The sequence below is a fragment of the Chelativorans salis genome (assembly GCF_025336525.1).
GTDB classification, from domain to species: Bacteria; Pseudomonadota; Alphaproteobacteria; order Rhizobiales; family Rhizobiaceae; genus Chelativorans; species Chelativorans salis.
In genome coordinates, this window is record NZ_JAOCZP010000012.1 from 57,672 (window position 1) to 113,681 (window position 56,010).

At 62.0% G+C, this 56,010-nt stretch carries 56 protein-coding genes and 1 pseudogene (2 of these 57 running past the window's edge); 16 read left to right on the forward strand and 41 right to left on the reverse strand.

Features of this window, described 5'->3' with window-relative positions:
• From trbF to N5A92_RS24880, 21 genes are all read right to left on the reverse strand, one after another.
• A protein-coding gene (gene trbF, locus N5A92_RS24780; RefSeq protein WP_260907093.1) for a conjugal transfer protein TrbF crosses the window boundary here: on the reverse strand, nucleotides 1-444 show its 5' portion. Its footprint begins 288 nt before the window's first position; only the first 444 of its 732 coding nucleotides appear in the window; its start codon is at nucleotides 442-444; its stop codon lies off the left edge, out of view.
• Entirely contained in the window at nucleotides 445-1,767 is a 1,323-nt protein-coding gene (gene trbL / locus N5A92_RS24785; RefSeq protein ID WP_260907095.1) for a P-type conjugative transfer protein TrbL, read from the reverse strand.
• 32 nt (nucleotides 1,768-1,799) lie between these two features.
• Nucleotides 1,800-2,525: a P-type conjugative transfer protein TrbJ gene (gene trbJ / locus N5A92_RS24790; RefSeq protein ID WP_260907096.1), complete on the reverse strand. Its 726-nt coding sequence runs from the start codon at nucleotides 2,523-2,525 to the stop codon at nucleotides 1,800-1,802.
• Entirely contained in the window at nucleotides 2,522-4,972 is a 2,451-nt protein-coding gene (gene trbE, locus N5A92_RS24795; protein ID WP_260907097.1) for a conjugal transfer protein TrbE, read from the reverse strand. Before trbE ends, trbJ begins: the two co-directional genes overlap by 4 nt.
• A complete protein-coding gene (locus N5A92_RS24800; protein WP_260907098.1) occupies nucleotides 4,966-5,238 on the reverse strand; it encodes a VirB3 family type IV secretion system protein in 273 nt (90 codons plus the stop codon). Before N5A92_RS24800 ends, trbE begins: the two co-directional genes overlap by 7 nt.
• Nucleotides 5,238-5,546, reverse strand: a complete 309-nt coding sequence (locus tag N5A92_RS24805; protein ID WP_260907099.1) for a TrbC/VirB2 family type IV secretion system protein — start codon at nucleotides 5,544-5,546, stop codon at nucleotides 5,238-5,240. The genes N5A92_RS24800 and N5A92_RS24805 overlap by 1 nt, the downstream gene beginning before the upstream one ends.
• 11 nt (nucleotides 5,547-5,557) lie before the next feature.
• Entirely contained in the window at nucleotides 5,558-6,523 is a 966-nt protein-coding gene (gene trbB / locus N5A92_RS24810) for a P-type conjugative transfer ATPase TrbB (protein ID WP_260907100.1), read from the reverse strand.
• Nucleotides 6,520-6,933: a CopG family transcriptional regulator gene (locus N5A92_RS24815; RefSeq protein WP_260907101.1), complete on the reverse strand. Its 414-nt coding sequence runs from the start codon at nucleotides 6,931-6,933 to the stop codon at nucleotides 6,520-6,522. The genes trbB and N5A92_RS24815 overlap by 4 nt, the downstream gene beginning before the upstream one ends.
• Before the next feature lie 94 nt (nucleotides 6,934-7,027).
• On the reverse strand, nucleotides 7,028-9,058 hold the full coding sequence (locus N5A92_RS24820) for a conjugal transfer protein TraG (RefSeq protein ID WP_260907102.1): 2,031 nt from the start codon (nucleotides 9,056-9,058) through the stop codon (nucleotides 7,028-7,030).
• A gap of 303 nt (nucleotides 9,059-9,361) precedes the next feature.
• Complete coding sequence (gene rlxS / locus N5A92_RS24825; protein ID WP_313958460.1) at nucleotides 9,362-11,332, reverse strand: relaxase/mobilization nuclease RlxS; 1,971 nt, start codon at nucleotides 11,330-11,332, stop codon at nucleotides 9,362-9,364.
• Between the two features lie 161 nt (nucleotides 11,333-11,493).
• On the reverse strand, nucleotides 11,494-12,189 hold the full coding sequence (locus tag N5A92_RS24835) for a lytic transglycosylase domain-containing protein (protein WP_260907106.1): 696 nt from the start codon (nucleotides 12,187-12,189) through the stop codon (nucleotides 11,494-11,496).
• The gene (locus N5A92_RS24840) at nucleotides 12,177-12,725 is read right to left on the reverse strand and encodes a S26 family signal peptidase (protein WP_260907108.1); all 549 of its coding nucleotides are present in this window, start codon (nucleotides 12,723-12,725) and stop codon (nucleotides 12,177-12,179) included. The genes N5A92_RS24835 and N5A92_RS24840 overlap by 13 nt, the downstream gene beginning before the upstream one ends.
• On the reverse strand, nucleotides 12,722-12,991 hold the full coding sequence (locus tag N5A92_RS24845; protein ID WP_260907110.1) for a helix-turn-helix transcriptional regulator: 270 nt from the start codon (nucleotides 12,989-12,991) through the stop codon (nucleotides 12,722-12,724). Before N5A92_RS24845 ends, N5A92_RS24840 begins: the two co-directional genes overlap by 4 nt.
• A 173-nt stretch (nucleotides 12,992-13,164) precedes the next feature.
• Nucleotides 13,165-13,488 carry a DUF736 domain-containing protein gene (locus N5A92_RS24850; RefSeq protein ID WP_260907111.1) on the reverse strand — a complete coding sequence of 108 codons (324 nt, stop codon included), beginning with the start codon at nucleotides 13,486-13,488 and terminating at the stop codon, nucleotides 13,165-13,167.
• A 649-nt stretch (nucleotides 13,489-14,137) separates the two neighbouring features.
• Nucleotides 14,138-14,554 (reverse strand): DUF2958 domain-containing protein, encoded by a 417-nt coding sequence (locus N5A92_RS24855; RefSeq protein WP_260907113.1) that lies wholly within the window; start codon nucleotides 14,552-14,554, stop codon nucleotides 14,138-14,140.
• Nucleotides 14,555-15,015: 461 nt separating this feature from the next.
• Entirely contained in the window at nucleotides 15,016-15,522 is a 507-nt protein-coding gene (locus N5A92_RS24860) for a DUF2285 domain-containing protein (RefSeq protein ID WP_260907115.1), read from the reverse strand.
• Nucleotides 15,455-15,820 carry a transcriptional regulator domain-containing protein gene (locus N5A92_RS27585; protein WP_425248641.1) on the reverse strand — a complete coding sequence of 122 codons (366 nt, stop codon included), beginning with the start codon at nucleotides 15,818-15,820 and terminating at the stop codon, nucleotides 15,455-15,457. Before N5A92_RS27585 ends, N5A92_RS24860 begins: the two co-directional genes overlap by 68 nt.
• Nucleotides 15,821-15,994: 174 nt before the next feature.
• A complete protein-coding gene (locus N5A92_RS24865) occupies nucleotides 15,995-16,543 on the reverse strand; it encodes an acyl-homoserine-lactone synthase (protein WP_260907197.1) in 549 nt (182 codons plus the stop codon).
• Between the two features lie 90 nt (nucleotides 16,544-16,633).
• Complete coding sequence (locus tag N5A92_RS24870) at nucleotides 16,634-17,350, reverse strand: LuxR family transcriptional regulator (protein WP_260907116.1); 717 nt, start codon at nucleotides 17,348-17,350, stop codon at nucleotides 16,634-16,636.
• Between the two features lie 230 nt (nucleotides 17,351-17,580).
• Nucleotides 17,581-17,811: a hypothetical protein gene (locus N5A92_RS24875; RefSeq protein ID WP_260907117.1), complete on the reverse strand. Its 231-nt coding sequence runs from the start codon at nucleotides 17,809-17,811 to the stop codon at nucleotides 17,581-17,583.
• Between the two features lie 295 nt (nucleotides 17,812-18,106).
• Entirely contained in the window at nucleotides 18,107-19,021 is a 915-nt protein-coding gene (locus N5A92_RS24880) for a nucleotidyltransferase and HEPN domain-containing protein (protein WP_260907118.1), read from the reverse strand.
• 369 nt (nucleotides 19,022-19,390) lie between these two features.
• Between N5A92_RS24880 and N5A92_RS24885 the strand changes: the two genes are divergently transcribed.
• From N5A92_RS24885 to N5A92_RS24900, 4 genes are all read left to right on the forward strand, one after another.
• Nucleotides 19,391-20,098, forward strand: a complete 708-nt coding sequence (locus tag N5A92_RS24885) for a response regulator transcription factor (RefSeq protein ID WP_260907119.1) — start codon at nucleotides 19,391-19,393, stop codon at nucleotides 20,096-20,098.
• A gap of 393 nt (nucleotides 20,099-20,491) precedes the next feature.
• Nucleotides 20,492-21,739 (forward strand): aminotransferase class I/II-fold pyridoxal phosphate-dependent enzyme, encoded by a 1,248-nt coding sequence (locus tag N5A92_RS24890; protein ID WP_260907120.1) that lies wholly within the window; start codon nucleotides 20,492-20,494, stop codon nucleotides 21,737-21,739.
• 120 nt (nucleotides 21,740-21,859) lie between these two features.
• Nucleotides 21,860-22,759 carry a DMT family transporter gene (locus N5A92_RS24895; RefSeq protein WP_260907121.1) on the forward strand — a complete coding sequence of 300 codons (900 nt, stop codon included), beginning with the start codon at nucleotides 21,860-21,862 and terminating at the stop codon, nucleotides 22,757-22,759.
• Entirely contained in the window at nucleotides 22,756-23,310 is a 555-nt protein-coding gene (locus N5A92_RS24900; RefSeq protein ID WP_260907123.1) for a GNAT family N-acetyltransferase, read from the forward strand. The genes N5A92_RS24895 and N5A92_RS24900 overlap by 4 nt, the downstream gene beginning before the upstream one ends.
• Nucleotides 23,311-23,578: 268 nt before the next feature.
• Here N5A92_RS24900 and N5A92_RS24905 read toward each other — a convergent pair whose 3' ends face one another.
• Nucleotides 23,579-24,997 (reverse strand): amidohydrolase family protein, encoded by a 1,419-nt coding sequence (locus tag N5A92_RS24905; protein WP_260907125.1) that lies wholly within the window; start codon nucleotides 24,995-24,997, stop codon nucleotides 23,579-23,581.
• A gap of 350 nt (nucleotides 24,998-25,347) precedes the next feature.
• Between N5A92_RS24905 and N5A92_RS24910 the strand changes: the two genes are divergently transcribed.
• Complete coding sequence (locus tag N5A92_RS24910; protein WP_260907127.1) at nucleotides 25,348-26,568, forward strand: ABC transporter substrate-binding protein; 1,221 nt, start codon at nucleotides 25,348-25,350, stop codon at nucleotides 26,566-26,568.
• Between the two features lie 147 nt (nucleotides 26,569-26,715).
• Here the strand turns inward: N5A92_RS24910 and N5A92_RS24915 are convergent, their stop codons facing one another.
• The 5 genes from N5A92_RS24915 to N5A92_RS24935 form a co-directional block, all read right to left on the reverse strand.
• On the reverse strand, nucleotides 26,716-27,807 hold the full coding sequence (locus tag N5A92_RS24915; RefSeq protein WP_260907129.1) for an extracellular solute-binding protein: 1,092 nt from the start codon (nucleotides 27,805-27,807) through the stop codon (nucleotides 26,716-26,718).
• Between the two features lie 141 nt (nucleotides 27,808-27,948).
• On the reverse strand, nucleotides 27,949-28,725 hold the full coding sequence (gene fabG / locus N5A92_RS24920) for a 3-oxoacyl-ACP reductase FabG (RefSeq protein WP_260907130.1): 777 nt from the start codon (nucleotides 28,723-28,725) through the stop codon (nucleotides 27,949-27,951).
• Nucleotides 28,722-30,467 carry an acetolactate synthase catalytic subunit gene (locus tag N5A92_RS24925; protein WP_260907131.1) on the reverse strand — a complete coding sequence of 582 codons (1,746 nt, stop codon included), beginning with the start codon at nucleotides 30,465-30,467 and terminating at the stop codon, nucleotides 28,722-28,724. The genes fabG and N5A92_RS24925 overlap by 4 nt, the downstream gene beginning before the upstream one ends.
• Nucleotides 30,454-31,821, reverse strand: a complete 1,368-nt coding sequence (locus N5A92_RS24930; RefSeq protein ID WP_260907132.1) for an aspartate aminotransferase family protein — start codon at nucleotides 31,819-31,821, stop codon at nucleotides 30,454-30,456. Before N5A92_RS24930 ends, N5A92_RS24925 begins: the two co-directional genes overlap by 14 nt.
• A 119-nt stretch (nucleotides 31,822-31,940) precedes the next feature.
• Entirely contained in the window at nucleotides 31,941-32,639 is a 699-nt protein-coding gene (locus tag N5A92_RS24935; protein ID WP_260907133.1) for a GntR family transcriptional regulator, read from the reverse strand.
• A 347-nt stretch (nucleotides 32,640-32,986) separates the two neighbouring features.
• On the opposite strand from N5A92_RS24935, the gene N5A92_RS24940 reads away from it, so the two are divergent.
• The 6 genes from N5A92_RS24940 (at nucleotide 32,987) to N5A92_RS24965 (ending at nucleotide 39,564) form a co-directional block, all read left to right on the forward strand.
• Nucleotides 32,987-34,081 carry an ABC transporter ATP-binding protein gene (locus N5A92_RS24940; RefSeq protein WP_260907134.1) on the forward strand — a complete coding sequence of 365 codons (1,095 nt, stop codon included), beginning with the start codon at nucleotides 32,987-32,989 and terminating at the stop codon, nucleotides 34,079-34,081.
• A gap of 4 nt (nucleotides 34,082-34,085) precedes the next feature.
• Complete coding sequence (locus N5A92_RS24945) at nucleotides 34,086-34,967, forward strand: ABC transporter permease (RefSeq protein ID WP_425248642.1); 882 nt, start codon at nucleotides 34,086-34,088, stop codon at nucleotides 34,965-34,967.
• 52 nt (nucleotides 34,968-35,019) lie between these two features.
• Nucleotides 35,020-35,817, forward strand: coding sequence for an ABC transporter permease (locus tag N5A92_RS24950; protein WP_260907201.1), 798 nt, complete (start codon nucleotides 35,020-35,022; stop codon nucleotides 35,815-35,817).
• 52 nt (nucleotides 35,818-35,869) lie between these two features.
• Nucleotides 35,870-37,447, forward strand: a complete 1,578-nt coding sequence (locus N5A92_RS24955; protein WP_260907203.1) for a M81 family metallopeptidase — start codon at nucleotides 35,870-35,872, stop codon at nucleotides 37,445-37,447.
• 314 nt (nucleotides 37,448-37,761) lie between these two features.
• The gene (locus N5A92_RS24960) at nucleotides 37,762-38,427 is read left to right on the forward strand and encodes a response regulator transcription factor (RefSeq protein ID WP_260907135.1); all 666 of its coding nucleotides are present in this window, start codon (nucleotides 37,762-37,764) and stop codon (nucleotides 38,425-38,427) included.
• A 108-nt stretch (nucleotides 38,428-38,535) separates the two neighbouring features.
• Complete coding sequence (locus tag N5A92_RS24965) at nucleotides 38,536-39,564, forward strand: serine hydrolase domain-containing protein (RefSeq protein WP_260907136.1); 1,029 nt, start codon at nucleotides 38,536-38,538, stop codon at nucleotides 39,562-39,564.
• 738 nt (nucleotides 39,565-40,302) lie between these two features.
• On the opposite strand, the gene N5A92_RS24970 is transcribed toward N5A92_RS24965, so the two are convergent.
• From N5A92_RS24970 to N5A92_RS24990, 5 genes are all read right to left on the reverse strand, one after another.
• Nucleotides 40,303-40,701, reverse strand: coding sequence for a hypothetical protein (locus tag N5A92_RS24970; protein ID WP_260907137.1), 399 nt, complete (start codon nucleotides 40,699-40,701; stop codon nucleotides 40,303-40,305).
• Entirely contained in the window at nucleotides 40,698-41,300 is a 603-nt protein-coding gene (locus N5A92_RS24975; protein ID WP_260907138.1) for a cytochrome b/b6 domain-containing protein, read from the reverse strand. The genes N5A92_RS24970 and N5A92_RS24975 overlap by 4 nt, the downstream gene beginning before the upstream one ends.
• A 202-nt stretch (nucleotides 41,301-41,502) precedes the next feature.
• Entirely contained in the window at nucleotides 41,503-42,492 is a 990-nt protein-coding gene (locus N5A92_RS24980) for an FAD binding domain-containing protein (protein ID WP_260907140.1), read from the reverse strand.
• A 22-nt stretch (nucleotides 42,493-42,514) separates the two neighbouring features.
• On the reverse strand, nucleotides 42,515-44,929 hold the full coding sequence (locus N5A92_RS24985; protein WP_260907142.1) for a xanthine dehydrogenase family protein molybdopterin-binding subunit: 2,415 nt from the start codon (nucleotides 44,927-44,929) through the stop codon (nucleotides 42,515-42,517).
• A 4-nt stretch (nucleotides 44,930-44,933) separates the two neighbouring features.
• Nucleotides 44,934-45,617, reverse strand: a complete 684-nt coding sequence (locus N5A92_RS24990) for a (2Fe-2S)-binding protein (protein ID WP_313958459.1) — start codon at nucleotides 45,615-45,617, stop codon at nucleotides 44,934-44,936.
• Between the two features lie 743 nt (nucleotides 45,618-46,360).
• On the opposite strand from N5A92_RS24990, the gene N5A92_RS24995 reads away from it, so the two are divergent.
• Nucleotides 46,361-46,780 (forward strand): MBL fold metallo-hydrolase, encoded by a 420-nt coding sequence (locus tag N5A92_RS24995; RefSeq protein WP_260907144.1) that lies wholly within the window; start codon nucleotides 46,361-46,363, stop codon nucleotides 46,778-46,780.
• 232 nt (nucleotides 46,781-47,012) lie between these two features.
• Here N5A92_RS24995 and N5A92_RS25000 read toward each other — a convergent pair whose 3' ends face one another.
• Nucleotides 47,013-47,927 (reverse strand): LysR family transcriptional regulator, encoded by a 915-nt coding sequence (locus N5A92_RS25000; RefSeq protein ID WP_260907145.1) that lies wholly within the window; start codon nucleotides 47,925-47,927, stop codon nucleotides 47,013-47,015.
• Between the two features lie 125 nt (nucleotides 47,928-48,052).
• On the opposite strand from N5A92_RS25000, the gene N5A92_RS25005 reads away from it, so the two are divergent.
• The 4 genes and pseudogenes from N5A92_RS25005 to N5A92_RS25015 all read left to right on the forward strand — a co-directional run bounded on the left by N5A92_RS25005 (nucleotide 48,053) and on the right by N5A92_RS25015 (nucleotide 50,128).
• Nucleotides 48,053-48,670 (forward strand): FMN-dependent NADH-azoreductase, encoded by a 618-nt coding sequence (locus tag N5A92_RS25005; RefSeq protein WP_260907146.1) that lies wholly within the window; start codon nucleotides 48,053-48,055, stop codon nucleotides 48,668-48,670.
• A 106-nt stretch (nucleotides 48,671-48,776) separates the two neighbouring features.
• Entirely contained in the window at nucleotides 48,777-49,043 is a 267-nt protein-coding gene (locus N5A92_RS25010; protein WP_260907147.1) for a hypothetical protein, read from the forward strand.
• A gap of 205 nt (nucleotides 49,044-49,248) precedes the next feature.
• Nucleotides 49,249-49,578, forward strand: a pseudogene (locus N5A92_RS27590) (SDR family oxidoreductase); the annotation flags it as partial.
• Nucleotides 49,579-49,609: 31 nt separating this feature from the next.
• Nucleotides 49,610-50,128, forward strand: coding sequence for a Rossmann-fold NAD(P)-binding domain-containing protein (locus N5A92_RS25015; RefSeq protein ID WP_260907148.1), 519 nt, complete (start codon nucleotides 49,610-49,612; stop codon nucleotides 50,126-50,128).
• Between the two features lie 85 nt (nucleotides 50,129-50,213).
• On the opposite strand, the gene N5A92_RS25020 is transcribed toward N5A92_RS25015, so the two are convergent.
• From N5A92_RS25020 to N5A92_RS25055, 8 genes are all read right to left on the reverse strand, one after another.
• Nucleotides 50,214-50,585, reverse strand: a complete 372-nt coding sequence (locus N5A92_RS25020) for a VOC family protein (protein ID WP_260907149.1) — start codon at nucleotides 50,583-50,585, stop codon at nucleotides 50,214-50,216.
• A gap of 27 nt (nucleotides 50,586-50,612) precedes the next feature.
• Entirely contained in the window at nucleotides 50,613-51,014 is a 402-nt protein-coding gene (locus N5A92_RS25025; protein WP_260907150.1) for an SRPBCC family protein, read from the reverse strand.
• Nucleotides 51,015-51,086: 72 nt separating this feature from the next.
• Nucleotides 51,087-51,866 carry a helix-turn-helix domain-containing protein gene (locus N5A92_RS25030; protein ID WP_260907151.1) on the reverse strand — a complete coding sequence of 260 codons (780 nt, stop codon included), beginning with the start codon at nucleotides 51,864-51,866 and terminating at the stop codon, nucleotides 51,087-51,089.
• Between the two features lie 165 nt (nucleotides 51,867-52,031).
• Nucleotides 52,032-52,349: an EamA family transporter gene (locus N5A92_RS25035; protein WP_260907152.1), complete on the reverse strand. Its 318-nt coding sequence runs from the start codon at nucleotides 52,347-52,349 to the stop codon at nucleotides 52,032-52,034.
• Between the two features lie 76 nt (nucleotides 52,350-52,425).
• Entirely contained in the window at nucleotides 52,426-53,205 is a 780-nt protein-coding gene (locus N5A92_RS25040) for an IclR family transcriptional regulator (protein WP_260907153.1), read from the reverse strand.
• A gap of 178 nt (nucleotides 53,206-53,383) precedes the next feature.
• Nucleotides 53,384-54,706 (reverse strand): TRAP transporter large permease, encoded by a 1,323-nt coding sequence (locus tag N5A92_RS25045; RefSeq protein ID WP_260907154.1) that lies wholly within the window; start codon nucleotides 54,704-54,706, stop codon nucleotides 53,384-53,386.
• Nucleotides 54,707-54,753: 47 nt separating this feature from the next.
• Nucleotides 54,754-55,287: a TRAP transporter small permease gene (locus tag N5A92_RS25050; RefSeq protein ID WP_260907156.1), complete on the reverse strand. Its 534-nt coding sequence runs from the start codon at nucleotides 55,285-55,287 to the stop codon at nucleotides 54,754-54,756.
• A gap of 26 nt (nucleotides 55,288-55,313) precedes the next feature.
• Nucleotides 55,314-56,010: the 3' portion of a TRAP transporter substrate-binding protein gene (locus N5A92_RS25055; protein ID WP_260907205.1), read on the reverse strand. It continues 287 nt past the right edge of the window; only the last 697 of its 984 coding nucleotides appear in the window; the start codon falls outside the window, past its right edge; the stop codon is at nucleotides 55,314-55,316.

The window sequence follows — 56,010 nt, forward strand, 5'->3', positions numbered from 1 at the left end:
GAACGGGTCGTTGGCCTTGGCATATTCGTTGAGGAAGAGTGCCGCGCGGTTGGTGGCAAAGTCATAGGCCGCCAACCAGTTCTGCCGTACCAGCACCGGATCGGTGGAAACGGAACGGACATTCGTGATGAAGCGGCTGAGATGCCAGGCGATCTGCGCGTCTGACGGTTCGTAGTTCCGCATGGCCGGTGCGACGGCGCGCGCTTCGCCGAAGCGATCGACCTCGACGACGTAAGGCACAACACGGCTTTGCATCGACTGCCATAAAAGTCCGCCGGAGAGTCCTGTCGCCAGCGCCAAGCACCCAAAGGCCATGAGGCGCCAGTTCTTGGCCTGCACGCGGGCGGAGCCGATGCGCTCATCCCAGAGCTGACTGGCCTTCTGATATGGCGTGACGGGTTCGGGTGTCTTCCCGTAGCGCTGAACCGGTCGCTTGAAGAGCATCTAGTCATCCTTGTCATTGAGCGAGGGATTTGCGCCGCTTCCCGGCCGGTCGCCATCGCGGACGGCCTGCGCCGCAGTATGGCGATGGGCACGGGCGGTCTGCTCGGAGCGCAGACGCCTTGCCCAGGGCGGCACGGCATCGGAAGGTGCCGTCGCTGAGGTATCCTGGATTGACGCTGTCGACGCACCGCCCGTTGCGGCCCAAGCAGCATTGCGGCCCGCATCAGCGCTACGCCTCAGTGGTTCAGCGGCGGATCGCGCTCCTCGCATAACGGCGCCGCCGGCAGCACGGGTGAGGCCGTGCATTCCAGCGGCCACGCCGGACAGACCAGCTTCGGCCGAGCTTGCCCGACCAAACTGCCAGGCGGTTGAAGCAGCTGATCCCGTGGCCGTGCCGGCGCGAATTGCGGCGACACTGCCGCTGCCTGCCGTGCGGAGGCCGGCAAATGCCGCACCTCCGGCAACGAGCGTTGAACCGCCCGCCGCCACGGTTGTCCCCAACGCCGCGCCCGCACCGAGCTGCGGCGCGCCTGAGACGAGACCGGAGGCGATGCCTGGTCCGAAGATGCCGAGTCCAAGCAATGCCAGGGCACCCAGCACCTGTGACATGGCGGCAGCAAGGTCCGGTTCCTGGCCCTGTAGTGCGGAGGCGAATTCACCGAAGAGCGTGGAACCGATGCCGACGATGACGGCGAGCACCATCACTTTAATACCCGACGCGATCACATTGCCGAGCACGCGTTCGGCCAGGAAAGCCGACCGGTTCCACAGCGCGAAGGGCACCAGCACGAATCCGGCGAGCGTGGTGAGCTTGAACTCCAGGATGGTGATGAAAAGCTGGATGGAAAGAATGAAGAAGGCGATGATGACCAGGAACCAGGCCAGAAGCAGTACGAAGACGGTCAGTGCATTGCCGAAGAGCTCGGGGAATCCCACAAGCTGACCTGCCTGTTCGAGCAGCGGCCAGGCGCCTTCGAAACCGGTGGCGGCGATGCGGCCCGGCCGCAGGAGATCATCGGCGGACAGATTGCCTGAGGACGCATTGATCCCAAGTCCCGCAAAGGAGCGGTACAGGATATCGGCGAGGTTGCGAAAGTTGTTCAGGATGAAGGCGAAGAGACCGACGTAGAGCACCTTGCGGATGAGCCGGCCGACAATGTTGGGCTCACCGCCGAGCGCCCAGAACAAGCCCGCCAGCGTGATGTCGATGCCGATCAGGATGGTGGTGAGGAAGGCGACGTCGGCCGAGAGAAGACCAAAACCGCTATCGATGTAGCGGATGAAGGTCTCCATGAAGCGATCGATGACGCCGAGATCGTTCATTCCGCCGCTTTCCTCGTTTCGAAGAGCCCGTGTCAGTTGCCGGAATAGGCCGTGCCGGAACCAAGAAAGCGCCGCGTCGTCTCGCGCGCGGCTTCCTCCGACTGTGCCTTGCGGGCGGCGTCCTGGGCCTGTGCGCGGTACTGCGTGGCGAGCAGCGTCTGGACCTGCATCTGTTGTTTGGTCGAGAGCGCGATCAGCTGGTTGGTCGCTTGACTTGCCTGGAGCGCACCGGAAGCGCCCTCGCTGCGGCTGACGAGATCGGCAAGGAGGTCGCCGTCAGCTTGCACGTTCTCGACGATCTGCGACTGGACGCGCATGGTCTGGCGGAAGGCTTCCATGGCGCTCTGCCAGCGCTCGCGTGCGGCCGTCGCGAGATCGTCGACTCTGATCGTGGTGTCGTAGGTCTCGGGAAATTGCGCTCGCCACTGATCCTCGAGCTGGTCGAGTTCAAAACCTAGGCCATCGGCCTGGATCATCAGCCCGTCGATGCGGTTGAGCGCGCCGGTAAGCTGGCCGAGTGACGAGAAATCCATACGCTGCAGGTTCCGCGCCATGTTCTGCAGCATGGTCGCCTGGTTCTGGAGCGACTGGATCTGGTTGTTGATCTGCTCCAGCGAACGTGCCGCCGTCAGCACGTTTTGGGCATAGTTCGACGGATCGAACACAGTGATAGCGAAGGCTGGCTGGGTGTAGCCGGCAATTGTCCCTCCGATCAGGGTGTGCACGACTAGGCCTGTGAGAAGGTGGCGCCGCATCATGACGATAGCTCCTTGTCTGGTTGCGGGAATTGCTCGAGAAGCTCGGCGGCCCAGTCGAGGCCACGCGCTCTGAGAAACCGCGAGACGAAGCCGTCTTTCCCGTCTTCGGAGAGGATCGTGTCGATAAGGGTCTGGGTGGCGGGATCGGAGGCACCGCAGAATGCGAGTGCTATCGCACCGAGCCCAAGCTCGAACAGCCGGTTGCCGCGCCGCGACTGCAGATAGTAGTGACGCTTTGGCGTGGCGCGGGCGATCAGCTGTATCTGGCGCTCGTTCAAGCCGAAGTGCTCATAAACTGCGCGCACCTGCGGTTCTACGGCACGGTCGTTGGGAAGAAAAATCCGCTGCGGGCAGCTCTCGATGATCGCAGGCGCAATGGAAGAATCGGCGATATCGGCGAGCGACTGTGTGGCGAAGATCACCGATACGTTCTTCTTGCGCAGGACCTTCAACCATTCGCGGATGCGGGCGGCAAAGAGCGGGTTGTCGAGATAGACCCAGGCCTCGTCGAGGATGAGCAGCGTCGGCCGCCCATCGAAGCGCTCCTCCAGCCGCTGGAACAGATATGTGAGCACTGGCAGGACGACTCCTTCCTGACCCATCAGTTCCTCCGTCTCGAAGCACTGGACTTCCCTTAGCGCAAGCCGGTCGCAATCGGCATCGAGCAGCCGGCCGAACGGGCCGTCCAGGGTGTAGGGCATGAGTGCTGCCTTCAGCGCATTGGACTGAAGCAGCATCGAAAGGCCGGTGAGCGTGCGTTCATCTGCCGGCGCCGTGGCGAGGCTTGTGAGCGCCGACCAGATCGCCTCCTTCACCTCCGGCGTGACGGTAACGTTTTCATGTGCGATGAGACCGGCGATCCACTCGGCAGCCCAACTGCAGGTGGTGGGATCGTAGATGCCTCGCAGCGGCTGGAAGGCAAGCGCGTTGTCCGCGCCCAGCGCATGGTGCTCTCCGCCCATGGCGAGCGTTACCGCACGCGCCGAATTGCCCTTGTCGAAGACATAGACCTGCGCACCGGCATAGCGGCGAAACTGCAGAGCGATCAGTGAAAGCAGCACCGACTTGCCGGTGCCGGTGGGCCCGACGATCAGCATGTGGCCGACATCGCCGACATGGGTTGAAAGCCGGAACGGCGTCGAGCCGCTGGACTGGGCGAAGAGTAGCGGCGGACATTCTGTCTGCGTGACCTCGGTCAGATGGTCGTTGCGCGACGGACCGGCCCATACAGACGATAGCGGCATGAGATGGGCAAGGTTCAGCGTGTGGACGAGCGGCTGGCGCACATTGGCGTAGACATGACCGGGCAAGGAACCGAGCCATGCTTCGACTGCGTTGGCGCCCTCGCGGATGGTGGTGAAGCCGAGCCCGTTGACGATCCGCTCCACCGCGCGAAGCTTCTCTTCGGCAGCCTGGCGGTCCTGATCCCGCACCGTCACCGTGGTGGTGAGATATCCGAAGCCGACATGATCGCCACCCAGCGCCTGCAGTGCGGCGTCGGCATCGAGCGCCTTGTTGTCTGCATCGCTGTCGATGAGAGGCACGGGTTCGTTTGTCAGCACCTCGCGCAGGATCGCTGCAATCGATTTGCGCTTGGCGAACCATTGCCGGCGCAACCGGGTCAGCGTCTTGGTGGCTTCCGTCTTGTCCAGTGGAATGAAACGCGTCACCCAGCGGTAGGCGAAACCCTGGTGGTTGAGCGCGTCGAGTATTCCGGGCCGGGTGACATCGGGGAAACCGAAGATGGTGAGCGCACGCAGATGCTGATCACCCAGCATCGGCTCCAGCCCGCCAGTGAGCGGCGTGTCGACCAGAATCCCATCGAGGTACATTGGTGTTTCCGGCACAGCGACCGGGTGATGCCTCGGCGAAATCGTGCCGTGTAGGAAAGTCAGCGTCTCGGCATCGTCGAGCGCGCGCACGTTGGGCACGAAGGTAGAAAAGAGGTCCAGCAGCCTGTCGGTCGCGTCCCGGAACCGCGCCAACTCCTGCCGCCAGTTTCTTTCTCCTTCAGTATGGTTGGAGTCGACGAGTGCGCTTTCCGCACGCGCCTGGCCGTCGGGCGGCGGCATGAACAGCAAGGTAAGGTGATAGCGGCTTTCAAAGTGGGCGACCTTTCCTTCAAACGCTGCGCGTCGCTCCTCGTCGACTAGCCATGAGGCAGCGTCCGGGAAACGCGACATTGGATAGTCCAGCGTTTCGATACGCTCGGCATCGAAAAACAGCGCCCAGCCGGCGCCGAGCCTCCTCAGTGCATTGTTCGCCCGCGCGCAAATACTGATGAGCTCGGCCTCGGTCGCACTTTCGAGATCGGGACCACGGAATTGGAACGTCCTCTGGAAGCCGCCGTCCTTGTTGAGCACGATTCCAGGCGCGACCAGCGCGGCCCATGGGAGATGGTCGACAAGCCGGTCGACTTGCAAACGGTATTCAGAAAGACTCAGCATGCCCACCAGCCCTTTTGGCGAAGGTGCCGGACGAGCACCCTTGCAAAATCCGGATCGCGCCTGGCGGCAAAGACCGCCAGCGTGTGGCCGGCAATCCAAAGCACCAGCCCGGCAATCCACTGCTGCAGGCCAAGCCCGATCGCCGCCGCAACGGTGCCATTGAGGATCGCCACGGCCCGTGGCGCACCGCCCAGGAGGATGGGCTCGGTCAGTGCCCGGTGAACGGGAACCTCAAACCCCTCGACATGCTGCTCTCCGGCGGCCATCAGACGAGCGCCCCGCCGCCGAAAGAGAAGAAGGAAAGGAAGAAGCTCGATGCCGCGAAGGCGATGGACAGGCCGAAGACGATCTGGATCAATCGCCGGAATCCGCCGGCCGTATCGCCGAAGGCGAGGGTCAGGCCGGTGATGATTATTATGATCACCGCCATGATCTTGGCTACCGGCCCCTGCACCGATTCCAAGATTTGCTGCAGCGGCTCTTCCCATGGCATGCCGGAACCGGCCGCATGGGCCGGCATCGCGAGAAGAAGCGCGAGGGCGGCGGACGAATGAAAGCGAAGCTTCTTGCGCATGAAGTTGCCTTTCAAAGCTGCTGGAGTTGCGGGAGTGTGAGCTGTGTGACGGCGTAGTCGCCATTGCCGTCGAGACCCGTGACCTCGGCGATCGCGTCGAGGCGGCGCGACGAGCCGCGCCCGGTGATGAAGACGATTAGATCGATGGCCTCGGCGATGAGGCGACGTGGAACGGTGACAACGGCTTCCTGGGTAAGCTGTTCGATGCGGTAGAGGGCAGATCGTGCCGAATTGGCGTGCACCGTGGCGATGCCACCTGGATGGCCGGTGTTCCACGCCTTCAGCATATCGAGGGCTTCAGCACCCCTGACCTCGCCGACGACGATGCGATCGGGTCGGAGCCGCAGCGTTGAGCGCACGAGATCAGCGAGCGTGACTGCACCGCGCCTTGTCTTGAGCGCGACGCAATCCCTGGCCGCACACTGCAGTTCGCGCGTATCCTCAATCAGAATCACCCGCTCGTCGCTTTCCGCCACCTCGGCGAGCAGCGCATTGGCAAGCGTCGTCTTGCCCGATGACGTGCCGCCGGCGACCAGGATGTTGCGCCGCTGCCGGATGGCCCTCTTCAGCGCGTCGGCTTGTACCGGCATCAAAATTCCGTCGGCAGCGTAATCGGCGAGTGTGTAGAGCTTTGCGGCCGGCTTGCGGATCGCGAAACATGGCACCAGCGCCACCGGCGGCAGCAGGCCTTCGAACCGCTCTCCGGACGGCAGTTCGGCGCTAACAATTGGATTGTCGGCATGGGCTTCGGCGCGCGCATGCGAGGCGACCAGGCGGATGATGCGTTCCGCCTCGGACGGATGCATGCGCACGCCGGTATCGAAGCGGCCCTCGCCCAGCCGGTCGAGCCGCAGCGCGCCGTCCGGATTGACCATCACCTCGATGACCGACGGGTCGGCCAGCGCATCAGCGATCGCCTGTCCCATGGCGGTGCGCAACATGGCGCGGCGGCGGTGATCGGCCTCCGGAGAGCTCATCCGTCCCCTCCCCCTGGCTCGTCTTCGCCCAAAGACCGCTTGCCGGAAGCAATCTGGCGGCCCACCTGCTCGACGAATTTCTGAAACCGCTCCTGGGCGATTGCCTGCGTCGCCTTGTCCGGGATTGGCATGTGGGCGTGAAGCGCGATGGAGAAGCGGATGAAGAGTGCCAGGGTCTCCAGAACCATCTCGGTATCGCGCCGAACACGATCAAGGTCGCGAGACAGGTGGTCGAGCCTCTGGCCATAGCGCCGGTCGAGCTCGTTCTCGCCGCGCCGCTCGATGAAAGCCTCAAGCGCCTTCGCCACGATCTCGGACTTGGTGGTCGAAGGATTGCGGCCGAGCCGGTCGAGCTTCCCGCTCAGTTCGCGATCAAGGAGAACCTGATGACGGATGCGTTCGAGCTTCATGCGGCTGGCTCCAGTTGCGGACCGAGCATCGTTGAGAAGCCAGAAAGTGCTTATAGCCCTTATATGCGCTGATATGCGCCCGGCTATGGAACCGTCAGAAGCCGGGCACGATGTCCTTGTCCTCTCCCATGCCCTTGTTAATGCCGTAGGCACGTCTGGCATTGGAGATTCGGTCGATGACAGTTTTGTTAACCGCCGAGTCGCCGTCGTCTTCGGCAGGCCCGAACAGGTCACCCTGGCCAGGCGCTTGGGCTACGGCGGAACGCTCCTCGGGCGAGCCGGGATGGCGTTGCAGCTGGACACCGCCTTCGTCTTCGGACAGCGCGACGGCACTCTCGCCGTCGGTAGCAAGTCGGCGGTCTACACCGCGCACCTGCCCGCTCCAGTCGTCGGATCGCGGGGCAGGACGATCAGCATCGGGACCGTCACGCAGGACCAGCGAAGGGAGGACCCGCTCAGTGAAGTTATTGTCCTCGTAATAGCGGAGCTTCTTCGCTCGGATCGGCGGCAAGCCGGAGACCATTACCAGTTCGTCGGCCGGCGGCAGTTGCATTACTTCGCCCGGCGTTAACAGTGGCCGTGCAGTCTCCTGGCGGCTCACCATGACATGGGAGAGCCAGGGTGCGAGACGATGGCCGGCATAGTTGCGCATGGATCGAAGCTCGGTCGCCACGCCGAGCGCGTCCGAGATGCGCTTGGCCGTTCGCTCGTCATTTGAGGAAAAGGCAATCCTTACATGGCAGTTGTCGAGGATAGCATTGTTCTCGCCATAGGCCTTGGAGATCTGGTTCAAGGATTGTGCAATCAGATAGGCGCGGATGCCATAGCCGGCCATGAAGGCGAGTGCGGTTTCAAAGAAATCGAGGCGTCCGAGCGCCGGAAACTCATCCAGCATCATGAGCAGCTGATGCTTACGACTCTTCTTCGGATCGCCCTCCAGCCGCTCCGTCAGACGCCTGCCGATCTGGTTGAGGACCAATCGCACAAGCGGCTTGGTACGCGAGATGTCCGACGGCGGCACGACCAGATAGAGCGATACTGGACGATCCGCATCCACAAGGTCGGCAATGCGCCAGTCGCAGGACGATGTTGTCGCCGCAACCGTCGGATCGCGGTAGAGACCGAGAAACGACATGGCGGTCGAAAGCACGCCCGAACGCTCGTTTTCCGACTTGTTCAGAACCTCGCGGGCTGCCGAGGCGACGGCAGGATGCACCTTCGGATTCCTTGGCGTGCCGAGATGATTGGTTTCCATCATTCGCCTGAGCGTGGCAGTAAATGAGCGCTGCGGGTCTGACAGGAAGGTGGCGACTCGGGCGAGCGTCTTTTCCTGTTCGGCATACAGAACGTGCAGGATGGCACCGACGAGCAGTGCATGGCTTGTCTTCTCCCAGTGATTGCGCCGCTCCAGGGCGCCTTCCGGGTCGACGAGTATGTCGGCGATGTTCTGGACATCGCGGACCTCGTGGGGACCTCTGCGCACCTCCAGCAACGGATTGTAGCGCGCCGATAGCGGATCGGTCGGATTGAACAGGAGGCAGTGCGAGAACTTGGAGCGCCAGCCGGCGGTCAGCTGCCAGTTTTCGCCCTTGATGTCGTGAATGACGGCCGAGCCGGTCCAGGAAAGAAGCGTCGGCACCACCAGTCCGACTCCCTTGCCCGACCGTGTCGGTGCAAAGGCCATCACATGCTCCGGCCCGTCATGGCGCAGATAGCGGTCCTTCAGCTTGCCGAGGAAAACGCCAGCGGGATGGAACAGCCTCGCCTTCTCGATCTCTCGCATCGCGGCCCAACGCGAGGAGCCATATGTCGTCACCATTCCACGCTGCCGTGCCCGCCAAAGGGAGCCGGCGATCGCGGCGGCGCAGCCCACGAAACCGCTCGCGCCGGCAGCCATGCCGGCCTTGTTGAAGATTTCTGGCGCATAGGCCCCGAACCGGAACCACCACTCGAACAGCTTCCAGGGCTTGTAGATCGGCCAGCCGAGAACCATGAGCCATGGCATTCCGAGTTGCTCTTGATAATCCAGCATGTGCGCGCACCATTGCGTCGCCGCCCATACGCCATGAATGACGATGGCGAACACGACAGCGATCTGGCCAACCAGTATTTTCGTGGGAGTCATCGGCTCGCTCCACTGTTCTTTGGCGGACGAGTCAACCATCGCGCCGAGTGTCGAGAAGTGGAACGGCCCCTACGTACGACTAGGCACGATCAAGGACTGCGAGCATCATCCGCTGCACGGCATCCACGCGCATCGCCCATTAGCCGCGAGCGAAGCTCCGACGGCAGATTCTCCAATGCTACTCGATGATCGAGCAGTGAAATTGGCTAGTGAAGAACGGTAGTGGGTCATCTATGCTCTAGCGCGAGCAAATCTCGATGATGGCGACGATAAATGCATGCCGTGCCGGCAGACCGCCGCGCATCACGAAACGCTGGGCCCGCTTCTCTGCCGTCCGATCGTCCACGAGATGCCCTCGCGCTGCATCACGCCGGAGACCTCCTTGCCAATGTGGCGATCGAGAACCGGTCGCCATGGCACAAGCGTGAACTCGCGCGACCTCTCGATGACAGCGTACTTGCCGCTCGCGAGCTCAACGCAGTGGTGGAGTCTGCCTTCTATCATTTCCCCGGCCCGTGTCTCGACATAGGTAAGACCACGTTCTTTTGAGATCTGGCTGGCGATGCGATTCAGTTCGCGCCTGTTCAGCGCGATCAACATGTTGTCGCGGTAGATAAGTCGATCCTGCTCATTGCGAGCGAACCCCTGAGCGACGAGCCACTGCTGCCGACGGGCCTGGGCATGATGCACTTCGCGACCGAAGCCGGCATCGCGTAAGGGCTCGGGGCTGCCGGAGACCAGTTCACGATCAATCCATGTAGCACCGTCGAACTCCACCTGCTGCTCTAGTGACAGTGGCGAGAGCTTGTCGACCCTGACAGGTTCAGCCTTAGCCCTCCGGCGCTCGTAGTCCACCGCACGTTCGAGGTAATCTGGCGAGATGATCCACGTGCCGTCCGGCTCGCGCTCCACGCCTCTGGTGGCGCGCCGGATCGCCTCCAGCCGCCGCACGTGAGTTTCGGCGAAGCGATCGGTCGCAGATGAATCATGGTTTAGATGGATATCTATATTGTAGCGTCCGTCGTTGGCGGCGGCGATCTCCGCAATGGTGTGGTCAATCTGCCGGGGCTCGGCATTCCTCGGCGTGACGCGTACGATGCAGCCGTCGGGCGTCGGTTCCGTCGCATCACCTTTGCCGATGTCGATGTAGTGGGTTCTGCCGTCCACGCCATCGACGATGAGGTAATGTCGGTCGTTGATGTCGTCCGCGAGTCCGCGCGCGACAACGCTGCCGACAACAGGTTGATCCTGTTGTGCAGATCGATCGTGGATATCGTATTCGGCGACGCTGCGGAAACGCCCCTTGCCAGTCAGCTGACGTTGCATGGTATTGATAATGTCGCCGCGCTCGCCCATGCGGCGCAGGATGGGCTCGAGATCGCGGTTCAGGCGCCACCGGCCAAGACCTGTTTCCTCGGCGAGATCCATCCGCTCCAGCTTCCGCAGACGGCCCTGGTGCAGCGTCTGGCGAAATGCATCGCGGTGCGTAGGCGAAACAAGTCCATCATTGTCGCGCAGGCGCAGCAGTCGCCGGTCGATGCTGGTAAAGCGATCCTGCTCCATTTCCTGGCGCAGGGACAGCTCGATCTCGCGGTCGGTACGGGGGCCAAGGTCGAGGCGAACCAGTTCGGCCGCCCGTTCGCGAATGCCACTCGAAATATACTCCCGTGCGATGACGAGATTTTCGCCCCTGTCGTCGTTGCCGCGGACGATAATGTGGATATGCGGGTTGCCGGTATTAAAATGGTCGACGGCAACCCAGTCGAGCTTCGTTCCGAGGTCCTCCTCCATCTGCGCCATGAGCCGCCGCGTGAGCGGCTTCAGGTCGTCATACTGGATGCCGTCTTCTGGCGCGACGATGAACCGGAACTGATGCCGGTCGCCGTCGGCTCTGTCGAGGAAGTCCTTCGCGTCCACGCGATCCCGCTCGGCACCGTAGAGTTCGCCGGGCTCACCCTCCCGAGCGACTCCATCGCGCTGAACGTAGCGCAGATGGGCGCGAGCCCCGGCCATGCCCTTGCCGGCCAGCCTGACGATACGCGCCTTGACAACGACCCGCCGCTGGCGGAAGGCGGCATGGCGATCGCGTGATCTGAGCAGCGCTGCGGCCGCCCCACCGCGCCCTTTCCGGCTCCCCGTGAAGCGACCACCGCGCATGGGCCTACCGCCGGCTCTGTTAACCGCAGCCTGAATCTGACCGGCGTAGCGCTTACCTGCCTTCGAGCCGCGCGACCGTATTTTGCCGAGCTTCGGCCTGAACTCGTCATCCTTCATGCCCGACCTCTGGATGATTTCGACAAAGCCAAGCACCCGTGCCACTGGCCCTCTGGGCTCTGCGGGGAGCCTCCTAGAAAAACGATGTGCAGACAAAGAGATAGTCGCCTCTAGGAGGCTCTACCTTTATCTTGCTTCCGCGGCGGCTACCTGGCAACCTGCTACCTGGTCCGCGGCTCCTCCTTCACGATCAAACCGCTTTGTGGCGATCTGAGCGGCACAAGCATTCCACTACTGGGTCCGCGTGCGGGAACGCCATCTCGGAAGAAAAAGAGCGACCGCCCAGAGGGTACATCCGGCGCCTTCACGGGAGAAGATTCCTCGGGGAACTCGCCCATGTCGGCCGCCGAGAGTCCGGCTTCCCGGAGTTCTTTCAGATAAGAAACCGTCGCTTTCGGAAGCGGCCTTCCGTCCCGCAAGTGCTCCTCGTAGCGACCCGGTCCGGCATGGTATGCAGCGAACAATCCGGGGAATCCGAAGCGGTCATGCATGGCGCGAAGATAGGCGGTTCCAGCCAGAATATTGTCCCGCGGATGATGCGGATCGGCGCCGAGCCCGTGCTGGTTGCGCATCTCTCGATAGGTGTCCGGCATCACCTGCATGAGGCCCATGGCGCCGGCATCGGACGTGATCGGAGAGCCGTCGAGCATGGTCTCGCCGCTACTTTCGGCGTCCATCACGGCGTAGATCCAGGCTTCTGGAACGTCAAACCGGCGCGAGGCTTGGAAGACAAATTCCTGCCACCTCGCAAGGCGTTGATCGACGGAAATCGCGACCGGCTCGGCGATGGCGGGAGCGGTGTAGGCGCATGGGGCGACGGCGATCACGCCGAGCATCAAGAGGGTCAGCCGGTCCATAGCGGCACGAGCCTCCCTATGATGTTCGTCGCTGGGACCGGACCGAAATACCGGCTGTCGAAGGAGCCTGGAGCGTCGGAGTTGAGCAGGAAAACAGCGTCGCCCGCGAGCCTGCGGCAGGCGTTCCACCACGGCAGCGGACGGCCCTGACGGTCCGCCCCAAGACGGCGGGCTACGATCTGGCCGCCGATAATAATGATTTCATTGAAAGCGCAGACATGCTCGCCGGGCAGCGCGGCAATATGCTTTACCAGTGGAACATTGCCGGACAGATAGCCGCGAATCTCGGCGAGCTCGGCTATGGAGTCGGGCGCGCGGACAAGAACGAGATCGCCTCGAGCCGGTTCATCGTACCCGACGCGGTAAAGGCCGACAGGCACGCTCGCGGAGGCATTCCACACCAGCCGGGGCAACGGATCGGCGATCGCGGAAAAGCCGATCAGCCCGAGGCCGATTGAGGCAATCGCGATGGCATTGCGCGCCCGAGCGCGCCTCAAACGGCTGCCGATCAAGTGGATGGACGGCCGCCGGCTCATGACCGGCCTCCTGCACCGGCGCTGCCGGAACCCGCCCGACCGTCTTTGCAACCGGGATCATGTGAGCGGCCTTTCGACCAGTCGTCGAGTTCGTCGATGTGGTAGCGGACATAGCGGCCATGCTTGCGGTATTTCGGGCCGCCGCCAGTCGCCCGCATCTTATCCAGCGTGCGCTGCGACAGGCCGACATAGAAGGCGGCCTGCGCGGTATTGAGAAACGGGCTGCCTTTTTTGGCGCGCGCCGCGCGCTCGTTTTCGTCGTCCATGATCATCCTCGCTTCGGTTCAGAGAAAGCGGTCGCGAGGATCGACGAACCGGGACGCTTCAGGGACGGGCGAAGAGTCGGGTGGGGGTTTTCGCCGCCCTTTCGGGCAGGCGACGTTCGGCGGAAATCGCTGGGAAGCCCCCGCGCCGGGGCGCGGGAGCTCGATGCGGGCGATCAGTCGATCGGGTTCCAGATGACGGCGTAGGTGTCGTCATCGTCCTGGCCGGCGGCTCGGCCGAGATTGGCGTAGAGCTTACGCGGGCCGAACTCCGGTGCGGCGATGGAAAGGCTCACATACACCTTGCCGGAGGTCTCGCCTGTCCGGATCCAGCCCGCGCCGACCTCGACGCCCTGCGTCAACACCCGGAAGTCGGGATGGTTGTCGGCGCTCTTGGCCTGGTTAGGCACGATGTCGATTTCGGCGCGGACGCTGAGTGTTCTCAGTTGGCCCTTGTAGCCGCCGTTTTCCTGCCTGGTAACGTATCCGATTGCGGTCATTTTCCTGTCTCCTTTGCTTGTCGCCGGGGACCATCCCCTGCGATGGCGGACCGTGATGGGCGCGTCCGGCATGCCTGAACCCAGCAGGGCCGTAGCGTGAGCGGAGGACCCGAGTGGACAGCTTTTTTGAAGCGAAGCGGCGCGAGGAAGCCGCCGCAGGCGGCGGGGAAAAAAGCTGGCGGCGAGGGTTTCAAGGCGGGCCCGAACCGCCCATAGGTCCAGAAGCCAGCCGCAGGGGAATGGTCCTCAAGACAAGCAAAGGAAACGGGAGGAACGCGCGCGGCAACGCAACCGGCAGGCGGCACGGAGGCGACGGTTTGCGAGCGCTCAGACGTCGTGCCGGATATGCTGTGGCTTGCAGCTGTCGCCACATCCGACAGCAGAGCGCGTGTGTTGGCGCCCAGCTTTGGGTGCGTGCGGCTGAGGAGGCATGCGCTACGAGGAAGGCGCGATTAGGCGGCCAATGCGACCAGAAGGCGGGCGAGCGGCAACCGTACAAACGCTGCCGTGAACGATTCGATGCACCACGACCTCGCGCTACTCGGCGTCGAGATTGGTTTCGCGCCTGGCTGCAATCTTAGCTCATTTTCTTGCCGCCAGTTGAGCGGTAGCCCTCCCGGCCTCTCGCGGAACGGGTTGGGCTGAGCACCTATCGACGCTGATGTTCCACCGAATGCGGCGAAGAACTGGAATTGCACGTGGAAAGGATCGCGGCCTGCCGCAGCACGCGCTCGGCCTTCGTGATGCCGCCGGCCACATGAGCAGCAAGGAGGTAGATCGAAAGCGGATACTTCCCCTTAAACAGGAGGTCGCGCTCGATGGTGAGGCCAGACGCATTTCGCACGCTCTGAAGCTTGGCAAGGCTGACCGTGCCAAGCTCGGGCGTGCCGAAGCCGGGATCGCAAAGCCCAAACAGTGTGTCGCCGTCGGGCATCATTTCAGTGATCAGCCATGTCGCGCTGCCTGCCGGATCGAACAGCTTCACTACCGGCAGGTGATCAGTTCCGGCTTCGCCCGCGCCGTTTTCGAGCAGGCGGGTGCGGATATCATCGGTGATCAACATCATCGTCTCTCCTCGTCAACAACAATGGAGGTAGGCAGCACTCTTGCCGGTTTGGTGCATCGTCTCGTCCTCCGCTCGACAATCCTCGCGCGCCTCCCCCGGAAGCGGGGGGCGGCGAAACGGGACCGTAAGGGCCCGCCTGTGGAGGCGGACTGCATCCGAAAGGACCGGAACAAAGTGGAGGACCCGGAGTGAAGGCGGAGGGTCACGGTCTGCCGCGGCGGGTCTAGAAGGAAGTGCCGCCCAGCCCGCGTGGCCGGGGAAAGGACAACAAATGAAGACGTCGCCCCGAAGGATGGCGGCCATCGGCAGCCCAATGGGCTGCTTGGCGACAGGGGGCGAAGCCGAACGGCCGAGACCGCCCGGGCCTGTCGAGGAATGGGCTCGGTCCCACGAGCACCCGGCACACATTGTCAGATGCGCAGTCGCCCAGTTCCGCCGGAATTTCGACACCGCACGAACCCCTAGAGAAGAAATCGTCGATACCCGCCATTCATGAGTGCGTAGCCACGCTTTATGGCCCGACGGACCCGGTCGCGAAGGTGGTCGCCGGGATCGCTCCAGTCGGCCCGCACGCGCGCGTGACCGAACAAAGCCACAGCGATGTCGCGATGGGATGCGCCGGCCAGCGCGCCGTCGAGCGCACGCAGGACGAAGCGCAGCCGGGCATGACGGGGTTCCACGGGAAAATATCGTGCGGATAGCCTTCCCCTCGTATGGAGATCGTTGAGACAGCCAAGTGCCTTGAGGTGGTGTCTTGCGCGGTCGGGTGGAGCAACCGCATCGGTGAGCAGCCGGGCCGGCCGCAGAAGGTTGCCTTGCGTGAGCGACAGTTGCAGATGCCGCTCATCCTCGTGCAGGAGCACGTGCTGACGGCCTTCCGGCTCAAGAACGACGGCGGCATCACAGGGTAGCCTGCCAAGATCGATCGCGTCGGTCGCGGATGACGAGAAGGCGGTCACGGGCAGCACGTGGAGGCATTGGCGGGGACACCAGAATACGGCCGCGTCGGAATCGGCCGAGCTGGCGAAACCGGATTCCCCACCCGGTGAGATCAGGAAAGGAAGGGTGCAGCCTGACCACGGTCAGATGCGATCCCTCCCGTGCAAGCAACGTCTGCCTGAGCGCCAGCACAAGAACGCTGACAAAGGCGGAGTTGCGCCTGAGAAACTCCCAAGCCCACCCGAGCCGCGTCAAGCGTGCGGTATGGTGGTAAGTCGCGCCTTCCTGCCATTCCAGCCATCCAGTGTCGTCATTAGTACGGTGCATTGCGGCTGCTCCTCTGGCCGCTACCGGTCGTCGCAGATGATGGTCGATGCCAGGCTACCGACGACGAAAAACACACGCCCCTTGCGCGCAACGACGACGGTCGGACTTTTCAACATGAATGCACCGCGAGGCGACCGATCAACTGCCTTGCATGGAACCATCATCCGTTGTCCTTCAACGTCGACCTATGGGAACGCGGCCGATATCCAGTTGCACGGCGGCAAGCTGCATCCCGTCTGTTTCAACAAAAGGTCCGAGAATTCGGCATGGGAAGCCGGCAGCCTCAAACCGCACCAGCCAGTCGGGCTCGATCACGCTGGTAAGGGTGGTAATGCCGAGGGATTTGCATGTCGGGGGGATGGTTTTCATCAGTTGCCGGAACAGTTGCCCTCCCCGACGATCCTTCCTGATGAAGAACCGCGACCATTCCCGGATGCAGTGACCGCGCGGCACCGGACCGTCGACAAGATGTGCGAAACGATCCCCGAGAAGATGGCGCGATGTGGTAGGAAGAAGCCTGTAGCCCCCGGTGACATGACCCTCATGGGTCGCGAGCACGTAGACCGTCTGGGACGTGTCGTATGCGTCCCGTTCCCGACCGTCGGTCCGGAAGAGATCCGTCCAGCCGCGTTCGGCGACAAAGATCTCGTGCCGCAACCTATAGTGCTCCTCCAGCAGCTCCCGGTAGCGGTGGGCGCCTGCTCCTTTAACGACGTGAATCACCAAGACTGCCGCTCCTTGTCCGGAGCGACATTCTTCGGAGAGTGCGCACGCGAGCTATGGCCATTCTTGGCCATTGACCGGCGCTTTGGATCAGGCGGCTATCTCCATTAGGGCGAGAGCTTTGACAACCGCTTGAGTGCGCGTGACGCAATCCAGCTTCCGCATCGCGCTGGCGATGTGTTTGTTGACGGTTGATTCGGAGATGCACAGGATGTGGGAGATGTCCCAGGTTGTCTTGCCGACGGCCACCCAGGTCAGCACTTCGCATTCGCGGTTTGACAGTCGAGGTCGTCCTTGCCGCGTAGGAATGAGGAGTTGCAGTCTGCTTGCGAAGGTCAGCGAGAGGACATTCAGCGGCTCGAGGATATCCGGTCTCGTGCTTGGCGATTCCCCCGCCAGGGATATGCAGCCGCTGCGTGCGTTGCGGACAGGCACCGGAACGCAGAACCCTGCCTTGAGGCCGGCATCCGCGGCTTCCGTCATGATCCGGCCTGCCGCCGGACCAAGGTCTCTGGCTCTAATTGTAGCCTCATTCCAGGTGAACGGCTTCGTACAGGAAGCACCGGCGACCGCGACGGGATCCTGCCTGACGTAGCCGCACGAAAGATAGTGCGACATCCAATCGTCCGGCCAGAAACGCTCCAGGATCAGAGTTTCGAACCTCTGGCCGGAGGCCGGCAAACCGGTCAGAATAAAGTATCGCAGACCGAATTCTCGGATCGCCGCACGATAGGTCTCGACAAGCGCGTCGATGCCGGTCGCATTCGCCAACAGCAACACATGGTGGAAAAACTGTGACGCGTTCATTTCCCCTCTCCCGAGCCCATCCATTTCCACGGATGGCCTGCACAGCAGGCCTTCGGCGCCTGCAGTCGCAGCCACCTACCTGACATCATCTTGAGCACGTATGAGTTGCGGCGCAAGCCCTGGAACCGGCCAGCCGGCCGGGACGTTAGGACCTGGCGGCAGTCCACGGCCACTCAGCGAGGAGATGCGCCAAGAGAACGTCCAGGCGTGGAAGCTCCGTCCTATGAAGCTCAGCCGGCTCGGTTTCTGCGCTGCAGCTCACTGAAAACCGTGAACCAGAAACGAAAATCCGTGTCGCGACCGGCATAGCGAGCCGTGAAGGCCGCCGATGCCGCTGCGAGCGATGCCTTTGGACCATACGTTGCGACCGCCGCATCCGCCGCCTCGGCGGGATCGCCAATGTCCCACAGCGTCAGGTCGCCGTCGCCGGCCATTATTTCCTCATATTTGCGTTCTGCCATGCCAAACCTCCCGCGGGTGTACCGGCGCGGGCGGCAGCTGCCGCTGGGCCGGACGTTGAAAACCCACGGAAGTGAGCCACGATCGCGGGGCGTTTACCCCGGACATAGTCGTGCCGTCCCTGACCCTTCGGCGGAAGGCGCGAGGCGCAATGAGCTTCGTTTCTCGTATCCTCGCGTAGACTTGAATATTACAGGTTCCGGCGACATGAGCAATCGTCGGGAAACGCGCGATCGCTTCTGCTAAAGATGGTGCATACGTTTGCCGATTCTGTCTGGAGTGAGCTACTGTAGACGCTCAACTCAAATCACCGTTGTCTTTCAGCATTTCAAGGTGCTCGCGGCAGACCTGCTCGGCCAACTCGTGCAATCGGGCGGTACGCTCACCGAGCCAGGCAAGCGCTTCTTCGCTGATCGCGTAGTGATTTGAATAGCGGGCCTTTACGTACGCTTCATTCAGCGTATTGAACCAGGAGGTAAATCTCCGCTGATCGCGCGGCCAGACGTCCGCCAGTGCCCTGTTTTGGTCTTCCGCAAGCGAGCGAAGAAAAGCCAGATTGTGCGAGGGCGGGCTGTAATTGGTCAACACCAGTAGCAATGTCGAGTATGCTTGCTCGATCGTTTGATGGAGATGAAAGGCCGCCTCCTCCAGGCGGCCCCGACCAAACACGTAGCCGAACGTGTCGAGCAACCCTCGCGAGCGTTGAAAGCGTCCCTCATAGTGTTCTTTGGCCACCTTATGGGCATCTTCACGCGTCAATGGCCTAGGCTCCGCGAGTGGCTCCTCGTCCAGCTCATAGAGCACGATCCCTTCGCGGCGGATATCGGTGAAGAAATATTGCCCCTCGCGCAGCGCCGTGTTCACCTCGCGCCGCGAATGAACAATGAAGCTCACCAGCGTCTTCACGCCGCGGTCGCGCAAGAGCGTGTCCTTTGCTTTGGCCCAGTAGGCGGCAAAGTCGCCAAGCTTGCGGTTGTTGACGACGATCAGGAGGTCGTAGTCAGATCGGTAGCCCTTCATGGTGTGCGGCTCATCCACCCAGTCGCCGCGCGCATAGGAGCCGAACAGGATGATCTTGAGGATGCGACCCTTCTTCTTGAACTCGGCCGTGCCCTCCGCCAGCGCGTCCTCGAACTCCTCGTGCAGGATATCGACGACGCGCGCCAACTCGCGCTGCTTGTGTTCCGGCAGATGGTCGATGCTTGTCTTCATCCAGCCCTGTGCTCGACGCGGCGTGACTGCCGCATGGTTCCCTTATAACAGCATCCGCCGAACGGCAAAGACAGCTGCCGGCAGCGTTGGCCCACCACGTGATCCTCCGGTGATGCGCATTCGTTCCGGTGGTTTCCTCCGGGGCCAACGGGGGCTTGTGCCGCAAGTATACCCCTAAGAGAGGCGATTTGCCGGTGTAAGATCTACCACCTTCACGGCGCTTGGCGAACGCGGTAGGCACCGTCGAGATTGCGCCATTCCGCACCCGTGGATGCCGAACGGCGCTCGTCGTACGGTGGGGAAAGGACAGCCTGGGGCCGCAATGTACGTCGCAATCCGCCCGTATTTTGCGCCTCGGCGGGACTGCCCATGAAGCCATTGGTGGTCATCTGCTCGCAGAGCGCGGAGTTCTATCTGATCCTCGAGCACATCCTGAGGGTGGACGGCTTCGACAGCGTCCTGGCCGGCAACCTTGAGGAGGCGCTGCGGCTGGCGGCGGAGACTACACCGGCTGCTTTCGTCTTGGACTGCGGGCGCAACGGCCTGTTCGGGCCGGACCTGTGCACAAGGCTGAAACAGGAGGAGGTTACGCGTGCAATCCCTGTTGTGGGGCTGATCGCGCCGGGAGCGGAGGATCAGCACATTGCGCTTCTCAAGGCAGGCGTCGACGAAAGCCTGGTTCGGCCGGTGGCGCCGGCCAAGCTCCTGGATTATCTACGCGCACGGTTGCCGAGGGCACAGCAGCCGCTCTCTGCGCTGGGTGGTGGAGACACCCTTGTCTACGGCGACCTCGAAATACGGCCCGAAAGCGGCCGCGTGCGCTGCGGCGGCAAGGAGGTTCAACTCGGGGCGATCGAATTCCGCCTTCTACGGGTTCTCCTCGAATACCCCGACCGGACATTCGGCCGTGCCGAGCTCATCGCTGCGGCCTGGCCGGAGAACATCCATGTGAGTGCCCGCACGGTCGACGTACATATCAGCCGGTTGCGCAAGGCTTTGCGGAGGCTCGGCCGACGCGATCTCATCCGCACCGTGCGGGCGGCGGGCTATACACTCAACGATGAAAACGGCGCCTGAACGAGACGATGGGGCCCGGTCCCTCGGCAGCGAGCACCCTCGCCTGCCAAAACGAAATCAGGGCGCACCGCAGGGCTGTTCGCAACAACCCGTTCGGTCAAAGCAGACCCCGCTTTGGCTCGCCGAAGGCACAACAGTCGACAAGCGGATCTTCTCGTTCCACATCGCCGCGTCATTGAGAAGCGGCATTATAAAAATCCAACTGTTCTACATGCAGTGAATATTGCAAGTTGTGTTTATATATGACGCACATCGGAATTTGTTACTGAAACCTAGCCTCACATTTATTAATATCTTCAATAATTATACTACGAATAACAATAGCGCCTTGTAGTATTCCTCTAAAGCGAACTCCTCGAGCGGCTCGTCGCCAATATCTTTGTGAGCGCCATCATGCCGGCACAGGACCATGCGCGAAACGCATCGCGCCAAACACGCTACCGCAACACAGCCTCGGTCATCGACCGTACATGGTCTCATTTCGATGAGGCGTACCGGCGCGGCCTGATGGGTGTCCATTGCCGTTCGACCGAAGGCCGCACCATCCTTCTGACGAGGGGCAAGCGGCAGGGAAGGCAGGCGACCGACTTCGTGCGCTGTTCGTATCTTGGCCTCGACAACCATCCTGCTGTGGTCGCGGGAGCTGTGGCGGCGATCGAGGAGTACGGCTCACTTCACTGGTCGTGCGCACGCACGCGGCTGAATTTCGGGCTGGTGGGTGCGCTTGAGGAAAACCTGTCGCAGCTCTTTTGCGCGCGCGTCATTGCCTATTCGACGGTGATGGTCGCCAACATGGGAGCCCTGCCGATCATCGCCTCGGGACATCTGACGGGCGGCCGCAAGCCGCGCATGGTATTCGACCGGCTCGCGCATGCATCGCTCGCTTTCCACAAGCCGGTTGTGGCCGATGAGAGCCAGGTAGATACGATCCCGCACAACGATCTCGACGCCCTGGAGCGGATTTGCCGAAGGCATCCGCAGGTCGCCTATATCTGCGACGGCATCTATTCCATGGGCGGCCAGGCACCGGTCCGGCAGCTTTCTGAGCTTCAGGAGCGATACGGCCTCTTCCTGTACATCGACGATGCGCATGGGATCTCCATCTTTGGCCAGCGGGGCGAAGGCTTCGCGCGCTCGCAACTGCCTTCCGACCTTGGCGAGCGCACGATCATCGCTGCCTCGCTCGGAAAGGGGTTCGGCGCGTCGGGCGGAATGCTGATGCTCGGCACCGCTCGCCAGGAGGCGCTTTTCCGGTGCTATTCCCTGCCGCATGCGTTTTCGGCCTCGCTTAATCTGGCGGCCGTGGGTGCAGCGCTCGCCTCGGCACGGATCCATCGCACGTGCGAACTTGCGAACCGCCAGCGCGAGCTTGCGGCGCGGATTGCATTCTTCGACGAGCGGATATGCACCGCCCAGCGCGGAACACCGCTGCCCATCCGTATGATCAGGATCGGCGACGAGCCTGCGGCCATCGATATTGCCGAGGAACTGTTGGACGAGGGGTTCTACACCTCTGTCACGTTTTTTCCCACCGTTGCCCGCGGAGAGGCGGGCATTCGCATCTGCCTGACGGCAAGCCACGACCTTGTCGAACTGGAGAGGCTTTGCCGCAGGATCGACCGGTGCGCAGACGCCGGTTGAGGAACGGTCAGCGAACGCAGGATCGTTCTATTTCGACCGGAGGAATCGCGGCAGGCAAGTCAATCGCCGATCCGTCTGAGAGCGGCGACCCCGCCAACGATAGAAGCAGAGCAAAAACGCATGACCAGCCGTGGAGCCTCAACCGATCGTTCGCGCGTCGCATACATTTTGCTGGCATGTGTGTCGGTCTGTTGGGCTGGCTCCTACATCCTCACGAGGATCGCCACGGCCGAGATTCCGCCTGCCACCTTGGCAACTGCCAGGCTGATGGTCGCCTACTTTGTCCTTCGAATCTGGTTGAGGCTGACACACGCCGATCCCCCGAGCGCGGTGCCGGTCCTGTGGGCAGGCTACATTCAGGTAGCCTTGTTTGGGCATGCTGTGCCGCTTTTTCTCATTGCGGCGGTGTCGGTGAATGTGCCGACAGGCGAAATGGCCGTCCTTGTCGCGACGGCGCCACTTTTCGCGGTGGCTCTGTCGCATCTATTCCCGCCGGTCATGCCGGCAAGGACGACAGTCCTCGGCCTGCTGGTGGGCGCGCTGGGGCTGCTTGCCTTCTTCGGCGAACCCAATGCGAAGGCGATCGACGCCGACTGGCAGTCACGATTCATTCTGCTAGGGGCGGCTGCCAGCTATGCGATGTCGGGTCGTGCGGTCGCCAAGCTGCCCGTCGACAATCCCGTGGTCGTCGGGAGCGCTGTCACGATGTGCGCGATCGCGATGCTGTTGCCGATGAGCCTTATCTTTGACCAGCCCTGGGCAATCTGTCCAAGCCGTGGCGCGATCGCCGCCACCATGCTGCTTGGCACGGCGTCCACCGCAGTTGCCTATGTCATTTACTATTATCTGATCGGCCTCGGCGGTGCGGCCTTTGCGAGCCTTCATCATTACCTCGTTCCAGTCCTGAGTGCGCTGCTTGGGGCAGCCTGTTTCGGCGACATTCCGCAACCCCGGCAAGTCCTGTCCGCCGCCTCAATCGTCTTTGGGGTCTATCTCCTACGCGGCTTGGCTCGATCATGATTGCACTGGAGACACGCCGGCTGCTTTTGCGACCTGTGGCGGCATCGGACTTTGCCGATGTGCACCGGCTGCACACGGATGCATTTGTGGCAGGGGCAATCTTCGGCGGGCAGGCCCCGTCCCGCAGGGACACGCGTCGACGGATGCAGCACTATCTGCGGGACTGGCAGCGCCACGGCTTTGGCTTTTTCGCGGTCCTTCTAAAGAGTGGACAGGATGGCGATGTATTCGTTGGCCGCGCCGGTCTACGCTATTTTGAAGATACCTCCGACGTCGAATACGGTCACTGCTTCTTCGGGCATGCGGCAGGCCGAGGAATTGGTCCCGAAGCCGGCAGAGCCGTACTGGACTTCGCTTTCTGTCGGCTCAAGGTGCATCGCATCGTCGCCGTTGTCCGGGCGGAGAATGAACGCGGGGTGCGGGCGGTCGAAAAGATTGGCTTCAAGCATGCTGACGATCGCATACACGGCGACGGCATCAAATGCGTGTTTGTTATTCATGGCCCTGAAAGCGCAACAGCCGGCTCAGCCAGCAGGCATCATAAGAAATGAGCAGGGCGGAGACGCTATGGCGGTCTGGGCCATCAAGGATTATAGCGCGACGATCTGGGTGGAAGACGAACTCTCACTTTGATCGTAGCGCCGCAGAGGATCGGGAACGCAAGGGAGGGAAGCCAGCAATGGTCTGTGACAGGACGGCAGGCTGGCACTTGTCCTTGGCAAGGCAATGGGTCTTGGAGGCGTCGCCAGCGGGCGCACGCCGGTGCCGACAATCTCAGCCTTGGCAGTGCGTTAGGCCGCAGCTCGCTCGTCGGATAATCTAGGCGCAAAGTCCGATCCTTGCGGAGATCGCGCGTGCCGAACGGTGCGCTTGAGTGGTCACGGCGACCTCGTCAATGCCGGTGACAACGCGCCCGGCATCGACAGTCCTGCGGCCTGCAACAAAAACGCTTCTGATTGTGTGCCGGCCGCCAATCACAGCCAGTTCAAGCGCTGGATCAGAGGCGAAGCCAATCGCTTCATTCGGCTGTCGTATGACAAAATCAGCTTGTTTCCCGACTTCCAAGCTGCCAACCTCGTCCTCGGCGCCGACGGTTGCGGCAGCCCCCGACGTGCGCATCCGCAACACCTCCTTCGCAGCCACGGGATCTCCGGCAGCTGTCGAAGCGCACAAGGCCAAAGTCCCAAGACCGTCGAACGCGCTGGCGCGGGGGATGTCACTGGCGATCCCGATCGGAATGCCCGACCTTTGCAGGGCGGCCATGCGCGCCTGCGTGCCGGGACGGCCGAGCATCTGCAGCTGCCCGTATGGACACCAGACCACCCGGACGCCGCGATCGGCCAGAAGTGCGATTTCGTTCTTACGGATCAAGTTCATGTGGATGAAGGTCACATTGGGGCCGAGGAAGCCGCGACCGTCGAGGTAGGTCAGAAGCGGCTGATCCAGAATGTTTTCCCGGTTGAGTTGAAAGGCGGGAAGATAACCAAGATGCTCTTGGAGACGGACCCCGCTCGCGCACGCCAAATCCAGCGCTGCCTGATAAAGCTCGGGCGAATCCGTTGCTTCTCCATATAGACCGATGAAGGCCCTTACCAGACCGTCCCGATCCCTGTTCCGAAAGAGCTGCGAGCCCAAGCGTCCAAGCGCCTCGTCCAAGCCCGATGGCCATCGCGCTAGAAAGCTTTCGCTGGCAAGTTCGGGTAAGTTGATGGCCAGCGATGCCGCGCGATCGGCAATGTAGGGATCCGCCAGCCAGATGCGGATATTGGCTTGGTCGGCGACGGCTGCCACTGCGTCAGGCGCAAAGATCGTACCGGGATCGACAAACCCCGTGTATCCACATTTGAGGTAGTCCAGGGCCGCCAGTAGAGCGCTCGCCTGCTCATCCTCCGGAGTCAAGGCGCCCTTCCAATGTCCCATTGTAATGGGTTTGCCCTCCATCAGGGGCAGCACTGAGCGCGCCGTATATTGTGACACGTGAACATGTGCGTCGATAAAGCCTGGGTGGAGCGCGGCGCCGCCAGCGTCGATCACCTCGTCAGCCGAATATCGGGCGAGAATGCTCCGTCCGGCTCCCAGCGCGAGGATCCGACCATCTCGGACGGCCAGTGCGCCACCAGCGATAACCGTATCCTGGGCATCCATCGTGAACACTGAAGCGTTGTGAACAACGAGATCACATGGCTCTGGGGCGTTGGAAGGCAAACGCTGGTCCGTCGAGGTCGAGTCGTGCTGCATGGCAAAACGTCCGCAAGAGCAAGCCTAGTGTTAGTAGGAAGCGGCGATGGCAGGCGCGCGTTGCCTGCAGATGCCTGTCCGTGCAGCGGACGGGCGATGTGGCATTGTGACGATTGCAGGCGGACTGATCGAGACTGGCACGGGTGGCGCCTCCGCTTTGATCGGTTTTGCAACTCGATGGGGTATTATCGTCATCCTGACGTTTGATGCAACATAAATCCTGATTCCATGCCGCCCGGCTGAATAAGGCCAAGCCGTAAGAAAGGATCAGCCGCAGCGCTGAATAACAGCCAGCGCGCGGATTGCCTCGCCCGCACACAGGCCTCAGCGCCTATCCAGCCGCCGCATGCTTGACGGGCTTGTTGGTTGTTTGTTACATCAAATTTCATATTTTAAGTCGCCATCACAATCGTTCAGGAGGAGCGGACATGGGAGAACCAGGAATTGCAAGGACCGTGACGCGTCGTCACGTGCTGGCGCTTTCCGCGAGCGCCTTCGCCACGGCGGGTTTCGGCATCCATCCGTTCGATGTGCGGGCAGCCACCGGCTTTGAAGGCCTTGCCGAGGGCGCTCACGCAGCCGGCGAAAGCCAGGTGGTGGTGGCCGGTGGAACCGGCGCATATGGTGAGCTTGTCCGGGAGCACTTTTATGTCCCCTTCACGGCGGCCACGGGCATAAACGTGGTCACAACGGGCGGAAGCTACGGCGACAAACTCGCGAAGCTGAAAGCAATGGCGAGCATTGGGCGTGTCGAATGGGACGTGATTACCCTTTCGGCCGATATGCTGACACCCGATGTCGCGGACTTGCTCTTTGACCTGGGGGACTGCGCAATGCTCCCCGACGTCGGCCTTCGCGGCGTCGATGGCGCGTGCCTCGGTCACGGCGTCTTGTTCGACGTCGGTGGCGCAGTTCTTGCTTTTGACGAGCGCAGCTTTCCCGACAACCGGCGTCAGCCATCCAACTGGGTGGACTTTTGGGACGTGGAAACATTCCCCGGACCTCGAGCGCTGCCGAATATCGGCACTCCGTGGTGGTCGCTGATGGCGGCCCTGCAAGCGGATGGCGTCGGCCGCGATGATCTGTTTCCGCTCGATCTCGATCGCGCTTTTGCCAAGCTCGACGAAATCAAGCCGCATATAAGCGTGTGGTGGAGAAGCGGTGATCAGAGCCAGCAGATGTTCCGCACGCGCGAAGTGGTGATGGGCATGCTCTTTTCGGGTCGCGCCTTCAGACTTCGCAGGGAAGGCCTGCCTATCAGCGTCAGTTGGCATGGCGCCATTATGGATGCAGCGCTTTGGGCCCTGACGCAAGGTGCGCCACATCCGAATGCCGGCTTGGCGCTCCTGGATTTCATCTATACGAGGCCAAGAGCGCATGCCGTGTTCGCGGAGGAATCCTTCGGTTCCACGGCCCAGCGTGAAGCGCTCAATTTCCTGTCGGAAGAATCCCACCAGGCAAGTGCGGTCAATCCCGCCAACTGGTCCCAGATCGTGGATGTCGACCGAAGCTGGCTGGCTGCCAATCGCCAGGCCGTGCTGGAGCGATGGAACTTGTGGCTGGCAAGCTGAGGCAAGCAACGTCCAGGCGCATGTGATTGCCGGCGGGGTGCCCACCGTACAGCCTCGGCAGGGGCGGCCGTGGTGCGAGGGACGCGGCTAGCCGACGCCTGGACTGGATGTTGCTAACTCAGCCAGCCCAGGATGGCGTCTTGCACCTCACTGCGCGATCCACCTGTTCCACCGCTCGACGATCTCCGCATGGTGGTTGGCGAGCCAAGTGTAGTCGACTTCCACCACGCCCTTGAAGTTATCGGGAAAGATTGGGCTGTCCTCTTTATCGGACTGAGGCAGCAGCTCCAGCGCCGACTTGGTGGTGGGTGAGGCGGCGATCGCCTGCGCGAAAGCAGCCTGGACCTCTGGATGATCGAAATACCAGTTGAGGAAGCGCAGCGCGTTCTGCCGGTTCGGCGCGCCCTTAAACACCACCCAATCCGCTTCGTTGAGGGTCCAGCCCCGCCAAACCCGCTGCAGCGGCAGTCCCTCGTCGCGAAGGAAGTCGATGCGCGTGTTCCACACGAGCGTCATGGCGACCTCCTGATCACGGAGCGCACGCTGGATCTGGTCGCCCGTCTTCCACCAAAGGGAAATATGCGGCCGAATCTGGTCCAGCTTGTCGAACGCGCGATCGAGATCGAGCGGGAAGAGCTTGTCCGGCGCGACGCCGTCGGCAAGTAGAGCGCCGATCAGCACGCGCCAAGGCGTGCTGAAGTTCGGCAGCGATCGCGGTCCCGGAAAGTCGGCGACGTTGAAGAAATCGTTCCAGCTACTGGGTGCGCCACCATCGAACATCGTGCGGTTTGCGGTCAAGAGCGTGGCGCCGTAGGTCGGCACGACGCCGAAGCGATGGCAGATCTCGCCGGCGCCATCGGACTTTGCCTTGGAAACCAGGGCGCAGTCTTCGCCAAGATCGACAAGCAGGCGGTTGCGCGCGGGCACGAACACATCGCCGGAGCCTGCCTCCATCATGTCCCACTGCAGATGTCCCGCTTCCGACATGGCCATCGCTTTTGCCCAAAACTCCCCCGTGGTGCCGCTGACGAGCACCACCTCGATACCGGTCTGCCGGGAAAAGGGCTCGAAGACGAACTCCCTGAGCTTGCGCTCGTAGTCCCCTCCCGTTGCCGCCATCACCAGCCGACCGTTTTCCCCGCCAGACGCTTGGGACAATGGGACCACGGACAGAGCCGCGGCAAGGATGTATGCGAAGAAGCCGACACGATTGGCGGCCAGCGCGTAGGAATCCCTCATGCTCTCCTCCACAATTAGACGCTTTTTGATGTTTGATGTATCAAAATTTGACAGCGAGAGTACACTGCGTCAACGAAAAATCTGGCCCGGCGCCGCCCTGCGGCTCGGCGTCAGGACGACAAGCGCATCCTGGCGCAAAGTCTAGGGCGTGAACTCGCCGCCGTTCACATCGAGCACGGCGCCGTTGATAAAGTCGGCTTGCGGGGCGGCGAGGAAGAGGACGGCGCGGGCGATGTCTTCCGCATGTCCGAGGCGTCCGATCGGGATGCGGGAAAGTGCCTCTCTGTTTGCGGGCGAGTCGGTCGGACCGGCCATATCGGTTGCGATGCGCCCCGGCGCGACGGTGTTTGCGGTGATTCCGAATTGCGCATATTCGCTCACGATGGACCGGGAAAGCCCGAGCAGGCCGCTCTTGGATGCAGCATAGGCCGCGCCGGCGATACGTGGGATGGTCCGGCCGGCCAGGGAGCCGATGAAGACGATTCTGCCGCTCCGCCGCTTGACCATCCCCGGCAGGGCACACCGGCAGCAAACGAGCGCACCGGTGAGGTTGATCGAGAGCACGTCCTGCCATTCGTCGGGATCGACGTCTTCGACCCGGACGCGGCCACCGTTGCGCTTTGGGGAATATCCTGCGTTGCACACAAGAATTGCCGGCGGCGCCCAACGTGCTTCGACCTCGGCGAAGAAACCGCGCACTGCAGCGACCTCCCGCAGATCCACCGCCTGCGAGAAGATGCGGCCGCGGCCATGGCGGGCGGACAGCGTATCGCTGGCGGCAATCACGCGGTCTGGCTGGTGGCTGAAGAATGCGACCCGGTAGCCAGCCCGCAGGAGCGCGTTGGCGGTTGCCAGTCCGATCCCGCTGGACCCCCCGGTGACTACAGCAACCTGGGCTTGATGATCTGCGTGGCTCATGGCGCGCGCTCCAGGGTTACTGGCTCTGTTTCAGGACGATCAAGCGTGCCCTCGAAGAGCGACAGGGGCGGATGTGCATCGGGATCGGTGACGGCCTCGATCAGCCATGGCGTCCCCGATGCGATTGCCGTGCGCAACGCAGGCAGCATTTCGTGCGCCTCGCGCACCACCGTGGCATCGCAGCCGCAGGCTTGCGCAAGGGCAGCGTGATCCACAGGCGAGAGACGGCAGGCGCTTGTATAGTTTCCGAATTTCACGGTTTCCGCGTCCTTCTGGTAGCCCAGTACGCCGTTGTTGAGCACGATCACGGTTACCGCGATGTTGAGGCGAACCATGGTCTCCAGCTCCGCCCACGCATGCGCGAAGCCGCCGTCGCCAACAATGGCCACGACAGGATCGGTGGGGGCGGCGAGCTTGGCGCCGATGGCCAACGGCAACCCCCAGCCGAGTCCGGCAAGGCCGCGTGGGGTCAAGAACCTCTGCCCGGCGGCAAGAGCGGTGAGCTGGCCGACCACCCACATGGAGGAATAGCTGGCATCCGCGACCACAGTCGTGTGCGGGGTGAGACATCGCTGCAGGTCGGCCATGATCCGCTCCGGCCGAAGCGGACTGGCGTCGGAGTCCACATGCTTCCTGCGCTCGGCTTCGAATGCGGCGCGTCGCTGCGCAATGCGCCGCTCGAGCACGCCGCGCTCCGATCGGCGCAAGGACAGGTCGTGCCGGGTCAAAGCGTCCGTCAGTGCCGTCAGTGTTTCGGCGGCGTCCCCGACAAGGCGCAGCGCCTCGTAGTTGCGTCCGATCTCGTTCGGGTCGATGTCGATATGGATGATATGCGCGGACAGGGGAATGGAACGCCAGGTGTCGGTACCGTTCTGATTGGTGCGGGTTCCAATAAGCAGCACGACATCGGCTTCCTGGAGGAACTGTCTGGAATGGTGCCCCAGCGATCCTGGTCCGGTGAGCGAGCCAAGGACACCCATCGATAATGGATGAGTCTCGTCCACCGCCCCCTTCCCCATATTCGTCGTCACGACCGGCAGGTGTGCGACCTTTTGCAGGCGGGAGACGGCTTCGGGTGCTCCCGGCGTCAGCGCTCCGCCGCCGGCCATCGCCACGGGAGCGCATGCCTGGGCAAGCAGGTCGGCGGCGGCCGTGATCGCCAGATCGTGCGGCCGATACCTGTCCAGGGGCCAAGTCCCGAACGAGGCGCTTCTCGGATGCGGCGGCGTGGGAGCCAGATCCCGCAGCAGATCGGCGGGCAGAAGCAGCACTGCCGGGCCTGCACGCCCGCTGCCGGCCGCGGCAAAGGCGGCATCCACGTGGTCTTCCACGCGATCGGCCGCAAGCAGCCGCCTGACCCACTTAGCGCAGGACTGAAAGAGTGTGATGTGGTCGATCTCCTGGAAAGCGTTGCGATCGATGTGCGGCCGCTCCACTTCCTGGACAAGGGCGACAACCGGTACGCTTGCCTTGAGCGCTTCGGCAAGCGGCGGCACCAGTAAGGTGGCGGCTGGGCCGTTCTGGGCGGTAACCACCGGAATGCGGCCGGAGCGGCGCGCATAGCCGTCGGCCATCGCCCCACCCATGTTTTCCTGGCGATAGGCGATCTGCCGGATTCCCAACTCTTCGCAGGCCAGTATCACGGCCGAAGGCAAGCTCTGCGAAAACACGACCTCCACGCCGTGGCGTTGCAGCGATTTGGCGATGCGCATTGCGACGGTTTCGGTCTCAGGCGCCGCCATCGGAATTCCTCCCGTTCAACTCAGCCAGGAAAGCTTCGAAAACGCGCACGATCTTGTCGATTTCCGCCGCACCCATCGGCGTTGAAAGACATGCCGCCGCATCCGGAAGAATGATGCCGTGTCGCAGGAAGAACCGGGACATGCTGCCCATCGTCTGGGCTTCCATGGTGTTCCAGCAAGCTTCCCGGAATTCCTTTGGTGGTGACGGTTTGGGATGGATGCGAAAAAGCGAGGCCGCCCCCGTCACGCTGAACGGCGCGCCGGAGCGTGTGATGGCTCCCTCCAGTTCCGCACGCAGCGTGGCGCCCAGCTCGTCGAGACGGGCAAAGGCGGCTTGATCGAGCGCCTCCATTGCCGCGCAACCGGCAACCATCGAGATCGGATTGGCTGAGAAGGTCCCGCCCTGAGGAAGCAGCGGTCGACCATGTCCGGCATCGAACACGGCCATCACGTCAGCGCGACCGCCAACGGCGCCGATCGGAAATCCCCCTCCGATGATCTTTCCAAGGGCGAACAGATCCGGCTCGAGCCCGCAGCGAGACGCGGCGCCATGATAGCCTTGCCGAAAGTTCAGGACCTCGTCGCATACGATGAGCACCCCCAGCGAACGGGCGGTCTCCTGGAGCGCGGAGATGAACGCCGGCTCTGGAGTCACCAGACCGGCTCGGCTCGGCATCGGATCGATCACGATTGTCGCAAGCCGATGGGCGTTGCGCTCCAAGAGCTTGATCGCGCCGTCCGCATCATTGAGCCGCAGCACGATCGTTTCATCGAGCACCGAGGCTGGCATGCCGCGATAGTACGGCACCGAAGCTGGAGCGTCGGCCCGCCCCCAATTATCAGGAGAACTGGCCTGCGCCACTTCGACCCAATCATAGGCGCCGTGATAAGCGCCTTCGATTTTTGCGATGGCGCTTCGACCCGTGAATGCACGTGCTGCCTTTATCGCGAACATGACCGCCTCTGTGCCCGTATTGACGAAGCGGATGCGCTCGAGACGGGGCACGCGCTCGCATAGAAGCGTGCCGAGCGCTATTTCCGCCTCGGTTGGGCTCGCGAAGCAGCTGCCGCTTCGCAATTGCCGCTCTACGGCAGAGATCACGGGCGCGAAGGCATGACCATGGATGAGGGTCGTGAAGTTCGCGTTGAGATCGAGGAATCGCGCGCCATCAGCGTCGGTAAGATAAGGCCCCTCGCCGCCAGCAATGTAGCGTGGCGTGGGGTTGCGCTCGATCGTAACGCGCGATGTGCCATCGGGAAAGACGCGACGGGCGCGCTGAAACAGACTTGCCGAGCGCGATCCCGGCACTGGATCTATCATCGAACTGTCGAGCCGATCGGACAGAGTCGGCATTGCTTCATGCCTCCGGTTGTTGCCATCACTGAGGCCCTCAGGCCGAGCGAATAAAAGCGCCTTTTGGTATTTGATGCAACAAAAATCTTATCATGCCCTCCCGGTGGTGCTGCCTGCCGCTATTCGACCAGGGATGAAAGGTGCCGATAGCCGCTGCGGATATCGTTCTCAATTGCCGCGCGCACGGCGGCTGCATCGCCGTCCTGCAGGCCGTGCAATGCCCACATATGATTGGACACACCTGTGCGGGACTGCGCGAATTCTGGATAAAGATCGTTAAAAGACGGCCCGATCTGGAGCCACAGCGTTTCGATCATTATGACCAGCCGGACCATGCCGCTGCGGCGATAGATAAGAAAGTGGAAATCCTTGTTGGCGTCCAGAACTTCGGTATAGCGTGACTCGTCGAGACCCTGGTTGATCCGCTCCTGCAGGCGTTCGAGCTCCACGATATCGGCTGGGGTCACATTGGCTGCCGCCTTCTGCGCCGCCAGTCCCTCCAGCGCCAGGCGAATGGCCGTTATCTCATCGAGCGCGGCAAGCGTCAGCTGCGGCACGATCACCGTCTTGGGTCCAAGGTTTACGAGCGCTCCCTCGCCGATCAATCGGGTAATGGCGTCGCGTGCCGGTGTGGTGCTCACATGGAGTGCCTGCGCAACCGAGCGCATGGTCAGTTTGGTCCCTGGGCGCAGCGCCCCACGGATGAGGGAGTCCTTCAAGCTCGCATATGCGCGCTCGCCGAGGCTCTGGTGCCGGTCGATCGCCGCGAGCTCTCCGGGAAGCGAGGCTGGTTTCCTTCCTTTTGTCGCATCATGCATGGCAGCGATCCTCATGGTGGCGGCGCCGTCCTGGTCCAGCCGGCATACCTCAAGCGAATCGGGCCAGCGCCTAACGCACTCAGTTTATGCGTACAGGAGCCGTGTCACCAGTCGGCATGGCGAATTGCGCCAAGCTTGACAGCAGGGCCTCCTTTTTGTTACACCAAATTTCAAATGTTAAGTCGGCGTCACGATCCCGCTTGGCAATCTGAGACGTGAAGGAGAATGGTCGCGCACCCTCAGCCCCCGTCGCGACGCCCTTCCAATGCTGGCAGGTGGCATCGACGCGGTGCAGATCGGTGAGCCGGGAGGACGGGCTGGTCCTTCCGCAACATGAGAGGTTGGCGATGCATGGAGCGAGTGTCTCCCTTCGAGAGCTGGGCAAGAGCTACGGGCCGGTGCCGGCAGTCGAGCGGCTGGCGATCGACATTCGACCGGGCGAGTTTCTTTCCCTCCTCGGTCCCTCCGGATCAGGCAAGACCACCCTTCTCATGATGGTGGCAGGATTCGAGCGGCCGGACACGGGAGCGATTTGGATCGGCGACCGCAACATCACGCAGGTGGCGCCGAACCGGCGCGACATTGGCATGGTCTTCCAGCGCTATGCGCTCTTTCCCCACATGACGGTTGCCGAGAATGTCGCCTTTCCCTTGCGCATGCGCGGATTCCCTAAGACGAGAATATCGCAGAGCGTCGCCGAAGCTTTGTCCCTTGTGCAGTTGGAAGGACTGGAAAAACGCCTGCCCGCCCAATTGTCGGGCGGCCAGCAGCAGCGGGTGGCGGTGGCGCGTGCGCTCGTGTTCGAGCCCGCGGTGCTGCTCATGGACGAGCCGCTCGGGGCGCTCGACAAGAAGCTTCGCGAACAGATGCAGATCGAGATCAAGCGTCTCCAGCAGAGTTTGGGCATCACCGTAATCTACGTCACCCACGATCAGGAGGAGGCGTTGACGATGTCCGACCGCATTGCTGTCTTGCGCGACGGTTACCTGGAGCAGGTTGGATCCCCTGCCGACCTGTATGACGCGCCAGCCACAGCCTTCGTCGCCGACTTCATCGGCAAGATGAACTTCCTGGACGGGATATGCCGCAAACTTGGCGCGGATTGCCTTGAAGTCGATTTGGGCCGGAGCGGCACGATCATCCTTCCGCAGCAACCGGTGGCGAGCGCGCCCCCGCTGCAGCAGGGGCAACGGGTGCGATTGGCGGTTCGGCCTGAGCGGATGAAGCTCGATCGGCATGACGACCGCAAGATTTCCGGCGTCATCGAGGCCGTGATTTTCGCAGGCGCGTCACACACCTTCCTCATCCGGCTTGCCGGCGGGGAGATCATTCATGTTCAGACACAGGCGACCCATGGTGGCTCTCTGCCGCAGGAAGGCGACCGCATCGGCTTCGTCATCCCGGACGACGCCGTGCATGTCTTCCCGCAGGCGGAGTGCTGAAGCGATGTGGACAGCGCTTCAGCGGCGGTTCCGCGACGGCTCCTCCTCGCCAAGGGAATATGGGACGGCAATGTCGCTCGGCCTCGTTGCCCCGCTTTTGCTCTTGCTGCTGATTGCCTTCGTCTATCCTGTCGGACGCCTCCTGTGGAACAGCATTTTTGCGCCGGACGCGACGCTTGTCCACTACGGCCGCATCATCGAGGAGCCACTCTATCTCCTTGTCCTTTGGCGCACGCTTGAGATTGCCTTCGTTGTGACTGTGCTTGCCTTCCTGCTGGGCTATCCGGTCGCCTATGCGATGGCGCGCATGTCCGGCCGACGGGCGATGCTGGTCGCCGCCTGCGTTCTTGTCCCCCTGTGGACGAGCGCGCTCGTTCGGTCGTACGCCTGGATCGTAATCCTGCAACGAAACGGGATCGTCAACGATCTCCTGGAAGAGGCGGGCCTCATCGAGACACCACTGCGGCTCCTCTACACAAAGGGGGCGGTCATCCTGGCGATGACGCACGTCCTGCTGCCCTTCATGATCCTGCCGATCTACTCGATCCTGCGAAACATTCCCGACGAGCTTGCGAAGGCCGCGCGCAATCTCGGGGCCAGCGCGCCGCAGGCCTTCCTTCGCATTACCTTGCCGCTCAGCCTGCCGGGCGCTGCAGCCGGTACGCTCATGACATTCATCCTGGCTCTCGGTTTCTACATCACGCCTGCTTTGGTGGGTGGTCCACGCACCCTCATGATGTCCACGTTGATGGCGCAGCAGACGACGGAGCTGCTCGACTGGCCGTTCGCGGGTGCGCTGTCGGCCGTGCTGTTGGCATCAACGCTCCTGCTCGTCGTTCTTTATCGCCGGGCGCTTTCGTTCAACAAGGGGTTCAAGATTGGCTGATATCGACCTAGCTCTTGCCGCACGAACGGCAAAAGAACGCAGCCAGGCGGGGATGACAAGCGTGACTGGGGTCGTGGCGGCGCTGGGACTCGGACTGATCCTGTTCTTTCTCCTTTTTCCCACGCTCATCGTCGTCCCGATGTCGGTTGGGACGGCGTCCCACATCGAGTTCCCGCCCCGCGGCATTACGCTCAGGTGGTACATCGAGTATTTTCACGATCCGGACTGGATGGCTGCGACCTGGTTCAGCCTGCGCGTCGCCATCGCCACGACTTTCTCGGCAACGCTGGTCGGCACGCTGGCCGCAATCGCGCTCGTGCGCGGACGCCTTCCGGGCAAGGAATTTCTTCAGGCGTTCACGCTCGCACCGCTGGTGGTCCCCCACATCGTGATAGCTGTCGCACTGTACCTCACCTTCGCACCACTCGGCCTGACAGGCAATCTCACTGGCTTCGTGATCGCCCACACGATGCTCGCGGTCCCTTATGTCGTTGTCACGGTGAGTGCTGCCCTGCAACGCTTCGATCCCGCGCTGGAGCTTGCTGCGCTCAACTGCGGCGCAACCCGCATCCAGGCGTTCTTCTATATCGTCCTGCCCAACATCCTGCCCGGCGTTGCAGCTGGCGCCGTCTTCGCCTTCCTCGCATCCTTCGACGAGGCGACGGTCGCCTTCTTCATTTCCGGCATCGAGGGAAAAACGATCACTCGCAAGATGTTCGAGGACATCGATTTCAATCTCACGCCGGTCATCGCGGCGGTCTCGACTGTCCTGACGGTGCTTTCCCTTATCTTGATGGGCATGATCGAGATTGCGCGGCGGAGGAGCGGATATGGCGGCCCTCGCCGCTGACCGGACCGTCGCAAACAGAAGAGAGAGTGGAAGCTTTCTGATGACAGCGCGCATGCCACGAGGAACGGGAGATGTCCAGTCAGCGACAAGCCGCAGGAGGCGGCGAATTCTGGTCGGCTGCATTTTCCACGAGTCTCACGGCTTCAGCCCCCACGTTACGACGGGTGATCAGTTCGAGATTTACCGAGGCGGCAAATTGATCGATCAGGCGCACCGTTCAAGCACAACCCTTGGCGGGATCGTCTCAAAGGCGCAAGATCTGGATCTCTCTGTTGTGCCGTCCGTTTCAGTCAGCGCTCCACCCGCTGGTCCGGTAGACCATGGATTCTACATGACGATTCGTGATGAGCTTGTCGATCTGGCGCGGCGCGAGGCCTGCGACGCGGTTGCACTCGAGTTGCACGGCGCCATGGGGACGACCGAACTTGCGGATGCCGAGGGTGATCTGCTCGCAGCGCTGAGCCAGGCCGTCGGACCGGATATTCCGATCGGGATTGGGCTTGACCTGCATGCGCATGTGACGGGCGCAATGCTGGGTGCCGTCGACATCTGCATCGCCTGCAAGGAGAACCCCCATTCCGATGTCGTTCGATGCGGCGAACGGGTGGTCGAAGGACTACTGGCCATGCTCGATGGAGACCTGAGGCCAGTGACGGCGATGGCGAAGGCGCCGATGATCCTGCCGGGGGCTGCGGAAACTGCCGAAGGCCCGCTTGCTGCGGTGCACGCCAGGGCCCGGTCTATCCAAGCCGCGCACCCCGAGATATGGGATATATCGCTATACAATGTCTTCCGCTATGTGGACGACGAGGACATCGGCCAGGCGGCTGTCGTCATCTCGAACGGAGCAAGCGACAGCGGCGTGCAGGCAGCAGAGGAGCTCGCTAGATTGTTTTGGGAGTGGCGCGAGCGCTTCCACGACGATCTCCTTTCGATCGACCAGGCGCTTGACATTGTGGCGACGGGGGATGGGCAACGGCCGTATGTGTTGGCAGACATGGGGGACCGGGTATTGGCCGGCGCACCGGGCGACAGCACCGCAATCATCGCACGGGCGCTAGCGCGCTCTGACGGGCTTCGCGGCGCCATCCCAGTCACCGATCCCGACAGCGTCGAGGCCGCCACGGCGGCCGGTGTCGGCGCTCATGTGACACTGGACATCGGCGGACGCCTGACGCCCGGCTTTTCGCCCCTGAAGATCACAGGCACTATCACGGGGGTCGGTGACGGTCGTTTCATCATGGCAGGCCCGTTCCGGGGTGGCGAGGAGACGAGCCTTGGCCAGACGGCCGTTCTTGTCGTCGACGATCGATTGCGAATCCTGCTGACAAGCAAGCCGGGCTTCACACATGATCCGGCGGCCTTCACGAGCCAGGGGATCGACCTGAGATCTCAGGACTTTGTGGTCGTGAAATCCGGCTACCACTTCAAACTCAATTTCGCGGGCATCGGCACACCGCTGAGCCTGACGTCTCCCGGCATCGGATATTACACACGCGGGCAGCTCGACTGGAAGAAGGCCCGCTTTTGGCCGGAGCACGACTTTGGTGAGGCTCGGATCGAAGCAGTCCTTTCCAACGTTCTAACCAGCCAGTTCCACCGCCCTCACCGCGATCCGCGAATGCGGTAGTCGCCAGCCTGCGGCTCATGGTACCCCGACATCGGGTACTGACACACAGGTGCGAGATGTTCAAAAGAAGCCAACAAGTCCCGGCGGGTACGACGGTCTGGACGCCGTATAGGGCGGCATGAAACCGCTTCAGTCGGCGCGCCGCGGACGTCGTGGCGGTTCTTGCAGTGGGTGCGGCGCACGGCGCTGCTTTGTCCGATGCACACATGTGGGCCCGCCCGCATCTCTAGGAGAAAAGGGCCTCCAATGAAGCCGCTCGTGGTCATTGTTCGCAGGACGCGGAACTCTATCTTGTCCTCGACCATATAATCGATGTGGACGGCTTCGGAAGCGAACTGGCCTGCAGTCTGGAAGGCGCTCTGCAACTGGTGGCGAAGAAGATGCCGGCAGCTGTCATCCTCGATTGCCGGGCGGACGGCATACCGGCTCCGCGCCTGTGCACCCGGTTGAAGCAGGACAAGATCACGCGACCCGCTCCGGTCGTGGCACTCGTCGCGCCGCAGGCGGACGACAAGCACATCGCGCTCCTGCAAGCCGGCGCCGACGTGACCTTCGTGCGACCGTTGGTGCCGGCAAGGTTGCTGGCTTATCTGCGCAAGCGGGTGTGTTCGGCCGATCGGAGCGGCGAATATGCCCTGGCCTTCGACGACATCGAAATGCGGCCCGATAGCTACCGCGTGCGACGGCGCGGTCAGGAGATTCAGCTCAGTTCAATCGAGTTCCACATCCTCCGGCATTTGGTGGATCACCGTGGCCAGGCGTTCAGCCGCGAAGCGCTGATCGGCGTCGCCTGGCCGACCACGATCCACGTGAGCCTGCGCACGGTCGACGTGCATGTAAGTCGCATGCGCAAAGCATTAAGGCGGATCGGCTGTCATGCTCTCAGCCGCACCATCCGGTCCGAAGGATACAGCTTTGGAGACGAAGTCGGCTCCTGTAACGCGCTCGAACCGAACGGCATGCCCCGACCGCCAAACTGACAGATTCGGCAGATCGTACAAACCGCTGGAGGGAAGCGAAGAACAAAATGTCCTGACGCGCCGCCGCATCATCTTCATCTTGCCCGAAATGCGTCCTAAGGCGGCTTCATGCTAAAGTGCCCAGTCGCGATTCTTGTCTTTCTCCTTGGCCTTTCCATCGCCGCTCACGGCGAAGAGGGCCTGGCGCAGCGTCTTGAAAAGCTCCTTGACGAGGCCGAGCGCCTAACACCGCTACAAACGGTCGTCGTCGCGCACGTGGGCGCGGTGGTGGCCGAACGCGGCTATCGCGGCCACTCGCCGGAGCGCCCTGCCAACATCAAGTCCGCCTCAAAGTCGATCATCTCCGCACTCGTCGGCATTGCCATCGACAAGGGCGTGCTCGAAGGCCCCAACCAAAAGATCGCCCCGCTCCTTCAAACCGACCTGCCTGCCGACCCGGATCCCCGGCTCAAAGAGGTGACAATCGGCCATCTGCTTTCCATGCAGGCAGGGCTGGGGCGCACTTCGGGCTCCAACTACGGACGCTGGGTGGCAAGCGACAATTGGGTTCGGGCGGCGCTCGCCATGCCCTTCGACGACGAACCGGGCGGTGCCATGCTCTATTCCACCGGCTCGACGCATCTCCTTTCGGCAATCCTGACGCGCCGGACCGGCCGCTCTACGCTGGAACTGGCGCGTGAATGGCTGGGGCCGCAGGATGGCTTTTCCATCGCCGCCTGGGACCGTGATCCGCAGGGCATTTATCTCGGCGGCAACCAGATGGCCATGAGCCCGCGCTCGCTGCTGGCCTTCGGCGAGCTCTACCGCAACGGCGGGGTGAGTCGTGACGGAGAGCAACTCGTGCCGGCCGATTGGATCAAGCTCTCGTGGAAGCCGCGCACCGCCTCCCGCTTCACTGGCGATGGCTACGGCTATGGCTGGTTCATGCGCGAGTCTGCGGACGAAGAAGTCTTCTATGGCTGGGGCTATGGCGGTCAGATGGTCTACGTCGTGCCGGGACGGGCGCTAACTGTGGTCATGATATCCAATGAGAACGGCCCCGCCGGTCGCAGCGGCCATCGCGATGATCTCCACGCGTTGCTCAAGCGGATCATCGAGGTGACGGATGGCGTGCGCAAGGAAGCGCTGACCGAGTAGATACCAGAAGATAATGTAGTACCAGGCGACATACACGCGCGGGAACTGACCCGGGGGGCAATTCGAGATCACGGCGGCCGCATCCTCGTGACCTGCCGCTCGCACCGGCGGCAGGCCGTGGTTCTTAACTTAAGAGCGAACAGAAATTGCGAGCGTAACATTCTTCATGCTTAGCGCCCGTCTTGATCGCTACTTCAGAGCAGGGGCGGAGAAATCAGCACTCTGATGGCTGGGAAAACGCGTCTTCCAGAGGGAGAACCCAGCGGCTCGTATCATCTACGTCGAGCAGCCCGGCATGTCGGTATCGGGGTGAGTTCCCGGTCAAGCCCCTGGGAGCCCCATAATGGGCCAGAATGTTCGTGATGAGGCAGGCCCTCCTCCAAGTCATCTCTGGCGCCGATGGATGGCTCCAGGTCACCGCCCTCCTCTCATGTCCGCGTCGCCCTCCAATTTGTCAAAGAGGTTCACAAGCGCCTCGATTGTCGTTTCCAGGTGAAGGCGGAGAGATGGCGTCATGCTGATGAAGATGGTCGCTGATTGCGAGTCCTTCTCCTTTGACGCTTCCTCGCGGATAGTGTCCTTCCTCCCGTCCCTTGTCACACATTCGAGCAGGTCCGTAATGTTCGCCCGTTATGGTGATAGCCTGACCACGAACGCTCTCTACGGACTCGCAGACGTCTTCGGCTAAGGGCATCTGGCGTTGACCACGATCCCCGCCGATGCTCTACCGCTCCATGCTCAGCGCGGTGGCAAAACCGCCTGATCGGTGAAGAAAATATTGGTGAGGAGCGACCGCACGGAAATCAGGCCGTTTGTGTTGTCGATCATGTCCGAGGAGATCGAAGGCTGCGCCAGCAGGACGGCGAGAACCGAACGCACGACGGCGAGGTCAGCCCTGAAGCGATCACGGAATGCTGCGCCTTCCGGGTCGGCCAGCCCTTGGTCGAGCGCTTGTTCGAGATCATCGAGCGCCGCGTTAAAGCGCTTGAGGTAGCGGCGGATCTGGCTCTCGCCGCCACCTTCCTCCATGTCGCGCTTTCGGCCCTGAGCCGCATAGGCCAGCATGAACTCATAGGATTCCTCGATGCGGTCGAAGGCGTCGCGCATGGCGTTCGCCTGCGTCATCAGGTCGGTCATGATTTACCCTTTCTGGCCTTTTCCGGCCCTTGTCCGCCGATCATGGCGACGAGGAAGCTCCGATGCTCGGGTAGGAGAGCGAAGTAGACGTGGAGAGTAAACAGAAACAGCAGCACCAGCGATGCCGCGCCGTGAATGACGTAGATGATCCCCCAGCTGTAGTCGCTCAGGATCGACGGATCGCGCCTCCAGAAGGTCGTGTCGATCTTGGCGAGCATAAGGAGGCCCGTCACCAGGAGGACCAGGATGGTCGTCGCTGCAGCGAGGTGAAAGCCCTTTTGAAATGCGTCGTACTTCGCCTCCGCAAGAGCTTCTGGCCCAATGCCGCGCGCAGCCTGCGCAATTTCGCGGATGTCGTCGGGCCCGGGGACCATTCCACGCACGCCGTGGACGAAGAACACGCGAAAGAGATGGAAGAGCACGAGAAGCGTCAGTGCCACGCCTGATATCCAGTGTAGGGGTACCCAGTCGAACCTGAATCCGACAATCGGCAGGAAGGCGGTCGCCCCCAGCACGATGACGGAAACCGCCATACCCCAGTGAAATAGTCGATCGGCAAGGCGGTGGCGCACGCCGTGATGCCGGATCGGAGTGTTCATGCGTTCGTATTCCTTCGGATTTGGCTGAGGGTGTGGTGGCGCCGGACAGGAGGTCAGTCCGCCCGGCGCAGCGCCCTTACGACGAGATGCAGGACAATTACGACGGCGGCAGCCGCGACCGGCAGCCAGAGGATGTCCCAGTTCACCCCGACGAGCATCCTCTGGCCGAAAGCGTCCTGCGTATGCCGGAGCAACTCCATGGCTAGGCTAGGGACCGGATCGCGCGCACGGCGAGGTTTTCCATCAGCGGAACCTTGAAGTGGTTGAAGTTCAAGGGCTCCGCGCCCCGCGCCGCGACGCGCTTGACGAGCGTTTCCAGTTCCTCGCCGGGCGTTTCCCCGCGCGCCAGGCTTTCCACGTCGGTGAGCCGCCGCGGTATGCATTGCACGGCACCGCAGACGATCGAGATGTCGGAGATCGCGCTGCCCTCCATGGTCGCCGCCATGGCGATGTTGGCGAGCGCGAAGTCCCATGTATTGCGGTCGGCCACCTTCTCGAAATATTGGCGCGATCCGGCCCATTTGCCGGGGATGCGGATGCCGACGAGAATGTCGCCCCGCTCCAGCATGGTCATGCGGGTTATGTCGATGTCGGGGCCGATGAAGAAATCTGCAGCCGCCACCTCGCGCCGGTTCCCACCCCGCTCCACGATGAATGCCGCTTCCAGTGCGGTCAGCGCGATCGCCGTATCCGAAGGCGTCACAGCCACGCAGCGGCTCACGCCGAAGAGCGCGTGCTCGCGGTTCATCGCCGTGGGCGTGTTGGCGTAGCAGGTGTTGCCCCCGGCCCGGTAACAGGGAAACCCGTCGCGATAATAGGTGCAGCGCGTGTCCTGCGAGACATTGCCGCCGATGGTGCCCTTGTTGCGAATCTGCGGCGAGGCGACCCGCAGCGCCGCCTGTGCCAGCGCAGGAAAGCGGCTTTGGACCTCCTCGCTCTCGTTCACCTCGGTGAGCGTGGTCGTCGCGCCGATCCAAAGTCCGCCGTCGTCCTCCTCGCGAATCCCATGCAGGTCGGGAATGTTGGCGACGTCGACGAGCACAGAGGGTTGTTTCACCCTGTGCTTGAACCAGTCCAGGCTGTCCATGCCACCGGCGATGATCCAGGCATCCTCGTGATCGCCGAGGATAGCCTGAGCATCCGCTAACGTGGCCGGCTGGAAAAGCTCGAAATTGTGCATCACATCAGTCATTGTATCCTCCTCCCGAGCTCGCTCACACCGTGTTCGTGGCGAGCGGCACGTGGGATTGCGGCCGCCCTTCCGCCGCGTTCAGGATCATGTCGGAGACCACCGGCGTGCGGTTGAACAGGTGTCCGCCCAGCGCATCAGAGATGGCACATATGAGCGCCGAGGAGGCAGCCCCTTCGAGAGGCTCGCCGATGCCCTTGGTGCCCATCGGGCTCTGTGTATCCGGCTGGTCGACCGCTGCCCAGTTCATCTGTGCCGGCATATCCAGATACGTCGCCGGCTTGGCCTGATAGAGCGCCTGGGCGTTGGGCCGGCCATATTGCGGATCGTAGACGTGCCGTTCTGTCGTGGCGAGGCCGAAGCCCATCATGGCACCGCCGCGCACTTGCGCGGCCAACCCCATCGGATGGATGACCGTGCCGCAGTCGGCGACGCAGTGATAATCGAGGATCTCGAACTTTCCGGTCTCCATGTCGACATCGACCTCGATGAAGGCAGCCGCCAGGGCTGGGACGGTGGCGTCCTTCGGCAGGTTGTCCTTGGCCACTCCAATCAGGCCGGTCCCGGCGATGGCACCAGCGGAAGCCCTGGTCATCGTGTCGATATCGTCGGGAAGCTCCTGGCCGTCGTACCGGCCGCCCATCTCGATGGCCTTCTGCGCGGCTTCGGCGAAGGACATGCCGGCACTCTCGTCGCCGATCCTGACCACGCGCTCGTCCTTCAGCTCGTAGTCATCGGCATCCCCACCCAGCGTGGTAGCTGCGATCTCCTTGAGTTTCTGGGCAGCGTCCATCGCGGCGACATAGTTCGTCCGCGCCATGGTGAAGTTGGTGTTCGAACCGAACTGGCCGAGATTCCACGGCAGATGCTTCGTGGTGCCGCCATATTCCAGCACGACCCGGTCCCAGTCATAGCCGAGGGCCTCTGCGGCGATGCGCGAGGTCGAGGCATAGGAAAAGGTCCCGAGATTGCCGACACCGGTGTGCACGTGCAGGATCCCGTCGGGCGTGATACGCACCAGCCCGTCGAAGCCGTTCGAGCCAGCAGTGTGATAGGCCTGTCCGATGCCATAGCCGCGCACCTTGGAGCCGTTGCGCATGCCGGACTGCTTCGAGCGCTCGACCCAGTTGAACGCCTCGGCACCCGTTTCCAGGGCCTCCCTCAGATAAGCGGAGGTCACCGGTCCCTGATCTGGGCCGTATTTGGCACCCACACCGCCCCCGGGCGCGTTGGCAAGCCGGAGCGCAAGCCGCTCGATGCCAAGCTCGCGCGCGGCCTTGTCCAGAAGCGGCTCAAACATGTTGGCCGCCTGGTTCTCGCCCGGGCCGCGCTGTGCGCCTTTGGGCACGGTGTTTGTCAGCACCGGGGTCGCGCGGAAGCGCATCGCTTCAGGCTGGAATACGATAATCGCCGCGGAGCCGACATTGTTGAAGTCCGGGAAGCCCGAATTGGGGCCGAGATCCTGGACCACATAGATGTCGGCCGCCAGCATGCGCCCTTCCTTGCTGAAGCCGAGCTTTGCCCAGCCCTGGAAGCCCGCGCGGGCGGAGCCGTTGTTGTATTCCTCGTTGCGGCTGACACGCAGCAGGCAGGGACGACCGTTAAGCTTGCGCGACACCAGCGCGGGAAGCGCCATTAGCGGATAGCTCGCAGCCTTGCCGCCGAAGCCGCCGCCGCAGAACTCCGAAACCAGGACCAACTCCGACGGCTCGATGCCGATCAGGTTGGCCAGGCCGGGCTGCGCAAAGGCTGTCGACTGGGTGGACCCCCAGACATGGCACTTGCCGCCCTCCCAATAGGCTGCGGCGGAGCGGGGCTCCATCGCGTGATGGGCGTTCGAGGCATGCACGAAGCTTTCCTCGACGATGACGGTGGAGTTGGCGAAGCCGTCTTCAAGATCGCCGAAGCTCCATTCCACAGGCGCCTCGCCACGGGGCAAGGCATTCTCGCCGGCCAGGGCGAAGTCGCGGCCCGACCATTTCAGCTCTTGCGCGTCGATGCCTCGGCCGGCGACGTTCATGCCGGCGAGCGCGTTAGGCCCGTCGGGCTGCAGGCTTGCGAGCGGGTCGATCACGAAGGGCATAAGCTCCATGTCCACCCGAACAGCGGCGATGGCGTCGGCGGCCGCCTGTTCGGTCTCGGCCGCGATCGCCAGGATCGGCTGGCCGAAAGAGGCGGGCTCGTTGCTGAGGATCGGAAAGCCGACCGGCGAGTCAGGCTGTTTCACCTCCTCAGGCAGCAGATGGCCGAGATAGCCAGGAACCTTTTCGGCCTCGCTCAGGTCGATGTTCCTGACCATGCCATGCGGCATAGGCGAGCCGTAGAACTTGACATGCGCCATGCCGTCGGCCCGGAAATCCTCGGCATAATTGGCCGCGCCGGTGACCTTGGCCTCGATATCCGGCGGGATGAAGTTCTTACCGATAAGTTTGTAAGCCATGGCTTCAGACCCTCTCTGCGGCTTTCATGACGCCGCGCAGATAGTGGTCGTAGGCACCGCACCGACAGAGATTGCCGGACATCGCAAGGCGCGCCTCTTCGACCGTCGGGTTCGGGTTCCTGTTCAAAAGCGCGACCGCGGTCACGACCTGGCCGGGCGTGCAGAAACCGCATTGGGGGGCGATCTCCTCGATGAAGGCCTGCTGCACCGGGTGCAACGTACCGTCCTCCCCGGCCACGCCTTCCACAGTCGTGATCTCGCTGTCGCGGACACGGTGGGTCAGCGTCGAGCAGGAATATATGGTGGTCCCGTCGGCGATTACTGTGCAGGCCCCGCATTCGCCCTGGTTGCAGCCGATCTTGGTCCCGGTCAGTCCCAGGCGGTAGCGGAGCGTGGTCGCCAGCGTCTCGTTCGGCGCCACCTCCACGCTGCGGGCTCGGCCGTTGACGGTGAGACGCACCAGCCGCTCGACGGCGCGCGTATCTGCCCGCGCGGGCGTGGTAGCGGAGAACAGATAGGCCGAGCCGCCGATCACCACGCCGGAACAGACAACGCCGCGCAGAAAGTTGCGCCGCGTCATATGCAGCGGTCGCCATAACGGAGTCTCCCCGGTATGTCCGCGGTTCGGCCGCGGTGCCGGTCCCGGCACGTAGTCGACCGTTGGATCGTAGGGTCCGTAGGTTTCCATGAGTGGCTCCTCCCGGTCATGCGGCCTGGCAGGATGAGCACGTGTCCTTGTGAGGCCGCGTTAGTGTGTTGCCCACACTTTGACAGAATACTAGACTTTCTGATGAATGGAGACAACGTGTCGAAGGATTTTCGGCATGAGGAAACACAATTGTGTGATAGTAACCGACCTAAACCTCCGTCTCGCTTGGGCGCGGGAAGTCTTTATCGCTCTTAAAACTGGACTTATATGTTCATGTTTTATTGTCGCAGCGACCGTCTTCTGCCTTTCCCCGAGCTATGCAGATCGCCATTGCCTGCCATCGCTGGAGGCATTCTACGGCGCGCGATACGCGCTGCGGGACGAATCTCTTGCCTGTTCTGTTGCGCTGGAGCGGAGCCTGGAAGCGCTGCAGTCTGCCCTTGACCGTGCAAACGCCTGCGGATGTGACGAACTCTCCGCAAGCATGCAGGCTCTCATCGAGGGAGCCGGCGACGACGACGGTGCAAGCTGCCAGAGCCGCGTCTCGGATATCTTAGGCCAAACAGAGCAGGTGAAAGCCCTCGTCGAAATGTGCCACCACTGACATGCCACGCCTTCCGCATGCTAGCTCTGCCTGACCGATTCTAAGGTCGGCATTGACCGACTCGCAGCTCCGCGCGGTGAAAATCCCCAAGGCAGCGCGGGGTTCACGCTGGGCGGGCGCGGGTATAGGCTCAATTGCAATGAAGGCGAGAACCATCTCCACGGTGGTGCCGTAGGATTTGACCGGCGCGTCTGAGGCGAGGCATGAATTCGCGACAATCGATGAACGGCTCGAGGCGCGCGGAACCCACCCTGGAGGTGTCGAGGCAATCCCGACACCAGGCCATACCGATAACAACACTTGCTATCTGGTCAATGCGCAGAGCGGCGAAACCTACCTCTTTGTCGGTGACGTCCTTTTCCCGTCTCGTGGAATCTGGCAGGCCGCCGCCTTTATTGAAGACGGTGGCGACAAGGATCAGCTCAAGGCCAGTCTCGAACTACTCTCGGAGCTCTCCCCTGACGTAGTCCTCTTTAGTACAGCCGTTGCCGATCCGGCAGTGCACCTTTTCACGCCCGAGAAATGGCGCAGCGCCCTTGTCGAAGCTTCATGTTCGCTCGATCATGATCGAGCCTCACCCCCGCGGCCCGAAAATTAGCAATTCGCGGAGGAACTCACACAAGCTGGACCCTTGGGAGACTTTTCGCTTTTCACGCTGGAACCAATCCCAAGGCGTGGCTCAGTACCGCCCCATACCAGTCGAACTGAAGGAAACTACAATGCCAGTTCCTCTCTTTTGCTTAAACTCAGCTGCCCTTCTACGCGGTCCGAATGCGGGCACCAGATTTGGCTTGAAAGGCGGGGTATCGGTTCTGCAGTGTCATTGTGGCCTACCCGCTTTGTTCACGAAAAACCTCAAGCTCGCGTTTGAAACGATCCACAAGCCATGCCGCAGCTGGACCGTAGGGCGTATCGGCCGCGTGCATGGCATAGAGCGAATAGTCAGTTGGCGGATAAGGATCCAGCGACAGTTCGACCAGCCGGCCCTTCGATATGTCATCCTCGACCATCCATTTCGGCAGCCCACCCCAGCCTAGACCTGCCAGAATCAGGGCGTGCTTGGTCGCGGCATCGGTCACGCGCCAGGTGTTGAAGGCATGGACCCCGAAGTCTTTTCCCCTGGTGTGGTTCGTGGGGTCCGTAATCACGATCTGGAATTCCTCGCGGACGATCGACGAGGGAACGGGCCCATCGGCCACGGCCAACGGATGGCCCGGAGCGGCGACAGGGATGAACTGCGATTGCCCCACCTTGTGGCTGACGAATTCATCATGGCTGGTCGCCGGCGCGCCGGCAATACCGACATGCACCTCGTGTTTCAGGACCAGATCCCAGACGACTCCGAGGGCGCCGGTATAAAGGCGCACACTCACTGTCGGGTATTCGCTTCGAAATGCCTTCAGGACGGTTGTAAAAACCGGCGTGGGCAGAAGCACGTCGACCGCGACCACAACCTCACCTTCAAGACCCTGACCCAGCCCGCGGGCCCGCGCACGCAGGAGCTGCAGGCCGGCAACCATGCGGCGCGCATCCTCCAGAAGTGTGAGGCCCGCCTCGGTCAGCTGCGGCCGGCGTGTGCCTGTACGGTCGAAGAGGTTTACCTCAAGCTGCGCTTCCAGATTGGCGATCGTGTAGCTGATCACCGATTGAGCCCGGTTGAGCTTGCGGGCCGCGGCCGAAAAGCTCCCTGCCTCCGCGACAGCAAGAAAGACCTGCAATTGGTCGAGCGTGGGATTGGCTTCCATGATATATCAATTTTCTCGATTGTTTCCAGCGATATTTTCCCAGTTTTCAGGATGGCTGTCCATCGCCAGATTGCGTCTATGCAATCCGCTTGGCAACTGCCGGGCAAAGCAAAAGGACAGAAGCCATGACCTCCATCCTGCTCGTTACCTCAAGCCCGCGCGGCGAGGCCTCCCATTCCACACGGCTCGCAACCGAGCTGGCGGACAAACTGCGCACGACGCAATCGGCCGCAACCTTGGTAAAACGCGACCTCGTTCAGGATCCTCTTCCGCATATCGAACCCGATTTTGCTTCGGGCATCTATACGCCGGCGGACGATCGTAGCGAGAAGCAGGCGCGGCTGGTGGCCGTTTCCGATGCGGCGGTCGATGAGGTTCTTGCGGCAGACACGATCGTGATTGCCACGGGAATCATCAACTTCAGCATCTCCTCGACGTTGAAGTCCTGGCTCGACCACGTGGCGCGTGCCGGCCGCACCTTCCGCTACACCGAGAGCGGTCCCGAAGGCCTGGTCAAGAACAAGAAGGTCTACCTGGTCGTTGCTTCGGGCGGAGTCTATTCGCAGGGGGCCGCCGCTGTGTTCGACCATGCCGTCCCCTACCTGAAGACTCTGCTCACTTTCCTGGGAATGTCCGATATCGAAGTCATTCGCATCGAGGGCGTCGGGATGGGTGCAGAGGCGGAACAAAGGGCGCTTTCAAGTGCACTGAACGTCGTCTCCGAACTCGCGATGGCTGCCTGATCTCCGCTCGGCTGGAAGATCACCCTGGATCGCAGCAGCGCGGCCGTTCCCAAGGTGGTCTTTCCACCCCTTTTTAATCAACCGCCCCACACAGCGACCAGCCGTCATGAAGAACCCATCAAACACGGTGCACATCATCGCCCTTGCGGCCTGTTTTGCCGTGCACTACGCGATGGTGAGTGACTCTCACCTTTCCGGAATCCGGCGCGCGTTGCAAACCATGACGGGTCCTGCCGACGAGACGATGGTTCCCGAGCGGCAGCACGCGCTCCCGATTGCCCCGCTCGTCGCAGGCGGATGGAAGCCTGAGAGCTATCAACCGGCGCAAAAGCGAATTAAGCAAAGGCCTTCTTTTGAGCCCGCCGCTACATAGGTGGCTCGAGTCAGACGGTGCCACCCAACGGCAGACTGGGTGTATTTGCGGGAGGGGCGAAATGACACGCTAGCGCAGCGACTAAGCGCTGGGGATCGTCGCACTGCCGGCTTCAGGTCGCAGCGCGTGGCCGATTCGATCAATACGGTTCCAACCCACGGGGATAAATTGGGCACATCGACCAACGACAGATGGAGCCACGACAATGACTATCTTCGTCACAGGTGCGACCGGGACGGTCGCAAGCCAACTCATCCAGCCACTCAGGCACGCCGGCCACACGGTCCGCGCGATGGTGCACTCTGAAAAGAAGGCGCGACAACCGGCAGCGCTGGGCGCGGAGACGGTCGTCGCTGACTACGCCGATCCAGCGTCGCTCGATTGCGCCTTTGCCGGCATCGAAACCGCACTCCTCCTGACGCCACCGCATGCGCGGGCGGCGGACTGGGCGAGTGCGGCAATTGCGGCCGCAAAACGCGCTGGCGTAAAGCGGATCGTGCGCATCTCCGCCGTTAAGGCAGCGCACGACGGTCCCAACGACAATTCGCGCCAGCACGCGCGCACGGATGACGAGATCGCCGGTCGGCCTGGATTTCGTGATCCTGCGGCCGCACTTCTTCATGAACAACTGCCTGTTCGGCGCCGCCGAAAGCATCGCATCGGATGGCACCGTCCGATATGCCCTCGGCGACGCCAGGGTCGGGATGGTCGATCCGCGCGACATTTCAGACACCGCAGCGCGGGCGCTGATCGATCCCCGCTGGGATGGTGGCACCTACGATCTGACCGGGCCGCAATCCATCTCCGGTCACGATGTCGCCGAGTACCTGTCGGCCGAACTCGGCCGTAAGGTACGCTACGTCTCCATTGCACCCGAGGCAGCGGCAGACCTGGTTCGCAGCATGGGAGGCAACGAATGGCAGGCGGAAGCCACCAGGGGGTATTTCAGCGCCTATGCGTCGGGTTGGGGTGACTTCACGACGGACTGGGTGCCGAAGATTTCCGGGCATGCCGCCCGCCCCTTCTCCCAGTTCGCCCGTGAAGTCATGCTGCCGGCCCTGAAACTCCGTGCAGACGCGGCATAGTCGGTATTGGACGACCGGCCGAAGCGCTTGAAGCTTCGTGCGTGAACACTTGAAAGGCGGCCCATGTGGGCCGCCTTTCACTTTCTCACTTGTCCGACCACACCGCCAGCTCGTAACCGTCGGGATCGGCGAAGTGGAAGCGGCGGCCGCCCGGGAAGGAATAGGCGGGCTTCACGATCTTGGCGCCAGCCTCCTCGACGCGGCGCTGGGTCCCGGCGAGATCGGTGGCGTAGAGGATCACCAGAGGACCGCGGGTTTCGGCCGGATGGTCGCGAACCTTGTCACGGCCGAGAGCAAAGCCGCCGGTAAGGCGGCCATCATTGAACTCACAGTAGCCTGGACCGTAGTCCTTGAAGGACCAGCCGAATGCCTTGCCGTAGAAATCGCGCGAGCGCACGATGTCGCCGACGGTGAACTCGACATAATCGATGCGTTGATCGTTTCCGGAATTGGCCATTGGGTTTCTCCTTTCGAGATTTGAAGCTCAGCGTTCAAGCAATGCCTTGAGGGCGTTCAGGTCGCGTTCTACTGCTGCGGCGTCGGCGGCGAAGATTTCGTCCGTCATGCCCGGCATCTTCAGCAGGGTGAACATGATCTCGGCGCCAGTGCCGTTCGGGATCACGCGCATGGCGTTGTGGGTTTCGCGGCCGTCCTCGGTGAACACCGTATGGTCGAGGACGCCATACGCGTTGGGCGTCGAGAAGCGGATTCGGATAGGGCGGCCGTCGGGATCCTCGGCAGTCCAATCGTCTCCGGTTTCCTCAAACCGCCTGCCCAGGCCGGCGGCCCAGCGCGGGAAGTTCTGTGGGATTGAGGCGAAGTCATAGACCTCGCGCCAGTCGCGTCCGATCGATACCGAGATCGTGCGGGCTTGATGGATCGTCATGTTTGCCTCCTTCGATCAGGAGGCAAAACAATAGAAATATGATGCGCGGGCGTATTGAATGAAACGGCCAGGTCAGGCAGTGATTTGCGAGAGGATCGCGGCCGGCGAGAAGCCCGAGAGACGCCGCACTTCGCGCGTGAGATGCGCCTGATCGGAATATCCCGCCGCGAAGGCGATATCGGCCAGGCGCGGCTCATGGGCCCGGTGGGCCAAGGCAAGAAAGCGCTGGAAGCGCAGAATGCGGTCGAGCGTCTTCGGCCCGTAGCCGAACGTCTCCTGGCAATGGCGGCGCAGCGTTCGCGGGCTGACGTCCAGCCGGTCGAGAATGATCACCATGCCGCGCCCGGCCGACTCTGTCCTCAGCGCATTGAAGACGAAGCCGAACTCCGCCGAGGGTGGGTCGATGTCGGGCGCCAATTGCGAGAAAAGCGCCTCCATGGTCCGCATTCGCCCCGCCGGCGATGGCACGTCGCCGATCCTTTGCGCGATTGCGTTTGCCCGTGGCCCCCAGAATTCGCGCAGCGCGATGCGGCGACCTACGATCTCCGACATGGGAAGGCCAAGCCACCTGCGTGCAGCACCAGGACGGAAGCGGGCGCCGATGACGGTGCTGCCGGCGGTGAGCGGCGAGACAGCGACGGCCACATCTGGCCCCGCCACGATCAACTCCCCGTCGATCCACGTGATGTCGACGCAGCCATCCGGTACGACCGCCAGGCAGCTGGGGCCGTCGGGTCGTAACGTGTTGGACCAGGTGCACTGGAAATGCCTTTCGAGGGCCATCGGAGGCCGGTACTCGGCGTATTCGCCGATCACGCCCGAAAGGACTAAGTCATCTTCCTGCGGTTTCATCACCGCCCTCCCTCGCACAACTCTGGGCAGCGCCGTCTCAACGCAACAACAATATTTTGCATTACATATTTGTTCCAGTCTTGAGCATGGCGCCAACAAGCCTGCCGCCAACAGCGCTACGCAAGGCGATCGTCTATCAGTGCACCTTTCTCGATAGTGGAGCTGTCATGTCCTCTCCGCCAGAATGCCGCGCCATATCCGCCCGTCGATTGAAAGCAGGCCGAATGCGATCAGCGCCATTCCGGTCAATTCCGACAAGCTCAAGGTCTCGCCGAGGAAGAGGAAGCCCAGCAGGATGGCGGTTACGGGTATCAGCATCGTGACAAGCAGCAAATTGGTGGCGCCCGCTGTTTTCAGAACGCGGAAGTAGATCAGATAAGCTGCTGCGGTTGTGGCCACGAGCAGGCCGGCCGCCGCCATGATCGTGCCCGACTCGCAGTAACCGCATTGCGGCACGCGCGCGTCGATCCGGGCCTGCTGCACGTTGGCCTGTCACATCGCAAACGATGGCGAACTGATGTGTTCCGCGAGGATGTGAGCATCCGCCGCGACAGCCTTGCTAATCATGCCCGTAAGAGTCCGACTCACCAGCCACGGAGGCACTAATTCTCCCCGCCGTCTTTCGGAGCGCTTCCAAGGCTTCCCTGGTGAATTCGTCTCCGAAGTGCGAGTTGGCGCCCACGAGGGAGATTCCTGCAATCATACGCCCGGTGCCCGACAGTACAGGCACGCCAATCGCCGTAATCTCCGCTTCCCGCTCCCCTCGGCAGAACGAGTAGCCGTCCTTGCGGACCTGCTCAATTTCGACTTTCAAGCGCTGCGCGTCGACCACGGTTTGGGGCGTGTAAGCCTGCAGTTCCTGGCTGGAAAGAAAACTCTCCACTTGCTCATTCGTCAGGCTGGCGAGCCACAGCTTACCGTTCGCCGTGCAATGCATCTCCAGTGGCTCGCCCACGCCCATATTGAGTGAATAGGACCGCGAGGAATTGGCGCTCGCAATCACGACCATCCGGTTATTGCGGTAGGTGGTGGCAATCGCCGTCTCCCGGAAACGGGACGCCAGATCGTCAAGATATGGCTGCGCAATTCTCGCAATAATGTCCGATGACGCGGCGATCGAACCCAGGTCCGCAAGCGCAAGCCCAAGCCGGTACTGCCCGCGACGTTCGGATACCAGGGCGCCGGCCACCTCCAAAGTGCGAAGAAAACGATGTGCGGTTATGGGCGTAAGTCCCAACTCTTTGCAAACAATCTGACTTGTCAGGCTTTGGCGCCCATTCGAGAACAGCGACAGGATCTCGAACGCCGTCAAAACAGAGTTATTCAGTTGCTCGCTCATGTATCCCTGGCCCAACTAATGCGACGGCTCTTTGTAAAAGCAAAGGGCGATCCGAACTCCAACGCAGACAGCCTTCCAACCGTCCGCAGAACCCCGTTCAAAGATAGATGCAGGCGAGCTCGTGTCTTTGAACGGCCGCACGCGGCAACGGATTTGCCCCTGCCGCGAGGAACATTGATCAACCTATCCAGGCAGGGAAAAACAGCACGAGCGCCGGAAACGCAACGATGATTGCAACACGCAAGAGCTCGACAGCAAAAAAGGGGAATGCACCCTTGAAGGTCTCCATCATCGGAACATCTTTGGCCATGGCGTTGATGACGAAAACATTCATCCCCACCGGAGGCGTTATCAGCCCCAACTCAACCACGATCAAGGCCAGAATGCCAAACCACATCTTGGTTTCATTCTCTGTCAGCCCGAAGTTCAACTCGGAAATCACCGGCCAAAAAAAAGGCAAGGTCAGCAGGACGATTGAGAGGGAATCCATAAACATTCCGAGAACAATCAGAGCGATAAGGACGAGCAACAGCAGGAAGTAGGGAGGCAGTCCTGATTCGAGCATCACTTGTGCCGCCGCTTGCGGCACTCCGCCTCGCGACATGAATATTTCCAGAAGCTCCGCGCCCAGGACGATGAGATAAATCATACCCGCATTTTTCGCGGTGGCGAGAATGGCCTCGATTATGTCTTCTAGCGTCAGGAGCCCGGTGACGAAGCCGTAAGCGAGAACAAGGAACACGCCGATCGAAGCGGCGGCTGTCGCGGTATAGAAACCGGCATACATGCCGCCTAGCATGATCCCGAAAACAAGTATAACAGGTACAGCTCCAAGCGTCGCCGAAACCAGTTCTTTCCGAGTGACGACACTGCCTTTCGGCCCCGCATTTGGGACAAACAAGGTGTAGAACCAAATTGTAGCGACAAAGAAAAGCACTGCGAGCAGGCTGGGGAACATCGCCGCGGAGAACATCTGGATGATGTTGGCCTCGACGATCACCGAATAGACGACGAGAACAATCGAGGGTGGGATGAGAATGCCCAGTGTGCCGCCTGCCGCCAACGTGCCGGTCGCGAGCGCGGAAGAATAATTGTAACGTCGCAATTCGGGCAGCGCGACCTTGCCCATTGTCGATGCGGTGGCCAGTGAAGAACCGCAAACGGCTCCGAAGCCTGCGCAAGCGGCAATCGCTGCCATCGCCACCCCGCCCCGGAAATGGCCAAGCCATGCATTTGCGGCCCTGAACAGGCCGTAGGACAAGTTGGACCTGGATGCGAGGTGCCCCATCAGGATGAACAGGGGCACCACCGATAGATCGTAATTTGAGAAGGTGCCGTAAGCCAGCGACTTCATCTGCGAGAGCAATATTGCGGGCCCGGACAGCATCCAAATGCCGGCCAGTCCAACGGCTGTCATCGCGTAGGCAATTGGCACACGGACTGCGATAAGCCCTACAAGGGCAACAACGCCCATTATTCCGACTAGAAATTCGCCGTCCACGGCACTCCCCCGAAATTTATGCGACCAGCTAGCGCAACGCCTGTTGCCTAGCTGCTCATTCCTGCCTCGACTTCCTCGGGCAGTTTTCCCTGCTTTGCCTGAATGAGATTCGCTATTGCCGCCAAAGCGAACAGCAGCAATGAAACAAGGGTCGGGACGTAGGCATACCAGATAGGAATCTGATAGATCGCCGTTGTCTCCCGATATTCATAGACGTCTTCAAACCCGGCACTCATGCGCCAAAGCAAAAAGAGCGCCCAGGCCAATCCGAACAGCGCGCCTACACCGCCAAGAAAGACAATCACACGCCTCTCAAGGCCCGCGGTGAAAATATCAGCGGTCACGTTCGAGCCTGAAATCTGGCAATACGGTACCGCCATGAACATTGAGACGGCCGCCCCCATCTGTACCAGTTCATAGACGCCTGGTACGGGCTTGTTGATCAGCGCCGCCATCACGACGCTGACCACATTGACGGCCACGAGCGCGAAGAGAACGACGCCACCGCCGAGCGCCCACCATTTACAGATATTGCGCGTCAACGAGACGAAGATATCCTGTCGGGAAGTCGCGGCCGCCATTTTGGAACACCTATGCTTAGGGTAGCCTATTTCGAATGTGCAGCGATTTTTTCCTGCGCCGCCTTGACCAGATTCTCAGCATCAATGCCGTTTGAACCGGCTTCTTCGATCCAACGACTGACCACGGTGTCCATGGCGGCGGTGAACGCCGCGCTTCCTTCCGGGGTCAAATTGATGTGGCTATTGCCCGCATCCCCGATGATCTTCAGGCCCACCGTCTCGAAGCTGGCCCAAATCTGGCCAACTTCGCGCAACCAATCCTCATCGGAATTGTCGAGGAATGCCTTCTGAATATCCTCGGGCAGGCCGTTCCAGCGATCGAGATTCATGGAAACCTGAAAGACGCTCGTGCCTAACCGTCCGCCATCGGCAAGTTCGATCTGATAATCGGTCAAATCCTGCAGCTGAAGGGCGGGCACGATTTCAAACGGAACCAGACCGCCATCGACCACGCCCCGCGACAGAGCCTGAGGGAAATCGGGAACAGGCATGGAGACAGGATTCGCACCCAACGCCTCGACGACCCAAGCTCCGGTTCTGGTTGGGGTCCTGAGCGTCTTACCCTGAAGATCGGACGGCGAGTGAACTTCAGTATCCACAGTATGAATTGCCTGCCCGGCGTGCACATGCTGGAACAGAACCTTTACGCCGACATGCTCTTCGGCAAGATACTCATCGAACAGTTCGGCAAGCGCCAGGTTTGTGGCGACCGGGTCGTTGAAG

Bases quoted from the DNA above. Each gene is read 5' to 3' on its own strand.
- N5A92_RS24840 (WP_260907108.1), bottom strand. From the start codon at position 12,725: ATGAGCCGGCGGCCGTCCATCCACTTGATCGGCAGCCGTTTGAGGCGC.
- N5A92_RS24935 (WP_260907133.1), bottom strand. From the start codon at position 32,639: ATGCATGATGCGACAAAAGGAAGGAAACCAGCCTCGCTTCCCGGAGAG.
- N5A92_RS24925 (WP_260907131.1), bottom strand. From the start codon at position 30,467: ATGGCGGCGCCTGAGACCGAAACCGTCGCAATGCGCATCGCCAAATCG.
- N5A92_RS24805 (WP_260907099.1), bottom strand. From the start codon at position 5,546: ATGCGCAAGAAGCTTCGCTTTCATTCGTCCGCCGCCCTCGCGCTTCTT.
- N5A92_RS24930 (WP_260907132.1), bottom strand. From the start codon at position 31,821: ATGCCGACTCTGTCCGATCGGCTCGACAGTTCGATGATAGATCCAGTG.
- trbL (WP_260907095.1), bottom strand. From the start codon at position 1,767: ATGAACGATCTCGGCGTCATCGATCGCTTCATGGAGACCTTCATCCGC.
- N5A92_RS24845 (WP_260907110.1), bottom strand. From the start codon at position 12,991: ATGGACGACGAAAACGAGCGCGCGGCGCGCGCCAAAAAAGGCAGCCCG.
- trbB (WP_260907100.1), bottom strand. From the start codon at position 6,523: ATGAGCTCTCCGGAGGCCGATCACCGCCGCCGCGCCATGTTGCGCACC.
- N5A92_RS24900 (WP_260907123.1), top strand. From the start codon at position 22,756: ATGATTGCACTGGAGACACGCCGGCTGCTTTTGCGACCTGTGGCGGCA.
- N5A92_RS25020 (WP_260907149.1), bottom strand. From the start codon at position 50,585: ATGGCCAATTCCGGAAACGATCAACGCATCGATTATGTCGAGTTCACC.
- N5A92_RS25010 (WP_260907147.1), top strand. From the start codon at position 48,777: ATGAAGAACCCATCAAACACGGTGCACATCATCGCCCTTGCGGCCTGT.
- N5A92_RS24815 (WP_260907101.1), bottom strand. From the start codon at position 6,933: ATGAAGCTCGAACGCATCCGTCATCAGGTTCTCCTTGATCGCGAACTG.
- N5A92_RS24950 (WP_260907201.1), top strand. From the start codon at position 35,020: ATGACAAGCGTGACTGGGGTCGTGGCGGCGCTGGGACTCGGACTGATC.
- rlxS (WP_313958460.1), bottom strand. From the start codon at position 11,332: ATGAAGGATGACGAGTTCAGGCCGAAGCTCGGCAAAATACGGTCGCGC.
- trbJ (WP_260907096.1), bottom strand. From the start codon at position 2,525: ATGATGCGGCGCCACCTTCTCACAGGCCTAGTCGTGCACACCCTGATC.
- N5A92_RS24870 (WP_260907116.1), bottom strand. From the start codon at position 17,350: ATGAACGCGTCACAGTTTTTCCACCATGTGTTGCTGTTGGCGAATGCG.
- N5A92_RS24945 (WP_425248642.1), top strand. From the start codon at position 34,086: ATGTGGACAGCGCTTCAGCGGCGGTTCCGCGACGGCTCCTCCTCGCCA.
- N5A92_RS24895 (WP_260907121.1), top strand. From the start codon at position 21,860: ATGACCAGCCGTGGAGCCTCAACCGATCGTTCGCGCGTCGCATACATT.
- N5A92_RS25040 (WP_260907153.1), bottom strand. From the start codon at position 53,205: ATGAGCGAGCAACTGAATAACTCTGTTTTGACGGCGTTCGAGATCCTG.
- N5A92_RS25025 (WP_260907150.1), bottom strand. From the start codon at position 51,014: ATGACGATCCATCAAGCCCGCACGATCTCGGTATCGATCGGACGCGAC.
- N5A92_RS24980 (WP_260907140.1), bottom strand. From the start codon at position 42,492: ATGACTGATGTGATGCACAATTTCGAGCTTTTCCAGCCGGCCACGTTA.
- fabG (WP_260907130.1), bottom strand. From the start codon at position 28,725: ATGAGCCACGCAGATCATCAAGCCCAGGTTGCTGTAGTCACCGGGGGG.
- N5A92_RS24985 (WP_260907142.1), bottom strand. From the start codon at position 44,929: ATGGCTTACAAACTTATCGGTAAGAACTTCATCCCGCCGGATATCGAG.
- N5A92_RS24940 (WP_260907134.1), top strand. From the start codon at position 32,987: ATGCATGGAGCGAGTGTCTCCCTTCGAGAGCTGGGCAAGAGCTACGGG.
- N5A92_RS24880 (WP_260907118.1), bottom strand. From the start codon at position 19,021: ATGAAGACAAGCATCGACCATCTGCCGGAACACAAGCAGCGCGAGTTG.
- trbE (WP_260907097.1), bottom strand. From the start codon at position 4,972: ATGCTGAGTCTTTCTGAATACCGTTTGCAAGTCGACCGGCTTGTCGAC.
- N5A92_RS24820 (WP_260907102.1), bottom strand. From the start codon at position 9,058: ATGACTCCCACGAAAATACTGGTTGGCCAGATCGCTGTCGTGTTCGCC.
- N5A92_RS24990 (WP_313958459.1), bottom strand. From the start codon at position 45,617: ATGGAAACCTACGGACCCTACGATCCAACGGTCGACTACGTGCCGGGA.
- N5A92_RS25000 (WP_260907145.1), bottom strand. From the start codon at position 47,927: ATGGAAGCCAATCCCACGCTCGACCAATTGCAGGTCTTTCTTGCTGTC.
- N5A92_RS24975 (WP_260907138.1), bottom strand. From the start codon at position 41,300: ATGAACACTCCGATCCGGCATCACGGCGTGCGCCACCGCCTTGCCGAT.
- N5A92_RS24800 (WP_260907098.1), bottom strand. From the start codon at position 5,238: ATGGCCGCCGGAGAGCAGCATGTCGAGGGGTTTGAGGTTCCCGTTCAC.
- N5A92_RS25030 (WP_260907151.1), bottom strand. From the start codon at position 51,866: ATGAAACCGCAGGAAGATGACTTAGTCCTTTCGGGCGTGATCGGCGAA.
- N5A92_RS24855 (WP_260907113.1), bottom strand. From the start codon at position 14,554: ATGATGTTGATCACCGATGATATCCGCACCCGCCTGCTCGAAAACGGC.
- N5A92_RS24915 (WP_260907129.1), bottom strand. From the start codon at position 27,807: ATGAGGGATTCCTACGCGCTGGCCGCCAATCGTGTCGGCTTCTTCGCA.
- N5A92_RS24890 (WP_260907120.1), top strand. From the start codon at position 20,492: ATGCCGGCACAGGACCATGCGCGAAACGCATCGCGCCAAACACGCTAC.
- N5A92_RS24955 (WP_260907203.1), top strand. From the start codon at position 35,870: ATGCCACGAGGAACGGGAGATGTCCAGTCAGCGACAAGCCGCAGGAGG.
- N5A92_RS24835 (WP_260907106.1), bottom strand. From the start codon at position 12,189: ATGGACCGGCTGACCCTCTTGATGCTCGGCGTGATCGCCGTCGCCCCA.
- N5A92_RS24970 (WP_260907137.1), bottom strand. From the start codon at position 40,701: ATGACCGACCTGATGACGCAGGCGAACGCCATGCGCGACGCCTTCGAC.
- N5A92_RS25050 (WP_260907156.1), bottom strand. From the start codon at position 55,287: ATGGCGGCCGCGACTTCCCGACAGGATATCTTCGTCTCGTTGACGCGC.
- N5A92_RS24850 (WP_260907111.1), bottom strand. From the start codon at position 13,488: ATGACCGCAATCGGATACGTTACCAGGCAGGAAAACGGCGGCTACAAG.
- N5A92_RS24905 (WP_260907125.1), bottom strand. From the start codon at position 24,997: ATGCAGCACGACTCGACCTCGACGGACCAGCGTTTGCCTTCCAACGCC.
- N5A92_RS25015 (WP_260907148.1), top strand. From the start codon at position 49,610: ATGACGAGATCGCCGGTCGGCCTGGATTTCGTGATCCTGCGGCCGCAC.
- N5A92_RS24885 (WP_260907119.1), top strand. From the start codon at position 19,391: ATGAAGCCATTGGTGGTCATCTGCTCGCAGAGCGCGGAGTTCTATCTG.
- N5A92_RS24965 (WP_260907136.1), top strand. From the start codon at position 38,536: ATGCTAAAGTGCCCAGTCGCGATTCTTGTCTTTCTCCTTGGCCTTTCC.
- N5A92_RS24875 (WP_260907117.1), bottom strand. From the start codon at position 17,811: ATGGCAGAACGCAAATATGAGGAAATAATGGCCGGCGACGGCGACCTG.
- N5A92_RS25005 (WP_260907146.1), top strand. From the start codon at position 48,053: ATGACCTCCATCCTGCTCGTTACCTCAAGCCCGCGCGGCGAGGCCTCC.
- N5A92_RS27585 (WP_425248641.1), bottom strand. From the start codon at position 15,820: ATGCACCGTACTAATGACGACACTGGATGGCTGGAATGGCAGGAAGGC.